Genomic DNA, 56,485 nt, shown 5'->3' on the forward strand with positions numbered 1-56,485 from the left:
CCCTCAAACGGGCCGAACACCGCGACTGGCCACCACCCGCTCCGGCCATCGTCACGATCGCCGGACCGGGCAGGACCTTAAATCACCGGCATTGGGCCTAGGCCAGCCCCCGGCGGGCGACCGCCGGGGGGCGGGTGCCCCGGATCGAGGCGACCATGTCCAGCACCTGGCGGGTCTCCGCGACCTGGTGCACGCGGTAGATCCGCGCGCCCAGCCAGGCCGAGACCGCCGTGGTCGCCAGGGTGCCCAGCAGCCGCTCGTTCACCGGCCGGTCCAGGGTCTCGCCGACGAAGTCCTTGTTGGAGAGCGAGACCAGCACCGGGAAGCCGGTCGCGGTCATCTCGGGCAGCCGCCGGGTGGCCTCCAGCGAGTGCCGGGTGTTCTTGCCGAAGTCGTGGCCCGGGTCGATGATCACCGCGTCCCGCCGCACGCCCAGCTCCACCGCGCGCTCGGCCAGCCCCACGGTCACCCGCAGGATGTCCGCCATCACGTCCTCGTACCCGGTCCGGTGCGGACGGGTGCGCGGCTCGGCGCCGCCCGCGTGGGTGCAGACCAGCCCGACGTCGTGGCGGGCGGCCACCTCGGCGAGCTTCGGGTCCACTCCGCCCCAGGCGTCGTTCAGCAGGTCCGCGCCCACCTCGCAGACCGCCTCGCCGACCTCGTGCCGCCAGGTGTCCACGCTGATCACCGCGTCGGGGTGGCGCTTGCGCAGCTCGGCCACGAAGGGCACGGTGCGCCGCAGCTCCTCCTCGACCGTGACCTCGTCGCCCGGCCCGGCCTTGACCCCGCCGATGTCCAGGATCGCCGCGCCCTCGGCCATCGCGCGGTCTGCGGCGGCGAACGCGGCCTCGTCGGCGAAGGTCGCACCCTTGTCGAAGAACGAGTCCGGCGTCCGGTTGACGATCGCCATGATCACCAGTTCGTCGTCACCGAATTCCCGCGGTCCCAGGCGCAGTGCCACCGATGTCTCCTCCTGAGCTCCTGCGGGTGCGATGATGGCCCCCGGCCTCACTAAGGGACCATGCTGTCATGATCAGTCTGGTTCCCTGGCACCTCGACGAAGGCCGACCGGGAGTTCGGGAGGACAGCTCGTGTTCTGGGTGATCGTGGTCGCCATGGCCGTGGTGGTCGGCGGCGCCGCCCTGGTGGCGCTCGGCGGGGGCGGCTCGATGCCGGAGGCGGTACCTGACCGCATCTCCGCACGGCTCCCGCAGGACCGGCCGCTGGGCAAGGCGGACGTGGACGAGCTGCGCCTGCCGATGGCGCTGCGCGGCTACCGGATGGACGAGGTGGACGACGTCCTGGACCGACTCGGCGCCGAACTCGCCTACCGCGACGCGCGGATCGCCGAGCTGGAGGCCGCCGCCCATCTGCGGGGCGCGGTCGAGGCGACCCACGGCCCCGACCCGGCGGCCGAACCGCTGCCCGGCCTGGAGCAGTTCGCCACGGTCGTCGAGCCGGCCGTCGCCCTCACCAAGCCGTCGGCCGCGGAGCCGGCCCACGCCCCCGAGGGCGCGAAGCCGGTGCAGGACCAGTGACCGAGCCGGTCGACGGCGCGGTGCTCGGCGCGGACGGGCTGCGCCGCTGCGCCTGGGGGGACTCCACCGACGACTACCGGGTCTACCACGACACCGAGTGGGGCCGTCCGGTGCACGGCGACGACGCCCTGTTCGAGCGGGTCTGCCTGGAGGCCTTCCAATCCGGCCTGTCCTGGCTGACCATCCTGCGCCGCCGCGAGGGCTTCCGGGCCGCCTTCGCCGGCTTCGAGATCGCCAGGGTCGCCGAGTTCGGTGAGGCCGACCGGGAGCGGCTGCTCGCCGACACGGGCATCATCCGCAACGGGGCCAAGATCGACGCGGCGATCGCCAACGCGCGGGTCGCCCGCGACCTGGAGGGCGGTCTCGACTCGTTGATCTGGGGGTTCGCCCCGGACCCGGCCCGGCCGGCCCCCCGCCGGATGGGCGAGGTGCCGGCCGTCACGCCCGAGTCGACGGCGCTGGCGAAGGCGCTGAAGAAGGCGGGCTTCCGCTTCGTCGGCCCGACCACCGCCTACGCCCTGATGCAGGCCTGCGGCCTGGTGGACGACCACCTGGCGGACTGCCACGTCCGCACCGGGGCGAAGGGCTGAGCCGAGGCCCTAGCGGCCCACGTACTTCGGCTTCTCCTTGGAGATGAAGGCGCGCACCGCGATCCGGTGGTCCTCGCTCTCGCCGGCCAGCGTCTGCAGCTCGTCCTCCTTGTCGAGGAGTTCGGACAGCGAGTGCGAAGCGCCGTACGCCAGCGACTCCTTGATGGCGCCGTACGCGACCGTCGGGCCCTCGGCCAGCTCGCGGGCGAAGACCCGTGCGGTGGCGGCGAGTTCCTCGGCCGGCACCACCTTGGTGGCCAGGCCCAGCTCCATCGCCTCGGCGGCCTTCACCGTCCGGGGCAGCATCAGCAGCTCGGTGGCCTTGGCGTGCCCGACCAGGCGGGGCAGCGTCCAGGACGCGCCCGAGTCGGCGGTCAGGCCGATCCCGGCGAAGGCGGTGTTGAAGCCGGCCCGGTCGGACATGATCCGGAAGTCGCAGGCGAAGGCGAGCGAGGCGCCCGCGCCGGCGGCCACCCCGCCGACCGCGGCCACGGTCGGCTTGCGCATCCCGGCCAGCGCCCGGGTCAGCGGGTTGTAGTGCTCGGCGACGGTGCGCAGCGCGCCCTCACCGGTCTCCTCGGCCCGCTTCAGCAGCGTCAGGTGCTCGTTGAGGTCCTGCCCGACGCAGAACGCGCGCTCGCCCGCTCCGGTCAGCAGTACGGCCCGCACCGCCGGGTCCTCGGCCGCGGCGACCACGGTGTCGCGCAGCGCGACCTTGGTGGCGACGTCGAGGGCGTTCATCGCCTCGGGGCGGTTGATGGTGATGACGGCCAGGCCGCCGTCCAGCTCGTACAGCACGGAATCGGACATGGGGGAGGGCTCCCTGGATGATCGTCGCGGTGTCGGTGTCGTGTGCCAGGATGCCGGAGCACGCGGCCGCCTGGGGAGTGTGAGGTATCGCACCTTCCGGTGGCGCCCGCACTGCCGCCACGCCGGGGCTTATGACGTGAATTGCGGCGGTTGGGGGCGGTCCGGCCGAGGTTGCACCGAGAGTGATGTTGGTCATCAGCCCGTGGCATGCGGGATAATGGCTTCCGATCAATGCGTTCGATACCGGCGGTGGACGGACTGCCGGTGCGTAGCTGAGCGGTTGCAGGAAGGGGAACGAGCATGGCGGCCATGAAGCCGCGGACGGGTGACGGCCCGCTCGAAGTCACCAAAGAGGGGCGGGGCATCATCATGCGCGTTCCGCTCGAAGGCGGCGGACGCCTTGTGGTGGAGCTCACGCCTGACGAGGCCGACGCCCTCGGCGAGGCCCTGAAGAAGGCCTGCGGCTGACCGCAGCGGGTGCTCGCCATCTCCTGGAGATGCACTGCCGGGCCCGGGTACGACGTCATGTCGGCCCGGGTCCGCGCGTTTTCCGGCCGGGCCCGGCGTCGGCCCGCGGCCGGGAGCCCGTAGCCGGGAGTCCGTTAGCGGGGAGTCCGAGGACGGCAGTCCGAAGACGCCCCCGGCACGGCCCCGGCGCACGGCCCTAGCGTTTGACGGCGCAGAGCAGCCCGTCCGAGACCGGCAGCAGCGCGGGCAGCAGGGCCTCGCTCTCCCGGACGTCCCGGACCAGGTCCCGTACGGCGCCGGTCTGCGGGTCCTGTTGCTCCGGCTCTGCCAGCCGGCCCTCCTGGAACACCCCTTCGAAGCAGACCATCCCGCCCGGCCGCAGCAGCCGCAGCGACTCCAGCAGGTACTCGCGGGACTCGGCCGGATCGCCGTCGCAGAACACCAGGTCGTACTGGCCGTCGGCGAGCCTGGGCAGGACATCCAGGGCCCGGCCCGGTATGAACCGGGAGCGGTTGGCCGCGAAGCCGGCCGCCTGGTAGGCCTCACGGGCCAGCTGCTGGCGCACCGGTTCCGAGTCGACGGTGGTGAGCACGCCGTCCGGTCGCATCCCGCGCAGCAGGTAGACCCCGGAGACCCCGGTGCCGGTGCCGATCTCGGCCACCGCCTTGGCGTCCAGCGCGGCGGCCAGCAGCCGCAGGCACGCCCCGCCGCTCGGCCCGATCGCGCGGATGCCGGTTCGCGCGGACTGCGCCCGGGCGTAGGTCAGCACCGGGTCCTCGCCCACGTAGGTGTCGGCGAGGGCCGCGTGCGCGGGCCCGAACTCGCTGATGGCTGCCTCTTTCGGAGCCCCGGGTGGCGGCCCGGTGCCGGGGGATGTCGATATTTCCTGCCACAGATTACTGGCCGACCGGGAACCGCGTACGGCGGCGGGCCGTTGTCATGTCGGACCGGGTACGAGAGACCTCCCGGGCACTTTTATCCGGGCTTGACGGGTGAGGTGGATATGGTGGTGGCCCTGCTGGGCAGAAGAGCCGACCGAGGAGGTGTGGCCGAGGGCGACGTCCCCGTGCGGCGGCACTCCCGCGGCACCGCGTCAGCCCGTACGCCGAAGCCCGTGATGAACCAGCCTGCGCACTCCGATCTGGACCAGCCCGCCGCCGTGACGCCGGCCGCCGGTACCACCGAGGCTCCCGCCCTCGCGACCTTCACCGAGGGCCCCGACGCGCAGACCTGGACTCCGCCCAGCTGGGAGGAGATCGTCGAGGCGCACAGCGCCCGCGTCTACCGGCTCGCCTACCGCTTGACGGGCAATCAGCACGACGCCGAGGACCTGACCCAGGAGGTCTTCGTCCGGGTGTTCCGTTCGCTGTCGACCTACACCCCCGGCACGTTCGAGGGCTGGCTGCACCGGATCACCACCAACCTGTTCCTGGACATGGTCCGCCGCCGCCAGCGCATCCGCTTCGACGCGCTCGGCGAGGACGCGGCCGAGCGGCTCCCCTCCCGGGAGCCCAGCCCGGCCCAGCACTTCAGCGACACGCACTTCGACGCCGACGTGCAGCAGGCCCTGGACACCCTCGCCCCGGAGTTCCGCGCGGCCGTGGTGCTCTGCGACATCGAGGGCCTGTCGTACGAGGAGATCGCCGCCACGCTGGGCGTCAAGCTCGGCACCGTCCGCAGCCGCATCCACCGCGGCCGCTCGCACCTGCGCGCCGCGCTCAAGCACCGCGCCCCCGGCCAGGCCCCCGGCCGTGAGCGCCGCGGTGGCTCGGAGGAGCCGGTGCCGGTCGGCGTCGGCGTCGGCGCGGTCGAGGCCGCGGTCGCGCCCGGTGGGCGCGGACGGAGGCGATCGTGAGCGGAACCGGCCGGTCAGGCTCGGACCGCTCGGACCCGTCCGGCCGGTCCCTGTCCCGGCGCGGCTGGGCCCTGCCGGGCCGTCGCGGTACCGACGAACCCGGTGAGCCCGTGCTGCCCGCGCTGGCGCTGCCCGCCGACACGGCACTGCACGCGCTGCCCGTACGGCCCGCCGAACCCGCCGCCGAGGAGCACCACCTCGGGGACCGCCTCTCCGCCTTCCTGGACGGCGAACTCGGCCACGACTCGCGCGAGCGCGTCCAGGCGCACCTGGCGACCTGCCCGCAGTGCCTCGCCGAGGCCGACGAGGGCCGCTCCGTCAAGCACCTGCTGACCCGCACCGGCACGCCCGGCCCGTCCTCCGCGCTGATGGCCCGGCTGATGGCCGTCGGCAACCTCCCCGAAGACGGCCCGGCGGACGGCGACTGGCCGCCCGGGCGCGGGCGCCACGACGACGACGACCTGCCCGGCGGCGGGGTCGCCGCCACCGGCACGCTCGGCGGCAGCCGACTCACCGGCGGTTCCTTCGGCCGCGGCGCCGGGGCCTCCTTCGGCGCGGGCGCGCTCGGCGCCGACACCCCGGTGCCCGGCGTCGACCCGCGGGCCTTCGGGCGCGGCACGGTGCTGGGGCCGCTGATGGGCCGGCGCTCCGCCCGCCCCGAGCCCGCCGCCGGACCGGACCGCGCGGTCCGTCCGCAGTCGACCGCGGCCGCCGTCCGGTCCGCCGCGCGCGGGCGCCGGCTGGTCTTCGCGGCCGCGGGCGCCTTCTCCGTCGCGGCGGTCACGCTCGGTGGCGTCGGCGGGCTCTCCCCGCAGGGCGAGGACCGCCACGGCACGACCGTCAGCCCGGCCGGCGGCAACGCCGGCACCGGTCGCGGCGGCGGCCTCGTCCCGATGAACGCACAGGTTCAGGTGGACTTCCCGGGCCGCCCGGTCGCCGCGACCCGTGAGGCGTCCCCGCCGTCCGCCCCGGAGCGCTACCCCGGCGGCGTCGCCGCGCTGCGCCAGCAGACCCGCTAGGGCGCTCCTGGACGGCCCCTGGCGTCCGGGTCCCGACGCGTTCGGCCACCGGCAGGTCTTTACCACGGCTTCATCGCAGCGTGGGCCAGGGACTCGCCGGTGGCCATTACCCTGTAGGAACCGTCGTCCGGCGAGCTAGGGAGCAAAGGTGTTCAGCGATGTAGGCGGGCTGGAGATCCTGACCCTGATCGTGATGGCGATCATCATCTTCGGCCCGGACAAGCTGCCGAAGCTGATCCAGGACACCGTGGGCTTCATCCGGAAGATCCGTTCCTTCGCCGACAACGCGAAGGAGGACATCCGCAGCGAGCTCGGCCCCGAGTTCCAGGACTTCGAGTTCGAGGACCTCAACCCCAAGAACTTCGTCCGCAAGCAGCTCATGGGTGGCCAGGAGGACCCGCTGGGCCTCAAGGACATGAAGGACTCGCTGGACATCCGCTCCGTCCTGGACGACAAGCCCGCGGCGCCGGTGAACGGCCGCAGCGGCAGCGTCAGCTTCGAGAAGTCCGCCCCGGCGCCCGCCTCCGCCGGTGCCCCGCTGACGCCCGGCGAGCGGCCCCCGTTCGACCCCGACGCGACCTGACCCGCGCTCCGGTCCGACGCCCCGGCAGCACGCCACCGCCCCGCCCGGCCGCCCGGCTGAGCGGGGCGGCGGCGTGTGCGCCGCTATTGTGCTGATTGTTCCCGCTGAGCCGTCCGTCACATTCCGCGTGGTCGCGGACCAGGAACGGCCCCCGGGAACGCCGCGGTACGCCACCATGGGAGCGCGCCACGGCAGGCACACGTGCGTTTGAGGAGGCCCGGGGATGGACGCGACGAGTCAGGCGGGAGGGGCGACGGTCACGGCCGGCGGCCCGGTGGTCGGCGGACAGGCCGGCCCGGTGGACCCGCTGGTGCCCTACCTGTCCGCCGACTTCCCCTGGTACGGCCTGGACGACGGCTGGACCGGCCGGCGCTACCTGGTGCAGGCGGGCGCCGGCGCCCGCGCCACGGGCAGCGTCGACTACGGCTCGCTCGGCCACGGCGACGAGCCGGCCAAGCAGTACGAGCCGCGCGACATGCGGAAGTTCGCGGCCGTGGTCACCGTCGCCCGCCGCGACAGCCGCCGCAGCGCCGACAACACCGGCACCCTGGAGGCGACCTCCGCCTCCTCCGCCGCCTGGCTGGCCGGCTCCGGCCTGCTCGCCGCGACCTGGCCCGGCCAGCTGGACCGCGCGCTGCGCCAGAACTGGCTGGACCAGCAGAGCAGCCTCGCCTGGGACCTCGCCGACGACCTGGCCGGCCCCGGCTGGTCCACCCTCAGCCTGCCGGTCAACGGCCTGCCGCAGCCCTTCCGCTACCGCGAGTCCGAGTACGGCTGGGTGCTGGCCGGGGAGGCCCCCGGCATCCTGCTCGGCGCCTACGGCCGCGGCGTCAGCGCCTACGGCGTCGGCTTCTGCACGGTTGCGGACCTGGCCGCCTACGCCCGCCCGTAGGGCCTGCGGCCATGAACGACGAAGGGGCCGGGCGGTGCCGTTGGCACCACCCGGCCCCTTCGTCGGCTCGGCCGGCTACCGGCTCAGAACTTGTTCTTGGGCGTCAGCCCGAGCGACATCCCGGACAGGCCGCGCTGACGGCCGCCGAGCTTGCCGGCCACCGCGCGCAGGGCGGCGCCGGCCGGGGAGTCGGGCGCGGCGAGCACGACCGGGCGGCCGTCGTCGCCGCCCTCGCGCAGGCGCACGTCGATCGGGATCGAGCCGAGCACCGGGACGGTCGCGCCGACCGTGCGGGTGAGCGCGTCCGCGACGGTCTGGCCGCCGCCGGTGCCGAAGACGTCGATCATCTCGTCGCAGTGCGGGCACGGCATGCCCGACATGTTCTCGATCACGCCGACGATCTTCTGGTGGGTCTGCACCGCGATGGTGCCCGCCCGCTCGGCCACCTCGGCGGCGGCCATCTGCGGGGTGGTGACGATCAGGATCTCCGCGTTGGGGACCAGCTGGGCCACCGAGATCGCGATGTCGCCGGTGCCGGGCGGCAGGTCCAGCAGCAGCACGTCCAGGTCGCCCCAGTACACGTCGGCGAGGAACTGCTGGAGCGCGCGGTGCAGCATCGGGCCGCGCCAGACCACCGGGGCGTTGCCCGGGGTGAACATGCCGATCGAGATGACCTTCACGCCGTTCGCCTGCGGCGGCATGATCATGTCCTGGACCTGGGTCGGCCGGCCCTCGACGCCCAGCATGCGCGGCACGCTGTGGCCGTAGATGTCGGCGTCCACGACGGCGACCTTCAGGCCGTCCGCGGCCATCGCGGCCGCCAGGTTGACCGTCACCGAGGACTTGCCGACGCCGCCCTTGCCGGAGGCGACGGCGTAGACGCGGGTCAGCGTGCCCGGCTTGGCGAACGGGATCTCCCGCTCGGGGGCGCCGCCGCGCAGCAGCTGGGAGAGCTCCTTGCGCTGCTCGTCGCTCATCACGTCGAGCTCGACCTCGACGCCGGTCACGCCGGCGACCTTGCCGACCGCCTCGCGGACCCGGGTGACGATGGTGTCGCGCATCGGGCAGCCGGAGACCGTCAGGTAGACCGCGACGCGCACCGCGCCGCCCTCGGCGATCTCGACCGATTTCACCATGCCGATTTCGGTGATCGGACGGTTGATCTCCGGGTCGTTGACGGTCGCCAGCGCCTGGCGTACGGACTCCTCCGTGACGCCGGCCGCGACCTCTGTCTCGTTGGCCATGCCTTGATGGTACGGCGCCCGGCGAACCCGTTAACCCGTCGGTAGCGTGCCGAGGGTCACAGCGGCTCGGGGGCGTCCCGGCGCTCCTCGATCTCCCTGAGCAGGGACTGCAGTTCCGAGCGGATGAAGTCTCTGGTGGCGACCTCGCCGAGGCCGTGCCGCAGGGACGCGACCTCGCGGGTCAGGAACTCGGTGTCCGCGATGTTGCGGTCGCTACGGGCGCGGTCCTGCTCCATGTTGACCCGGTCCCGGTTGTCCTGGCGGTTCTGCGCCAGCAGGATCAGCGGGGCCGCGTACGAGGCCTGGAGCGACAGTGCCAGGGTCAGGAAGATGAACGGGTACTCGTCGAAGCGCACGGTGGCCGGCAGCAGGGTGTTCCACGCTATCCAGACGACGACCACCACCGTCATCCAGACGATGAACCGCCCGGTGCCGAGGAAGCGGGCGATCCGCTCGGACAGGACGCCGAAGGCCTCCGGGTCGTAGGTGGGCAGCGAGAGCAGGCCGGGCCGCGCGGTGCGCGGCTGGTCGAGCCGGGCGCGGCCGGTGCCGGTGATCGGGGTGGTCTCCACCCGCCGTTCCCGGCTGCCCTCGCGGGTGCGCAGTTCGCGCAGCTGGCGCAACTGCCGAAGTTCGCCCTGCAGGCGTCGACGCGCGGAGTCGTCCGGCCGGCCGTTGCGGTCACCGTCCACCGGTCACCCCTTCCCTCTCGTCGTGCCGGGCGTCGTCGGCGTGCAGCGCGGCGTCGCGCCAGTCGTCCGGAAGCAGGTGGTCGAGCACGTCGTCGACGGTCACCGCGCCGAGCAGGTGGTCCATCTCGTCCACGACCGGCGCGGCGACCAGGTTGTAGGTCGCCAGGTAGCTGGTGATCAGCGACAGCGGGGTGTCCGGCGGCAGCGGGTCCAGGTCGTCGTCCACCAGCGAGCCGACCAGGACGTACGGGGGCTCGCGCAGCAGCCGCTGGAAGTGCACGGTGCCGAGGTAGCGGCCGGTCGGGGTCTCGTTCGGCGGGCGGCAGACGAAGACCTGCGCGGCGAGGGCGGGCTTGTGGTCGCTGACCCGGACCCGGGCCAGCGCCTCGGCGACCGTCGCGTCCGGCTCCAGGACGATCGGCTCGGTGGTCATCAGACCGCCGGCGGTGTCCTCCTCGTACGTGAGCAGGCGGCGCACCGGCGCGGCCTCGTCCGGCTCCATCAGCTGGAGCAGCCGTTCGGCCTCGTCGCCGGGCAGCTCGGAGAGCAGGTCGGCGGCGTCGTCCGGGTCCATCGCCTCCAGGACGTCGGCGGCGCGCTCCTCCTGGAGCTTGCCGATGATCTCGACCTGGTCGTCCTCGGGCAGCTCCTCCAGGACGTCGGCCAGTCGCTCGTCGTCCAGCGCGGCGGCCACCTCGGCGCGGCGCTTGGCGGACAGGTGGTGCATCACGCTGGCGAGGTCGGCGGGGCGCAGCTGCTCGAAGGTGGCGAGCAGGTTGGCGGCGCCCTGGTCCTGCTCGGGCAGTGCGAAGCCGGTGACGTCCTGCCAGTCCAGGGTGAGCCGCTCGCCCTTGGCCTTGCGCAGCCGGCCGGCCCGGCCGACCTGGACGAAGACCTTGCTGATCTCCCACTCGCGCAGCCGGGTCTGCACCATGCCGACGTCCAGCACGATGACGTCCTCGCCGGTCTTGGACCAGGTGACGGTGCGGTCCAGCAGCTCGGCGAGCACCAGGGTCTCGGACGGGCGCTGCTCGAAGCGGCGCAGGTTGATCACGCCGGTGGTGAGCACCTGGCCGGACTCCAGGCTGGTCACCCGGGTCATCGGCAGGAAGATCCGGCGCCGGCCGACCACCTCGACCACCAGGCCGAGCACGCGCGGTGGGCGCCCGCCGAGCCGCAGTGTGACGACGACGTCCCGGACCCGGCCGACCTGGTCGCCGTTCGGGTCGAAGACCGCGAGGGCGGACAGATGGGAGATGAAGACCCGGGTGCCTGGCCCTGCCATGGACTCCCTCGACTCGCTCGACGCCGTGCGCGGTACGTGGACGCACCCGCGGCCAATCTACCCGCGAGTGCGGGGCCCGGCCCGATGAGGGCACGGTAGCGGTCCGAGGAGACCTCGGCGTGAACCTTTAACGGCGCTTGAACAGCAGTTTGGGCAAGCCGGCCGGGATCGGGCGGCGGGTGGTGGCCGGGGTGGGCATCGGCTGGGCGGCCTGCGAGCCGTCCGGCATCGCGCCCGGGCGCTCGGTGAGCGGGCCGGCGGGCTCCAGCCGCAGCACCCGGCACTCGCGGGCCCAGCGCTCGGCGATGGTGTCGGTGTCGGGCGCGTTCAGCCGCTTGCCCTTGAGCTCCTCGACGGCGCCCAGCCAGGCCTCGCTGCCCGGTGCGAGTTCGACCACCCGGGCGCTCCAGCCGGTCAGCCGGCCGCCCTTGTCCTTGCTGCGGACGGTGATCGCGGCCCCGGCGCCGGCGGCCAGGCCGTGCAGCGGCTGCTCGCCGTCCTCGCCGACCACCACGACCGCGCCGTCGTGCCAGGCGTGCCACAGCGGCCGGGCCTGCTCCTGCCCGTCCGCGCACACCCAGAGCAGACCGGACTTCTTCGCGGCCTCCTCCAGCAGGGCCTGGTCGAGGAAGTCGTCGGCGGTCGCGGCGGCGGGCGTACGGTCCATGGCCGACAGCGTACGGGTTTCTCGTCCGTTCCCGTCCGCGGATGTCTCAGCCTCCGGGCGACAGTTCCATTGCCGTGCCACGGGCCTTACCGTATGAGCGCCCCACCCATCGCCACCAGCAGAGGAGCGCCGTGCCCGTCGCCCGGCCCGCGGCCGCCCCCGCGTCCGCCACCGCCCCCGCGTCCGCCACCGCGTCCGCCACCGCGTCCGCCACCGCGTCCGCCACCGCGTCCGCCACCGCGTCCGCCACCGCGTCCGCCACCGCCCCCGCGTCCGCCACCGCGGCCGACCCGCGGCCGACGCATCCGCTCCCCACCCTCGACCTGCTGCTGCTCGCCGTCTCGATCGGCGGCATCTCGCTGTCCGGCCCGCTGATCAGCGCCACCGCCGCGCCCGCGCTGGCGATCGCTCTCTGGCGCAACGTCATGTCGGTCGGCGTCCTCGGCCCGTACGCGCTGCTGCGCCACCGCGCCGAGCTGCGCGGGATCGGCCGCCGGGCGCTGCTGCTGGCGATCGCGGCCGGGGCGCTGCTCGCCGTCCACTTCGCGCTGTGGATGCCCAGCCTGCGGATGACCTCGGTGGCCTCCGCCACCGCCCTGGTCACCACCACCCCGCTGTGGACCATCCTGCTGATGCGCCTGATGGGCGTCCGGGCGTCCCGGACGGTCTGGCTCGGCACGATCGTGGCCTTCGCCGGGGTGCTGGTGCTGACCGGGGTCGACCTCTCGCTCTCCCCGCGCGCGCTGCTCGGCGACGCGCTCGCCCTCGCCGCCGGCCTGGCCGCGGCCGGGTACGTGCTGCTGGGCGCCGAGGTCCGCAAGACCGTCAGCACCACCGCGTACACCCTGGTCTGCTACACCACCACGGCGGTGGTGCTGCTCGGGATCTGCCTGGTCGCGGGGACGCCGATGACCGGGTGGCCGGCCGGGGTCTGGTGGCAGATCGTGCTGCTGATGGTCGCCGCCCAGCTGCTCGGCCACTCGCTGAGCAACCGCGTGGTGCGCAACCTCGGCCCGTCGATCACCTCCACCGCGATCCTGCTGGAGACCCCGGGGGCGGCGCTGATCGCCGCCCTCTGGCTGGGGCAGTGGCCCCCGGCGGCCGCCTACCCGGCGGTGGTGCTGATCCTGCTCGGGCTGGTCCTGGTCGCCCGCGGCGGGCGCAGGTAGCGGTCAGAGCCAGCCGTTGCGGCGGAAGCCCCGGTACATCCCGACGCAGATCAGCACGATCGCGCCGAGCACCGTCGGGTAGCCGTACTTGTGGTGCAGCTCGGGCATGTACTCGAAGTTCATGCCGTAGACGCCGGTGATCATGGTGGGCACCGCGAAGATCGCCGCCCAGGCGGTGATCTTGCGCATGTCCTCGTTCTGCGCCACCGAGACCTGCGCCAGGTTGGCCTGCAGCAGCGAGTTCAGCAGCTCGTCGAAGCCGTGCACCTGCTCGGCGACCCGGGCCAGGTGGTCGGCGACGTCCCGGAAGTACTTCTGGATGTCCGGGTCCACCAGCCGCTGCAGCGGCTCGGACAGCTGCTGCATCGGGCGCAGCAGCGGCACCACGGCGCGCTTGAACTCCAGGACCTCACGCTTGAGTTGGTAGACCCGTCCGACGTCGGAGCTGCGGCCGCCCTTGGCCGAGAAGACGCCGTACTCGATCTCGTCCACGTCGTTCTGCAGCCGCTCGGCGACCAGCAGGTAGTTGTCCACGACGTGGTCGGCGATCGCGTGCAGCACCGCCGACGGGCCCTTGGCGAGCAGCCCGGCCTCGTCCGCGTCGGCCTCCAGGCGGTGGCGCAGCTCCTGTAGCGAGCCGTGGCCGCCGTGCCGGACGGTGATCACGAAGTCCCGTCCGGCGAAGACCATCAGCTCGCCGGTCTCCACCACCTCGCTGGTGGGCGTGAGCTGGTCGTGCTCGACGTAGCGGATGGTCTTGAAGACGGCGAACAGCACGTCGTCGTAGCGCTCGACCTTGGGCCGCTGGTGCGCGTGCACCGCGTCCTCGACCGCGAGCGGGTGCAGGCCGAAGCGCTGGGCGATCCCCTCGAACTCCGCCTCGGTCGGCTCGTGCAGCCCGATCCAGCTGAACGAGCCCGTGCCGTCCGGGAGTTGCTGCTCGGCCTTGACCCGGCGGGCGGCCTCGCGCGGGCTGCAGGTCTCGCCCTTGCGCCGGCCCTGCTGGTAGACCGCGCAGTCCACGACCGCCGAGGCGGCGTCCTCGGGCAGGACGTCGTACACCCCGGCCGCGCCACGGCGGCGGTTGGTGCGGACGGCAGCACGCAGGCTGTTGATCATCGACATGGCAGGCTCCCAGGGGCAGGGAGCCGTCGCAAGGCGGCGCGGAAGGAAAAACGTTCGGCCGCGGTACGACGGCGAAGAACACCGGTGAAAGGGGGATGAGGGTGCTCTCCCGGCCGGTCCGTCCGCCGTGGGGCCTGCGCCCGGGGCTACCGCGGCTGAATCAGCCGGTTGGGCCTGCGGGGCGCGGGGTACGGGGAAGTCGGGGCCGGGCAGAGCTGCCGGTACTGCATGGTCGGCCGGTATCCACCGCAACCACCTCCTCGCGCCGCCGCCCCGGGACGGAAGAATCCCGGTGGCCAGTCGCTCACCCTAACATCTGACCGGCCATCGGCGACGAGGGGTTCCCAAGGCTTTACGGGTCCTTGACGAGCCGCCCTCCGAGCCGCCCGCACGCGGACCGCGCGCCCCAGCGGGTTACGCTCACCGGCATGGCCCACGACTTCCCGCTCTTCGGCGATCCCCACGGCGGCAGCTCCCCGGAGCTCTCCCGGGAGGCGGTGCTGGCCGCCGTCGAGGCCCGGCTGATCGCCACCTTCGGCGAGCCGAGCGGCCGCGCCGCGGTCACCTTCCTCGGCACCGACCGGATCGAGGTGCTGCGCTTCGGCCCCGACGCCGAGGGCCTGGTGCGGTACGCCACGCTCGGGATGGCCGCCGCGCCGATGGCCGACCCCACCTCGCCGGTCGCCGACCAGGTGCGCGGCCCGCGCGTCGAACTGGTGCTGACCGTCCGTGGCGGGCACGACAGCGTGCTGCGCAGCCTCGCCACCTTCGCCGCGACGCCGCAGGTCGAGGGCCTGGTGGTGGCCCCGGGTGGCTCGCTGGACCTCGGCAACCCGCTCTGGGACGGCGCGCCCTTCACCTCGGTGCTGGCCGCCGAGCCGGGCGGCCTGGTCGAGGACCTGGAACTGGCCGAACCGGCCGAGCCGGTCCGCTTCCTGCCGCTGCTGCCGATGACGCCCAACGAGGCGGGCTGGAAGCGGGTGCACGGCGCGGCCGCGCTCCAGGAGCGCTGGCTGAACCAGGGCACCGACCTGCGCGACCCGGACCGCCGAGGCGTCCGGCTGGACTGACGGCCCGGCCGACGGCTGCTGACGGCCGTTCAGGAGGCCCTTGAGCAGGGCGCGCGGGTCGCGCCCGTACGCCCTCGCCGCGCCCGGCGTGCCGGAGCGCGGCGCCGCGTACCCTCAGCGCTCGATCGGCTTCGCGCCGGTGGCCTGCGCCAGCAGCGCCTCGTACACCGCCGGGTCGGTGGTGTGCTCGCCGAGCCGGACGGTCTTGCGGGTGCCGTGGTAGTCGCTGGAGCCGGTGACCAGCAGGCCGAGCTCGCCGGCCAGGCCGCGCAGCCGGGCCCTGGTCTCCTCGTCGTGGTCCGTGTGGTCGACCTCCAGGGCGGCCAGCCCGGCCGCCGCGAGGCCGGCGATCACCCCGTCCGAGACGGTCCGGCCGCGCTTGACCGCGCCCGGGTGGGCGAAGACCGGCACCCCGCCGGCCGCCCGGACCAGCCGGACCGCCTCGACCGGGTCGGTCTCGTGCTTGCGGACGTCCGCCCGGCCGCCGTTGGCCAGCCACTCGGGGGTGAAGGCGTCCGAGACGGTGGCCACCACGCCCGCCTCGACCAGCGCGCTGGCGATGTGCGGCCGCCCGACCGAGCCGGCTCCCGCGATCCGCTGCACCTGCTCCCAGCTGATGTCCGCGCCGAGCTCCCGGCACCGCTCGACGATCGCCCGCCCGCGCCGGAACCGGTCGGTGCGCACCAGCTCCCGCTCGCGCGCGAACTCCGGCTCCTCGGGGTCGAACAGGTACGCCAGCAGGTGCATGCTGATGCCGTCCACGACGCAGGACAGCTCCGCGCCCGGGACGACGGTCAGCCGGGCGCCGTCGGGCAGCGCGTGCACCGCCTCGGCGGCCTCGGCGTGGCCCGCCACGGTGTCGTGGTCGGTGAGCGCCACGACGTCGAGGCCCGCGGCGACGGCCGCCGCGACCAGTTCGGCCGGGCTGTCGGTGCCGTCGGAGGCGTTGCTGTGGGCGTGCAGGTCGATGCGCACGGGTCGGGCTCCTGGAGGCTCGTGGGTGCCGCCCAGGATAGGCCCGCCGGTCGGGCGAGGGGCAGGCCGTCCGGACGACGGGCAGGCCGTTCGGGCGAGCCCGGGCGTGGGTCAGCCGAGCAGGTGGGGGGAGAGGGCGCCGCAGGGCAGCAGGTCGAGCTCGGCGCCGGCCTCGCGCAGGTCGGTGAGCACCAGCTCGTCGTACATCACCAGCGCGGACTGCTCGGGCCAGGCGATCGCCCAGAGCCAGAGCCCGCGGGCCTCGCCGACGAACACCGCGCGGTCGGCCGGGGCGTCCGGGACGTGGAACATCGGAGTGGGGCGCCCGGCGGCCATCAGCTTGGCGTCGGCGGGCTTGTAGAGGCCGACGGAATCGCCCGGGTCCGGCCCCGGGAGCCCGGCGTACCGGGCGCCGACCCCGACGCCCGGCTCCTCGGCGACCAGCACCAGCTCGCCGAAGCCGCCGAGCGGCGCCGGGCCGGAGCAGGCGACGGCGGTGGCACGGGCACCCGAGACGTCGTCGCCGACGTGGGCGATGCCGGTGTAGAGCCAGCCGACCGGGAGCGGCCAGGGCAGCCAGACGGGGACCTGCGAACGGGCGACGGCGACGCCGAGGGCCTCGACACTCGGGGGCAGCACCGGCTGCATCGGGTGCACCGCTCCGTGCCGGTCGCACTGCCAGGTGTCTGAGAACAGGCCGGGGGCGCGGACCCGACCGGCGCACCTCGGGCAGCTAGGCTCGCCCCTCATAGCCGTCAACGCTCCTCCCTCCGGACCGCCGCGTCAAGGACGATCACCCGTACGGAGGGCTCGGCGGCACCTGTCGGTAGCAGACGCCCGGCCGCCGTTGGGTGGGCGCGGCGCGGACGGTTCCCGTTGGGGCATGTCCCGTCACGGGCGGCGGCAAACGTCCGGCGTCCGGACCCGGACGCACTGACGCCCCGTCATCGGCGATCGCGGTGACGGGGCGTCAGTCGGGTATCGGAACGTCCGGATCGGACGCTCCCGGCTCGTCTGCGGCGGGTGAGGGCTCCCGGTGGGAGTCGCCGCGCGGGGTCAGACGGTCGGGCACGGCCGGATGAGCAGGCGTTCGCCGGTAAGGGCGGCGGCCTCCACATGCTCGCGCACGGTGGCGGCGTCGGCGATCAGACGGTCGGTGGCGGAGCCGTTGGCGTCGTCCAGTCGGACGATCTCGAAGCGCATGGTCTTCGTCATGGGCGTCTCCTTTCTTTGCCCCGTCGGGCGGGGCGCTCGCGGCTGAGTGGGTATCAGCCCTTTCGGGATTCGGCGGGTCCGGCGAAGCGGCCGGACCGGGCGCGTCGTACGTGCGGCGGTCTGCTGCGGCAAGGGCTCCCCCTGCTTGCCTGGTGCGTCCAGTGCCTCGTGAACCACGGTGTCGTGGCCGTGCTACCGGGCCGTTGCCCGTCCGTAAAGTCCAGGTTTCAGGTGATGTGCTTCGGCGTCGAGGCCGACGATGATTCCCGGACAGAATCAAAGATTACCGTAACTAACGAATTTTGTCCTGCATCGAAGCCGGTCGAAGCTCCGGAAGTGGTAGAGACCACTTCCGGAAGGGTGCGGCTTGACGAGGGCGGTCAGGCCCGGAACGGGCGCCGGTCAGGTCGGGAACGGGCGCCGGTCAGGCCCAGAACGCGGTCAGTGCCTCGGCGGTCGCGGCCGGCTGCTCGGCGTTGGGGGAGTGGCCCGCGTCCGCGACCACCACCCGTCGGGCACCCAGGCGCTCGGCCATCCGGCTCTGCTCCGGAACCGGCCAGGCGTAGTCCTGCACCCCGGACAGCACCAGCACCGGTAGCCCGGCGGTGGCGGCGGCCAGCTCGTCCACCCGGTCCGGCGCGGCGACCAGATGGCCGCCGGTGACGGACAGCGCCCGCGGCACATTGGCCACCCAGCGGCGGTGCAGGAACTCCGCGACAGCCGGATCCCGGCTCGGCAGCGGCTGACCGCTGTCCGCCTCCATCTGCCGCATGACCTGCCAGATCTCCTCCAGGCCCATCACCTGCAGCGCGTCCAGCAGCAGCTTGGTGCGGGCCGCCTCGGCCGGGTCGATCGCGCCCGGCCCGGTGGACATCAGGGTCAGCGACCGCCATGGCAGCGCGCCGTGCGCGGCGGCGGCGAGCACCGCCTCGCGCACCACCTGGCCGCCGAAGGAATGCCCCAGCAGGTGCAGCGGCCCGCCGTCCGCCGCCAGCACCTCGGTGAGCGCCCGTACGTCCGCGCCCAACTCGCCGACGGCGTACGCCTCCGGGTCGTCCGGGCCGCCGGTCTCGTACTGCCCGCGCTGGTCCACGGCGGTCACCCGGTACCCGGCCGCCGCCAGCGGCTCGAGCAGCCCGATGAAGTCCTCCTTGCTGCCCGTGAACCCCGGCACCAGCAGTGCCGAACCCCGCACCGCCCCGTCCGGCTCCGCCCGCAACGCCGCGAACTCCCCACGCCCGGTCACCACCCGCTCGGCCCGCGCACATCCGGGCAACCTCAGAAACGGCGGCGTGCTCATGGCGTGGTCTCCCTGCTCTCCTGGCGGCGACTCCCCGGACGACCCCGAGCTTAGGCCGTACACGCAGCCGCCCGTCGCCCACCGCTGCGCCGACACGGCGCGGGGGACCGGGGGCGGATGTCGGGCGGTGGGGGTGCCCCTGGGGGGATCCGGGTGCGGCCAGGCGGGGCAGGCGCCGGGAACGCCCGAGGGGGCGGGCCGGGCCGGGTGGCCTGGCTCGCCCCCTCGGGGGATGCGCTGCGGGTCAGCTCTCCGGGGTCGCCTCGACGGTCGCGGCGGCCTTGCGGGCGCGGGTGCGCTTGCGCGGGGCCGGGACCTCGGCGGCGGCCTCGGCGGCCGGGGCCTCCGGGGCGGTCTCGGCGGTGGCCGCGGCCTTGCGGGCGCGGGTCCGCGTACGGGGGGCCGGCTTCTCCTCGGCCGGGGCCTCGGTGGCGACCGCCTCGACGGCGACCTCGACGGCCTCCGCCTTCGGCTTGCGCGTCCGGGTCCGGGTGGCGGGCTTCTCCGCCACCGGCGCCTCGGCGGCGGCCGCCTCGACGGCCTCGGCCTTCGGCTTGCGGGTGCGCGTGCGGGTGGCGGGCTTCTCCGCCACCGGCGCCTCGGCCGGGGCCTCGGTGACGGCCGCCTCGACGACGGCCTCGACGGCCTCCGCCTTCGGCTTGCGCGTCCGGGTGCGGGTCCGGGCGGCGGGCTTCTCCTCCGCCGGAGCCTCGACGGCCGGAGCGGCCTCGACCACCGGAGCCGCGGCCACCGGGGCCTCGACCGCGGGGGCCTCGACGACCGGAGCCGCCTCGACCGCGACCACGGCCTCGCCGGCGCCGGCACCGCGCGAGCGGCGGCGGCGACGGCGCGGCGCGGCCTCGCCCTCGGCGCCCTCGACGGCCGGGGCCGGAGCCGCCGTGGCGGCCTCGGTCACGGCGGCGGTGGCGTTGCCCTCGGAGCCGACCGTCGAGCCCCCGCGGGTGCGGCGGCGCTCACGGGTGCGGCGCGGCTTCTGCTCCTCGGTCTCGGCCGGGGCGGCGGCCGGACGGCCCGAGCCGCCCTGCCCGTCGCGACCGCGGCCGGAACGGCCGGAACGGCTGCCGCGTCCACCGGTCTCGCCGAGGTCCTCGACCTCCTCCGCGTTGAGCCCCGCCCGGGTCCGCTCCGAGCGCGGCAGGACACCCTTGGTGCCCGGCGCGATCTTCAGCAGCTCGAACAGGTGCGGCGAGGTGGAGTAGGTCTCCTCCGGGTCGTTGAACGACAGGTCCAGCGCCTTGTTGATCAGCTGCCAGCGCGGGATGTCGTCCCAGTCGACCAGGGTGACGGCGGTGCCGGAGGCGCCGGCCCGGCCGGTGCGGCCGATCCGGTGCAGGTAGGTCTTCTCGTCCTCGGGGCACTGGTAGTTGATGACGTGCGTGACGCCCTCGACGTCGATGCCGCGGGCGGCGACGTCGGTGCAGACCAGCACGTCCACCTTGCCGTTGCGGAAGGCCCGCAGGGCCTGCTCGCGGGCGCCCTGGCCGAGGTCGCCGTGGACCGCGCCGGCCGCGAAGCCGCGCTGGGTCAGCTGGTCGGAGACGTCGGCGGCGGTGCGCTTGGTGCGGCAGAAGATCATCGCCAGCCCGCGGCCGTCGGCCTGCAGGATGCGCGAGACCATCTCGACCTTGTCCAGCGAGTGCGCACGGAAGATGTGCTGCTCGGTGTTGGCGACGGTGGTGCCGGTGTCGTCCGGGGCGGTGGCCCGGATGTGGGTCGGCTGGCTCATGTACCGGCGGGCGAGGCTGATGACCTGGCCCGGCATGGTGGCCGAGAACAGCAGGGTCTGCCGCTTGGCCGGCAGCATGTTGATGATCTTCTCGACGTCCGGCAGGAAGCCGAGGTCGAGCATCTCGTCGGCCTCGTCCAGGACCAGCGAGCGGACCTTGGACAGGTTCATCTTCTTCTGCCCGGCCAGGTCGAGCAGTCGGCCCGGGGTGCCGACCACGATGTCGACGCCCTTGGTGAGCGCCTCGACCTGCGGCTCGTAGGCCCGGCCGCCGTAGACGGCGAGCACGCGCACGTTGCGCACCTTGCCGGCGGTCTGCAGGTCGTTGGTGACCTGGGTGCAGAGCTCGCGGGTCGGGACGACGATCAGCGCCTGCGGGAAGTCGGTGAGCTGCTCCTCGGTGGCCCGGCCGGCGTCCACGTCGGCGCGCACGACGACCCGCTCGATGAGCGGGAGGCCGAAGCCGAGGGTCTTGCCGGTGCCGGTCTTGGCCTGGCCGATGACATCGTGGCCGGTCATCGCGACCGGGAGGGTCATCTCCTGGATCGGGAACGGGTGGACGATGCCGACGGCCTCGAGTGCCTCAGCGGTCTCCGGGAGGATTCCCAGGTCGCGGAAGGTCGTCTTGATGGGTTCAGCGGTGGTGGACAGGGTGCTGCCTCTTCCGTGTGGAGGGGCCGAGAGCGAGCGGCGGGCGGGCAGCCGCGCGGCTGTGTACGGGCCTGAGCGGCCCCGAGTACAGCTGAGCGGACGCACAACCGCGCCGGTCCCTGCGGCCGGCCGGTGCGCGCTGCCCTGATACGGGGCGCGTCGCCGGCGGCGTCGGGGAGGATTCCCGTGAGGGACCTGCGCGGGACCTTCGCCAGGGGGCGTGGTCTCGGCGGCCCTCGCTCGGCCACTGATGCGGTGCCAAGGCTTGAAGTCCAAGCCATGGTCGGAGCCGATCGGCTCTCCGACCGGGCATCCGCGTACGTGAGTCCCCGTACTTCCGGTGCGGACACGTCCGGCTGGACGGTGCCGCTTCGAAGCGGGCTTGCGCGGGTACCGAGACGGCGGTGACACCGTGCGAACACGACGGGGCTCCGTACCACCATACAGTCAGGCGACGACTCGAACACGTGACGCGGGTGACATTGCCCCCGGCGACCGGCGCGTGAGCAGGCGATCCGGCCGGTCACCCGGGTGTGGAGGGCGGTGGGCAGCCGCGCGCGCGGGACTCGCGCACGGGACTAAGGTGGCAGGTCATGGAGACCCATGGTGAGACGCAGGACACCACGGCCGGCTCGATCGGCGACTGGGCCGCGTGCTCGGCCGACCCCGGCTACCGGGCGGCGGTGCTGGATCTGCTCGGCGCGCTCGCGTACGGCGAGCTGAGCGCCTTCGAGCGGCTCGCCGAGGACGCCAAGCTGGCGCCGGACCTCGCCGACAAGGCGGCCCTGGCCCGGATGGCTTCCGCCGAGTTCCAGCACTACCAGCGCCTGCACGACCGGCTCGCCGAGATCGGCGCCGACCCGCAGGAGGCGATGCGGCCGTTCGTCGAGCCGCTGGAGCTGTTCCACCGGATGACGGCGCCTTCGGACTGGCTGGAGGGCCTGGTCAAGGCCTACGTCGGCGACGCCATCGCGACCGACTTCTACCGCGAGGTGGCCGTCCGGCTGGACGACGACACCCGTGACCTGGTGCTCGGCGTCATGTCCGACACCGGCCACGCCCAGTTCGCCGTCGACAAGGTGCGCGAGGCGATCGAGGCCGACCCGCGGGCCGGCGGCCGGCTCGCGCTGTGGGGCCGGCGGCTGATGGGCGAGGCGCTCAGCCAGGCCCAGCGGGTGGTCGCCGAGCGTGACGCGCTGTCGAACCTGCTGGTCGGCGGCGTCCGGGTGCAGGGCTTCGACCTGGTCGAGGTCGGCAAGATGTTCAACCGGATCACCGAGGCGCACACCAAGCGGATGGCCGCCCTGGGCCTGGCCAGCTGACCGACCGCCGTCACGCCCTACGCCGGCCGGTGCCGCCGCGGCGCGCGGTGGGTGCCGGCCCGGTGCGGGTGGTGCCGGTGCGCCGGGGCCCGCCCGGCCGCCAGGTCCGGCCGGGCCAGCAGCGAGGTGAGCACGCCGGAGGCCAGGGCCGAGGCCGCCACCGACACCGCCGGGTAGCGCCCGTCCAGGCAGAAGTGCGCCACCACGCCGCCGACCAGCGCCGCCGCCAGTGCGGTGCCGAGCGTCAGCGCGCGGGAGGCCCGGAAGTACGAGGGCAGGGCCAGCAGCGCGGCGCCGCCCGTGACCAGGCCGACGAGGGCGAAGGCGATCGACTCGACCAGCAAGACTGCCTCCCGGGGGACGGGCGTGCGGCACCGGCGCCGCTCCTGTCGCCGTACCCCGCCCCACCCGGCCGTACACGCAGCGGTGCCCCGTTCCCTGGTGGGAACGGGGCACCGGAACAACTGCTCGGGCGGGCGCCTCAGAGGGTGCCGAAGCCGACCTTGCGGACGGCCTGCTCGCCGATCTCCACGTACGCCAGGCGCTCGGCCGGGACGATGACGCGGCGGCCGTGCTCGTCGGTCAGCGCCAGGAGCTTCTCCGGGCCCTCCAGCGCCTTCGCGACCGCGCTCTGGACCTCATCGGCAGTCTGCGAGCTCTCGATCACGATCTCACGAGGCGCGTTCTGCACGCCGATCTTGACCTCCACGGCTTCCGTCCCTCCGGGGTTGCAGCCTCCACGCGCGGGCACCTGACCGCCTGGAACAGGCGTTCGCGGCGGCCGCGCCGTACGGCTTCACCATAGAGCACGCGATCACCGCCCAGGCGAAGGTCGGCGGATCACCCCTGGTGGGCACCTTCGCCGGGCTGCTCGCCCGGGTGCATCGGGAAGCCCTTCAGGCCGCGCCAGGACAGGCTGGCGACCAGCCGCACCGCCTCGTCGCGCGGGATCTCCAGGCCCTGCGAGAGCCAGTACCGGGCGGTGATCTGGGCCAGGCCGCAGACCCCGGCGGCGAGCAGCTTGGACTCCGCCTCGGGCAGGTCGGTGTCCTCCTGGATCACCTTGCTGACCAGCGTCGCGCTCGCCTCGGAGGCCCGCTCGACCCGCTCGCGCACGGCCGGTTCGTTGGTCAGGTCCGACTCGAAGACCAGCCGGAAGGCACCCGACTCGCTGGAGACGTAGTTGAAGTACGCCTCCATGGTGTTGGCGACGCGCTGCTTGTTGTCGTTGGTCGTCGACAGTGCCTCGCGGGTGGACTCGACCAGGGCGTCGCAGTGCTTGTCCAGCAGTGCCAGGTAGAGCTCGAGCTTCCCGGGGAAGTGCTGGTAGAGCACCGGCTTGCTCACCCCGGCGCGGTCGGCGATGTCGTCCATGGCGGCCGAGTGGTAGCCGTGCGCGACGAACACCTCCTGGGCGGCACCGAGCAGTTGTTCACGGCGGGCGCTTCGCGGCAGGCGGGCACCGCGCGGGCGCTCCTGCGCCTCCTGGATGGCCGTCACGGCGCTCCTCACTTCGGTCTGTTCGGGGCTGGCAAGATGGCCGATTCTACTTTTCGGTAACCGCGCCCGCGTTCGGCGAAGGCGAGAAAAGCTGGTCGGTCTGGTTGTCAGGAGCCCACAATACGGCGCTGACCTCGGCCTCGGCAGTGGTGTGACGAGGGAATGGAACGGCCGGACCACCCCGGGATCCTCGGCCCGGTCTCACTACCATCGTCCAGCATGAGCAGCGCTGAGCAGCAGGTACGTACGGTCGAGGTCCCCGGTGCGGTGCTCGCGGTGCACCGCGCCGCCGCCGACGGCGCCGCCGACGGGCGCGCGCCCGGCCTCTTCGTGCACGGGCTCGGCGGCTCGGCCGCCAACTGGACGGCCCTGATGGACCGGCTCGCCGGCCTGGTCGACGGCGAGGCCGTGGACCTGCCCGGCTTCGGCCGCTCCCACCCGCCCACCGACGGCAACCTCACCGTCTCCGGCCACGTCCGCGCGGTGATCGGCTACCTGGAGGCCGCCGACCGCGGCCCGGTCCACCTGTTCGGCAACTCCCTCGGCGGCGCGGTCGCCGTCCGCCTCGCCGCGCTCCGCCCCGACCTGGTGCGCAGCCTCACCCTGGTCTCGCCCGCCCTGCCCGAGCTGCCCCCGCAGCGCTCCGCCTGGCCGACCGGCCTGCTCGCGGTCCCCGGGGTGCCCGCGCTGCTGAGCCGGCTGGCCGCGAACGGGCGCGACGCCGAGGCCGCCACCGAGGACCTGCTGCGACTGGTCTACGGCGACCCCGGCAGCCTGACCCCGGCCGCCCGGGCCGAGGCGGTCGCCGAGTACCGCCGACGGCTGGAGGTGCCGCACGCGATGCGGGCGCTGATCGGCTCGGCCCGCGGCATCGTCTCGGCGTACACCGAGCGCGGCGACCAGGCGCTGTGGCGGCAGGTCGAGCAGGTCGCGGCGCCGGTGCTGCTGGTGTACGGGCTGCGCGACAAGCTGGTCGCCTACCGTTCGGCCCGCCGCGCCTGCGCGGCCTTCGCGGACGCCCGGCTGCTGGTACTGCCGGAGTCGGGTCACGTGGCGATGATGGAGCACCCCGACGAGGTCGCCCGCGCCGTACGGGAGCTGATCGCGCACGCCGCGCGCTGAGCGGGCCGAGCCCGCCGGGCGCGGATATCACGGGCGGGCGCGCATACCGCCCGGTAACGGCCCGGTTCGGGCCGAGGTCACGGCGTTTCACTCGTTCAGGTGGCAGCCAGGCATGTGACCGATGGATTGCCCGGGGCCGGTCCTACCTTTCTGCTGTCGGACCGAACAGGTGTGGGGGAGTCGCGGCCGCCGGAGAAACCGGAGGGCGGCCTAGGCCGGGGGGGCCCGGCGGGTCGGGCCCGACCGTCGGAGCGGGCGGGGCCCGGGGGAACGGAACGCGGCACGGCCGCGACCGGGCCCTCGGACCGCCGCACGGGGCGCCGCGGCGCCGGTCCGGCCGGCCGACTCCCGTCCCCGGCCGTCCCCGCTGCCGCGCGGGGGCGCCCCCGGCCACCGTTCGGGCCGCTCGGCCGTCCGTCGATCCGTCCGTGATCCGCCCTCGAATCCGCACTGTCCTGGAGGTCTCCCGTGCGCGTTGCCCTGCTCACCGAGGGTGCCCGTCAGAATCCCCAGCGTGGCGCCGGAGGCTGGTGCGACCGGCTGGCCGAGGGCCTGCCGGAGCACGAGTTCGAGCTGTACCTGCTGACCGGGCCGGAGGAGCCGGGCGCCCTCGGGCGGCTGTCGCCCGCCTGGCGCGGCGTCCGCGACCTGGCGCTGTGGGGGCGCGGGCCGGGCGGGCGGGCGCCGGGCGCGCTGCGCAGACGCCGGTACGCCGGGGCGTACGAGGAGCTGCTGCGGGCGCTGGTCCTGCCGGGGGAGCGGCCCGGCTTCGGGTCCGGGCTGTACCGGCTGGCGGCACTGGCCCGGGAGGATGGCGCGCTGCCCGCCTTCCTGGCCTCCGGGCACGCCCGCCGGATCCTGGAGCGGACCTGGCGGCTGCCCGGCGCGGACACCTCGGCCGGGCAGCCGCTGGTGCGCGACGTGCTGGTCGCGGCCGACCTGCTGGAGCAGTGCCTGCGGCCGCTGTCCGCGCCCTGGTACGGCACCGGCCCCGGCGGCCTCGGCGCGGCCGACCTGTGCCACGTGGTCGGCGGTGGGCTCGCCGCGCTGCCCGCCCTGGTGGCCCGGCACCTGCACGGGGTGCCGTTCGTGGTCACCGAGCACGGCCTGCACCTGCGCGAGCAGTACCTCGGCTACGAGGCGCCGTACCTCCGGCCGGTGCGGGCACTGCTGCTGTCCTTCTCCCGCGCGCTCGCCGAGGAGACCTACCGGCAGGCGGCCGTGCTGACCCCCGGCAGCGCCCACGACCAGCACTGGCAGCACCACTGCGGGGCCGACCCGGCGCGCACCCGGGTGGTGTACGAGGGGACGCCGGCCGTGGACCGCCCGGCCGCCGGGCCGGAGCCGACCGCGCCGACCCTGGTGTGGGCGGGCACGCTGGATCCCGGCCGGGACCCGGAACTGGCGCTGCACGCCTTCGCCCGGGTCCGCGCCGAGCTGTCCGGCGCCCGGCTGGTGCTGTACGGCGAGGAGGCGGCGCCCGGCTACCGGGCGCACTGCGCGGCGCTGGCCGAGCGGCTGGGGGTGGCCCCGGCGGTGGACTTCGCGGGGCGGCCCGGGACGCTCGCCGACGCCTGGGCGGCCGGCACGGTGCTCGTCTTCTCGGCGCTGTCCCAGCGCGGCCCCCGGCTGCTCGTGGACGCCATGCTCAGCGGCCGGGCGGTGGTGTCCACCGATGTCGGGGTGGCCCGTGAGGTGGTCGGGCCGACCGGGCTGCTGGTGCCCGCCCGCGACCCGCGCGCCCTGGCCGGCGCCTGCCTGGCGCTGCTGCGCGACGAGGAGCGGCGGGCCCGGCTGGGGCTGGCCGGGCGGCTGCGGGCGCAGGAACGCTTCGCCGTCGAGCCGGTGACCGGCGCGTTCCGGGAGATCTACCTGGAGCTGGTCTCGCAGTACCCGGCCTTCCCCGGCGGCGGGGGCGGCGGCGAGGGCGGCCCGGCGCCGCGCCCGTTCGCCCGCCCCGCCGAGTACTGGCTCGCGGACGGCCGGGGAGGCGCTCCCGGGGACGAGGACTCCGGCGCCCGGGAGCCCGGCGCCCGGCAGGCCACCGCCCGGGAAGCCGCCCCGGAGTCGGCCGTGCTCGCGGAGGCCGTCTGATGTCCGGCCGCGCGGCGCTCGGCGGCAGCGCGGACCCGGTGCGCGAGGTGATGGCGGAGCACCGGGAGCTGTGCGAGCGCGCCGTCGACCCGCTGGAGATCGCCGCCGGGCTGGAGGAGGCCGGGCTCGGTCCGGACGCCGCCGCCCGCTGTCGGCACGCCGACCTGTTCTCGCTCGCCGAGGAGCTGTACGCCCGGGTGCCCCGCCGCCCGCCGGATCCCGGCCCGGCCCGGCCGCGACGGCGGCGCGGCGCCGACGCCCGGGCGGCGCTGACCGCCGCCGCGCTGGCCGCGCTGCCCTGCGCGGGGGTGGCCGCGTTCGGCGCCCGCTGGCCGGTGCTGCTGCCCGCCGCCGTACCGCTGGTACTGCTGCCCGTGCTGACCGCGCCGCCGCGGGACGAGCCCGGCCCGCCGCTCGCCCTGCCGCTGTGCCCGGCCGACGCCCTCGGGCCGGCTCCGCTGCCGCGGCGGCCCACCGGCTCCGGCCGGCGCCCGGCCGCGCTCGGGTACGGGCTGGGGCTGGCCGCGCTGCTGCTGCTCCCGCTGGCCGCACCGGGCGGGGACCGGCCGACGGCCGCCGCGCTGGTGCTGGCGGCGGCGGTGTCGGCCGGGTCGGCGGAGTGGGCGGCCCGCTGGTACCGGCAGGTCGGCCGCGGCCACCTCGGCGTGGCGGGCACCCTGGCCGAGTTCCGGTCCCGGATGCGGCCGGTGCTGCCGGTCGCGGTCGCCCTGCACCTGGTGGTGCTCTCGGCGCTGACCTTCGTCGCACTGGCCGTGCCGGCCGTCCTCGCGTCGCACCCGGGACCGGGCCGTGGCGGGCTGCTGCACCTGGCGGCCGGGCGGGCCGGCCCGGTGCCGTGGGCGGCGCAGGGCGTGCTGGGCCTGCTGCTGGTGCTGTCCGCGCTGCTGGCGCGTTGCGGCCGGCCGACGGCCGCCGCGGTGGGGACCTCGGCCGGGGCCGCCGCGACGCTCGGGCTGCTCGCGCTGGGCCGCTCCCTGCCGTGGGCCCTCCTGCTCGGCGGCGGTGCCGTCGCGGCGGCGCTGCTGGCGTACGCCGGGGTGGTGCTCGGCCGGGCCGGCTCGCACCGCTGATCCGCCCGGGGATCGCCGATCCCCGATCTCGTTCGCCGATCGCCGATCCGTGTTTCGTCCGTTCGTTGATTTCAGTCCGCCAGGTCGTCCTCGACCTCGCTTCGTGGAAGGACACCCCCGATGAGGGTGCTGCTGCTGGGCGCCGACGGCTTCATCGGCCGCCGGGTCACCGACCGTCTGCTGATGGACCAGGAGTTGCAGGTGACGGTGCTCGGCCGGCGCGACTCGGCCGACATCCGCTTCGACCTGACCACCGGGAGCCCGGGTGCGCTGGCCCGCTTCCTGGACGCGGTCGCGCCGCAAGTGGTGATCAACTGCGCGGGCGCCACCTACGGCAGTTCGCGCACCCTGATCCGGTCGAACACGCTGGCCGTCGCGACGGTCTGCGAGGCGATCCGGCGCAGCCGGGAGCCGGCCCGGCTGGTGCACGTCGGCTCGGCCGCCGAGTACGGGCCGGTGCCCGGCGGAGTGCCGGTCGCCGAGCAGGCCGAGCCGCGGCCGGTCGGCCCGTACGGGGTGTCCAAGCTGGCCGGGACGGAGCTGGTGCTGGCCTCCGGGCTGGACGCGGCGGTGCTGCGGGTGTTCGACGTGGTGGGGCCGGGGGCGCCGACCGCCTCGCTGTTCGGGCGGCTGGCCGAGGGCCTGCGGCGGGCGCTGGAGCGGGACGAGAACCAGGTGCGGATGCCGGACCTGTCCGGATACCGGGATTTCGTGGACGTCCGGGACGTCGCGCGGGCCATCCGGTCGGCCGCGGTGTCGGCCGCCACCGGGGTGATCAACATCGGCAGCGGGCACGCGGTCCGGGCCCGGGACGCGGCCCAGCTGCTGGTCCGGGCCTCGGGCTTCGAGGGGGCGATCGTCGAGGAGAACCGGCAGGTCCTGCTGCCCGCGCAGGCCGTCGGGTCGGGCGGCGACCACCTGCCCGGCCAGCACCACCCGGCCGGGCACCATCTCCCGGGGCACCGGGTGGAGGGCCAGCGGCCGGAGGGCCGGGCGGTGTCGGGCGAGCCGGTGCCGTGGCGGCAGGCGGACGTGCGCACCGCCAGGGACCGTCTCGGATGGCGGACTCAGGTGCCGCTGGAGGAGTCGCTGGGGGACGTCTGGCTGGAGACGGCCTGTCGGGTCTGAGCGTGCTCCGCAGGTGTCCCGGGCCCGTGAAACGCGGGCTCGGGGCGCCTGCGGGGGCCCGGGCGGCCGGTCCCACGATCCGGCGCCGCCCGTCTCGCCCATCGGACGGGCTGTCTCGGAATACCGGTCGGGCATGACACTGTTGGCCTAGGAGCCACCCGAGTGGCGGAGCAACAACCCCACACCGCGGCTGGCCCTGGCCACCCGAACAGACATCCATCGGAGTCCCCGTGTCGTTGCCACCCCTGGTCGAGCCGGCCGACGAGCTCACCGTCGATGAGGTCCGCCGGTACTCCCGCCACCTGATCATCCCCGACGTGGGCATGGCCGGGCAGAAGCGGCTGAAGAACGCCAAGGTGCTGTGCGTCGGCGCCGGCGGCCTCGGCTCGCCCGCGCTGCTGTACCTGGCCGCGGCCGGTGTCGGCACGCTGGGGATCGTCGAGTTCGACGTGGTGGACGAGTCGAACCTGCAGCGGCAGGTCATCCACGGCCAGTCGGACGTCGGGCGCTCCAAGGCGGAGTCGGCGCGCGACTCGGTCAAGGAGATCAACCCCTACGTCGACGTGGTGCTGCACGAGGAGCGCCTCGACAACTCCAACGTCATGGAGATCTTCTCCGGCTACGACCTGATCGTGGACGGCACCGACAACTTCGCCACCCGCTACCTGGTGAACGACGCCGCGGTGCTGCTCGGCAAGCCGTACGTGTGGGGCTCGATCTACCGCTTCGACGGCCAGGCCAGCGTCTTCTGGGCCGAGCACGGCCCCTGCTACCGCTGCCTGTACCCGGAGGCCCCGCCGCCGGGCATGGTCCCCTCCTGCGCCGAGGGCGGCGTGCTGGGCGTGCTGTGCGCGTCCATCGGCTCGATCCAGGTCAACGAGGCGATCAAGCTGCTGGCCGGCATCGGCGAGCCGCTGCTCGGCCGGCTGATGATCTACGACGCCCTCGAGATGAACTACCGCCAGGTGAAGGTCCGCAAGGACCCGAACTGCGCGGTCTGCGGTGAGAACCCGACGGTCACCGAGCTGATCGACTACGAGGCCTTCTGCGGCGTCGTGTCGGAGGAGGCGCAGGCCGCCGCCGCCGGTTCGACCGTCACCTCGCACCAGCTGAAGCAGTGGCAGGACGACAAGGAGGACATCTACCTCATCGACGTCCGTGAGCCCGGTGAGTACGAGATCGTCAACATCCCCGGTGCGGTGCTGATCCCGAAGAACGAGTTCCTGATGGGCGACGCGCTGGAGAAGCTGCCGCAGGACCGGAAGATCGTGCTGCACTGCAAGTCGGGCGTGCGCTCGGCCGAGGTGCTGGCCGTGGTGAAGGCCGCGGGCTTCGCCAACGCCGTCCACCTGGGCGGCGGCGTGCTCGGCTGGGTGAACCAGATCGAGCCGCACAAGCCGGTCTACTAGAGCGTGTCGACCGGCGCGTGTCGACCGGCGCGCGCTGACGACGGAGGGCCTCGCCGATCGGCGAGGCCCTCCGTCGTATGCCGGGGACGGCTCAGAGCGCGCTCCTGCGCTGCAGCACGTTGTAGGCGATCCAGCCCGGCAGGACCGGCAGCCAGAACGTGAGCGCCCGGTAGAGGAAGACCGCCGGGGTGGCGACCGAGGGGGATACGTCCGCGACGGTCAGGGCGCCGATCAGGGCGACCTCGACCGGGCCGATGCCGCCCGGGGTGGGGATCGCCGAGCCGGCCGCGTTGGCGGTCAGGAAGACCACCGCGACCGCCGAGAAGCTGATGTCGCCGCCGAAGGCCTGCACCGAGAAGTCCAGGCAGGCGGTGAAGGAGAGGGTCAGCAGCAGGATGCCGCCGAAGCCGGTGACCAGCTTGCTCGGCGTCTGCATCAGGTCGAGCATCCGCGGCACCACACCGAAGAACAGCGAGCGCAGCCGGCCCAGCACGAACCGGCGCAGCGGCGCGACGGCGGCCACCACCAGGGCGAGCACGGCGGCGGTCAGCACGCCGATGATCACCGCGCGGGAGGCGGAGAGGTCGCCGTTGGTCTGGCTGCCGGTGATCAGGCCGAAGCTGAACAGCAGCAGCAGGTGCCCGGCCAGGCCCGCCAGCTGGGAGGCGCCGACCGAGGCCACCGCCTGGCCGGGGCGGATGCCGGCCTTCTGCAGGTAACGGGTGTTGAGCGCGATGCCGCCGATCGCGGCGGGGGCGACCAGCTTGACGAAGGAGCCGGCCAGCTGGGCGGCGACGGTGCGCCGGAACGGCAGCCGCTCGGGGACGAAGCCGGTCAGGCTCATCGCGGCGGCGACGTAGCTGAAGGCGGCCGCGACCAGGGCGGCCGCGGCCCAGGCCCAGTTCATCTGGGAGAGCTTGAGCTGGGCCGGCTTGATGGTGGTCAGGGCCAGGTAGGCGGCGAAGGTGAGCGCGATCACCATGATCAGGCTCTTCGGCTTCAGCCGTTCCAGCTTGGCCGGCTCCATCGGCGCCTCGGGGGCGATCTGCAGGATCTGGCCGCGGATGCGGCTCAGCAGGTCCTCGCCGGCGACCGCGATGTCCTCCTCGGCCTGCTCCTGGGTGCGCTCGCCGGCCGCGACCTGCTCCAGCGCCTTGGCCCGGGCGGTGGCTTTGCGCTCCTTGCTGAGCTTCGCGAGGTCGACCCTGGTGGAGCGGCTCATCCCGACGGGTTGGAGCAGCGGAAGCGCCTGGGCGACCCGCTCGGCGCCGAGCACCGCGTTGGCGGTGGCGACGGCCCGCTCCGGGCCGATCCGCAGCGCGAAGGTGGTGAGCAGCTGGGCGACGTCGATGCGCAGGGTCAGGTCGGTGGCGGCGATGTCGCCGCCGGAGAGGTTGACCAGGCAGGCGGTCCGCTCGTCCACCACCAGCAGGGACTCGCCGGTCAGCCGGCGGTGGGCGATCCGGCGCTCGTGCAGGGCGGCCACCGACTGCCAGATCGAGGCCATCACCGGGTCGGTGACCTCGTCGTCGGCCAGCTCGTCGAGGATGCGGCCCTCGATGTTCTCGTACACCAGGATCGCGGCGTCCGGGCCGAGCTCGGAGGTGGCGACCAGCTGCGGCGCGCGGGCGCCCGAGGCGGCCGCCGCGTACGCGATCAGGGCCTCCTGCTCCAGCGCCTGGCGCAGCGACTGCGGGCTGCGGCGCACCGCGACCGAGCGCAGCCGCAGCCGCCGCCAGGCCCGGTAGAAGAAGCCGGAGGCCTGCTGCTCGCGGTCGATGATGTGGACGTCCAGGGGCGGGCCGCCCTGCTGGGTGACGTAGTAGCGGCGGGTGCCGCCGGGGGCGTCGGGGGCGCGGAGGGCGCCGTCCGGGGTGAAGCCGACCTTGCGCAGGCCGATCATCATGTGCTGACCGGTGGGCCGGATGTTCGGGGAGCCGATCGCGTACAGCGTGCCGTAGGCGACGGACCAGCCGATCAGCACGGTGAGCATCAGCGACAGCGGGGTGGTGTAGCCGCCGAGGAGCTCGGTGACGCCGCTGAAGACGACCACCACCCAGAGGGCGACCCGCCAGCGTGGTCTGCTCGACATGCCGACGGCGGTCATGTAGGCGATCACCGGGGCGAGGTAGCCGTGCACCGGGTCGGTGAGGGTGCCGTTGCTGTCCATCGGCAGCCGGGTCAGCGCGTCGCGGATGTGCTCGGAGGCGCCCTCGGCCACCCACCAGTCGATGCCGAGCGAGACGCCGTACGCGAGCACCGAGGCCAGCACGCCGTCGGCGACCCGCAGGCCGTCGCGTTTGATCAGCCGCTCGACGGCGAAGGCCAGCGGCACGGCGAGCACCGCGACGCTGGAGATCAGGCCGGTGATGGTGGAGAGCACCGCGGAGAAGTGCGGCGCGTTGGTGGCGATGTCCTGCTCGATGCCGGTGGTGGTCGAGGTGGCGATGCCGGCCAGCACGAAGACGGCGACTATCCCGAAGACGCCGACCAGGAAGCGGATCAGGTCGGACGGGCGGTGCGCGCGGGCGGCGAGCAGCGGCTCGTCGACGTCCAGGTGGGGGGCGTCCTCCGGCGGGTCCTGGTCGTCGGGCTGCGCCGGCTGCTCGGGCTGCCAGGGCTGCTCGGGCTGTTCGTGCTCTTCGGGTTGGCGCTGCTCGGGCGGTTCGCGCTGCTCGGGGGCCTTCGCGGGCGCGGGGGTCTTGATCGTCGGGTCCTTGATCAGGGAGACTTCCGGCGTCGGCCCCGGTTCGGGCCGGCCTTCGGTCCCGCCGCCGGGCGCCGGGGGCACGGCGGCAGCGGACTCGTCGGAGTCCTTGTCCACGCCCACGTCAGCCGTCCCGGTCATCTGGTCTTGTCCTCGTATCACCACTCACCGCCCCGAAGATGGTGGCATGCCCCGACCCCCCGTGCTGGACAGGGGGCGGATCGGGCGCGGCGTCCCGTTCGCCCGGGACCGGGGGTGCGCCCCTGTAAGGAAGAATGCCGCAGGTGACGGACGTAACAGACGACGGCCTTCCGGACGCCCTACCGCCCTTCGCCGAACTGGTGCTCGACCTGACCGAGCGGATTCCACCCGGCAGGGTGATGACCTACGGCGACGTCGCCGAGTACCTCGGCCAGGGCGGGCCGAGGCAGGTCGGCCGGGTGATGGCCCTGTACGGCGGCTCGGTGCCCTGGTGGCGGGTGATCCGCGCGGACGGCCGCTTCCTGCCCGGGCACGAGCAGCGCGCCCTCACCCACTACGGCGAGGAGGGCACCCCGCTGCGCGAGCTCGCCGACCCGCCCCGGGTCGACCTCCGGCGGGCCCGCTGGGACGGCCGGGAGATTTCCCCGAACTCCCCGCACGGACGGGATTGACGGGGGAGGATCGTAGGCTCGATGCGGGCGGGCCCCGGCGGGCCCGCCCTGCCATGCCCTGCTCGACCCCAGGACCACTCCGTGACTTCCCCCTACCGGCTCGTGCGCAGCCCGCTCGTCCAGCCCGACCCGCCCGTGCTGGACGCCTACCAGCGCGCCGTGGTCGAGCACGCCGACGGGCCGCTGCTGGTGCTGGCCGGGCCCGGCACCGGCAAGACCACCACCCTGGTCGAGGCGGTCGCCCGGCGGATCGCGGACGGCACCGACCCCGAGCGGATCCTCGTCCTCACCTTCAGCCGCAAGGCCGCGATGGAGCTGCGCGACCGGATGTCCGGCCGGCTCGGCAGCTCCGCCGCCGCCCCGCAGGCCACCACCTTCCACTCCTTCTGCTACGCCCTGCTGCGCGCCCACCAGGACCCGCAGGACTACGCCGAGCCGCTGCGGCTGCTCTCCGGCCCCGAGCAGGACGTCATGGTCCGCGAACTGCTGGCCGGCGGCGCCGAGGACGCCCGCCGCACGGAGTCGACCGGCGGCTCGGCCGCGGGCTCCCGGATCGCCTGGCCGCTGGACCTGCGGGCCTGCCTGACCACCCGCGGCTTCGCCGACGAGGTCCGCGCCGTCCTCGCCCGCAGCCGCGAGCTCGGCCTCGGCGAGGCCGAGCTGGAGCGCTTCGCCCAGGGCGTCCAGCGCCCCGACTGGGCCGCCGCCGCGCACTTCCTCGCCGACTACCTCGACGTGCTCGACCTGCGCGGCGTCCTGGACTACGCCGAACTCGTCCACCGCGCCGTCCTGCTCGCCGAGCGCCCCGAGGTCGAGGAGGAGCTGCGCCGGCGCTACGACGTCGTCTTCGTCGACGAGTACCAGGACACCGACCCCTCCCAGGTCCGGCTGCTGCGCCGGCTCGCCGGCGGCGGCCGCGACCTGGTCGCGGTCGGCGACCCCGACCAGTCGATCTACGCCTTCCGCGGCGCCGACATCAACGGCATCCTCGACTTCCCGCAGACCTTCCGCCGCGCCGACGGCGAACCCGCCGAGGTCAGGGTGCTGAGGGTCTCCCGCCGCTCCGGGGCCCTCCTGCTCGCCGCCTCCCGGGAGATCGCCCGGCGGATGCCGATGGGCCGGCTGCCCGCCGACAAGCTCGCCCAGCACCGCGCCCTGCTGCCCTCCCGCGAGGGCGGCCGGGCCGAGGTCTACACCTACCCGACCCCCGGCGCCGAGCTCGACTCGATCGCCGACCTGCTGCGTCGCGCCCACCTGGAAGACGGCGTGCCCTGGGGCGAGATGGCCGTGCTGGTCCGGGCCGGTGCCCGCTCCATACCGGGCGTGCGGCGGGCGCTCGGCGCGGCCGGCGTCCCGCTGGAGATCGACGGCGACGACCTGCCGCTGCGCGAGGAGCCCGCCGTCGCCCAGCTGCTGCTCGCCCTGCGGGTCTGCGCCCAGCAGGCGGCGTGGCAGGCGGCCCGCGACCGGCACGCCGACACCCATGCCGACACCGACAGCGACGCCGATGCCGACGCCGAGTCCGGGGGCGAGGCCGCCGACACTCCCGACCCGCTCACCACCGACCTGGCGCACGCCCTGCTCACCGGCCCGCTCGGCGGCCTCGACGGCTCCGACCTGCGCCGCCTGGGCCGCGCCCTGCGCGAGGAGGAACGCGCCGCGCTGCGCGCCGACGGCCGCCCCACCGCCGCCCTGCGCCCGGCCGGCGAACTGATCCGCGAGGCCCTCGCCGAACCCGAGCGGCTGGTCGCCCTCGACCCCGCGTACGCCCGCCGCGCCCGCGACCTCGGCACCCTGCTGCGCAAGGTCCGCGAGCTGCTGGCCGGCGGCTGCACCGCCGAGGAGGCGCTCTGGGAGCTGTGGGACGGCAGCCGCCGCTGGCGCGAGCGCCTGGAACGGGCCGCCCTGCGCGGCGGCGCCGGCGGCCGCAACGCCGACCGCGACCTGGACGCGCTGTGCGCCCTGTTCGAGACCGCCGCCCGCGCCGAGGAACAGGTCACCGGCCACCGAAGCGCCCTCGACCTGCTCGCCGAACTCGACGCCCAGGACATCGCCGCCGACACCCTCACCGTCCGGGCCGTGCGCCCCGAAGCCGTCCGGCTGATGACCGCCCACCGCTCCAAGGGCCTGGAGTGGCGCCTGGTCGTCGTCGCCGGCGTCCAGGACGGCCTCTGGCCCGACCTGCGCCGCCGCGGCTCCCTGCTGGAGGCCGACCGGATCGGCCGCGACGGCCTCGCCGAACCGCTCTCCCCGGCCGCCCTGCTCGGCGAGGAGCGCCGCCTCTTCTACGTCGCGGCGACCCGCGCCAAGGAGCGGCTGATCGTCACCGCCGTCAAGGCTCCCGCCGACGACGGGGACGAACCCTCCCGCTTCCTGCGCGAGCTCTACCGCGAGGACGTCGACCCGCGGACCGGCAAGGTGGTGCGCCGCACCCCGCCGGTCACCGTCGAGGACGTCACCCACCGCCCGCGCCGCCCGCTGTCCGTCGCCGCCCTGGTCGCCGAGCTGCGCGCGGTCACCGTCGACCCCGCCCGCACGCCCGAGCTGCGCCGCGCCGCCGCCGAACGGCTCGCCACCCTCGCCGCCGCCACCGACGAGGACGGGCTGCCGCTGGTGCCCGCCGCCCACCCCGAGCGCTGGTGGGGCCTGGACGACCCGACCGCCGCCCCCGAGCCGCTGCGCAGCGCCGACCTGCCGGTGCGGCTGTCCGGCAGCGGCCTGGAGCAGCTGGAGAGCTGCTCGCTGCAGTGGTTCCTGGACAAGGAGGTCAAGGCGCGTGCCGCCGGCTCGGCCGCCCAGGGCTTCGGCAACGTGGTGCACGCGCTCGCCGACGAGGTCGGCTCCGGCCGCACCCCCGCCGACCTCGCCGTCCTCATGGAGCGCCTGGACACCGTCTGGGACGCGCTGGCCTTCGACGCGCCCTGGAAGTCCCACCAGGAGAAGAGCGAGGCCCGGGCCGCCCTGGAGCGCTTCCTCAACTGGCACGTCCTGGAACGCGGCCGGGACGTGGTCGCCACCGAGCACGGCTTCGACGTCACCCTCGACGTCGGCGGCGTCTCGGTGCGCATCCGCGGCTCGATGGACCGGGTCGAGAAGGACGCGGCCGGGCGCGCCTACGTGGTCGACTTCAAGACCGGCAAGCAGATCCCCACCGACAAGTCCCTGCCCGAGCACAAGCAGCTCGCCGTCTACCAGCTCGCCGTCCGGGCCGGCGCCCTCAACGAGCTGCCCGGCTTCGCCGAACACCCCCCGGCCACCGGCGGCGCCGAACTGGTCCACCTGCGCGAGCCCGCCGCCAAGGCCTCCCGGGACGCCCCCAAGGTGCAGCGGCAGGAGCCTCCGGAGGGCGAGCCGTGGATCGAGGGCCTGCTCGCCGAGGCCGCCGGGAAGGTCCTCGCCGAGCGCTTCGTCCCGCAGACGGGCGGCGGCTGCGACCGCTGCGCCTTCCGCCGCAGCTGCTCGGCCCAGCGGGACGGGGCGCAGCTGGTCGAGTAGCGGGCCCGCGCGGCCTGCGGACCCTGCGGACCCGGTGAGGCGAGGCTTGTCCGTCGCTCCGGTTACGGTTGCGGGGTGACCGCCGTGCTCAGCCATCCCGACCAGCTCAAGGAGCTGCTGGGGATCCCGTTCAACCGGGAGCAGATGGCGGCCATCGGCGCGCCCCTGGAGCCGGCCGTGATCGTGGCCGGCGCCGGCTCCGGCAAGACCACGGTGATGGCCGCCCGGGTCGTCTGGCTGGTCGGCTCCGGCGCCGTACGGCCCGAGGAGGTGCTCGGCCTCACCTTCACCAACAAGGCCGCCGGCGAGCTCTCCGAACGGGTCCGCGCCGCCCTGCTGAGGGCCGGCGTCGCGGACCGGGACGGCGGCGAACCGCTCGGCGACCCGGAGATCTCCACCTACCACGCCTTCGCCGGCCGCCTCCTCAAGGAGCACGGCCTGCGGATCGGCATCGAGCCGGACGTCCGGCTGCTCGCCGACGCCACCCGCTTCCAGCTCGCCGCCAAGGTGCTGCGCACCGCCCGCGGCCCGTTCCCCGCGCTCACCGGCACCTTCGCCAACCTGGTCGCCGACCTCACCGCGCTGGACGGCGAACTCGCCGAGCACCTCGTCGAGCCACAGGCCCTGCGCGACTTCGACGAGGAGCTGCTGGACACCCTCGCCACTGTCAAGCTGACCAACGACGACCTGCGGGCCGTCCCGGCCACCGCCCGGGCCCGGCTGGAGCTGCTGCGCCTGGTCGAGGACTACCGGCGCCGCAAGCGCTCCGCCGGGCTGATGGACTTCGGCGACCAGATAGCCGCCGCCGCCCGTCTCGCCCAGCAGCGCCCCGAGGTCGGCGAGCTGCTGCGCGGCCAGTTCCGGGTCGTGCTGCTGGACGAGTACCAGGACACCTCGGTCGCCCAGCGCCTGATGCTCGCCGGGCTCTTCGGGGCCGGCCCCGAGGGTGCGGGCAGCGGCCACCCGGTGACCGCCGTCGGCGACCCCTGCCAGGCGATCTACGGCTGGCGCGGCGCCTCCGTCGCCAACCTCGACGAGTTCCCCCGGCACTTCCCCAAGGCCGACGGCCGCCCCGCCGAGCGCTACGCGCTCAGCGAGAACCGCCGCAGCGGCGGGCGCCTGCTCGCCTTCGCCAACACCCTCGCCGCGCCGCTGCGGGGGATGCACGAGGGCGTCGAGGCGCTGCGCCCGGCGCCCGGCGCCGAGCGGGACGGCTTCGTGCGGACGGCGCTGCTGCCCACCCACGCCGAGGAGGTCGACTGGCTCGCCGACTCGATCGCCCACCTGGTGCGCACCGGCACCGCGCCCGGCCGGATCGCCGTGCTGTGCCGGGGCGGCGCCGCCTTCCCGGACATCCACGCGGCGCTGGTCGCCCGCGACGTGCCGGTCGAGGTGGTCGGCCTCGGCGGGCTGCTGCAACTGCCCGAGGTGGCCGACCTGGTGGCGGTCTGCGAGGTGCTGCAGGACCCGACCGCGAACGCCGCGCTGGTGCGCCTCCTGGTCGGCCCGCGCTGGCGGGTCGGCCCGCGCGACCTCGCGCTGCTCGGCCGCCGGGCCGCCGAGCTGGTCCGCACCGACCGGCCCGAGGACGTCGAGGCGCTGGCCGCCGCCGTCGCCGAGGCCGATCCGACCGAGGTGGTGTCGCTGGCCGACGCGGTGGAGAGCTTCCTGGACTCCGCGTTCGGCGAGGAGGGGAAGCCCGACGACCTGCCGTTCTCCGCCGAGGCGCGGGTGCGCTTCGCCCGTCTCGCCCAGGAGCTGCGCGAGCTGCGCCGCTCGCTGGCCGACCCGCTGATGGACGTGCTGCACCGGGTGCTGGCGGTCACCGGCCTGGAGGTCGAGCTCGCCGCCTCCCCGCAGGCCCTGGCCGCCCGGCGGCGGGAGACCCTGCACGCCTTCCTGGACGTCGCCGCCTCCTTCGCCGACCTCGACGGCGACCCGGGCCTCGCCGCCTTCCTCGGCTTCCTGCGCGCCGCTCAGGAGTACGAGCGCGGCCTGGACAGCAGCCTGCCCGGCGGCGAGGACACCGTGAAGGTGCTCACCGCGCACAAGTCCAAGGGCCTGGAGTGGGACGTGGTCGCCGTCCCCGGCCTGGTACGGGGCGCGTTCCCCTCCTCGACCCCGCGCGAACGCTGGACCAGCGCCAAGCGTGTGCTTCCGCACGCCCTGCGCGGCGACGCGGCCACCCTGCCCGACGTGCGCGGCGGGTGGAACAGCAAGACGATGACCGCCTTCAGGAAGGAGCTGGCCGAGCACTCCGCCACCGAGGAACTGCGCCTCGGCTACGTCGCGTTCACCCGCCCCCGCTCGCTGCTGCTGGCCTCCGGGCACTGGTGGGGGCCGAGCCAGAAGACCGTCCGCGGTCCGTCCGCCTTCCTGGAGGAGCTGCGCGAGCACTGCGAGCAGGCCGGCGCGGGCGAGGTCGAGCACTGGGCCGAGCAGCCGGAGAAGGGCGCCGAGAACCCGGCGCTGACCACCTCCGTCGACCGGCCCTGGCCCCTGCCGCTGGACCCGGCCGCGCAGCACGCCCGCCGCCGGGTCGCCGGGGTGGTGCGAGCCCGCCTGGCCGGTGCGCCCGCCCCCGAACCGGAGCCGATGGCCGCCGAGGACCAGCGCCAGCTGGCCTCCTGGGACCGCGATCTGACCGCGCTGCTGGGCGAGTTGGAGCGCTCCCGGCGCACCGCGCGCGAGGTGCCGCTGCCCGCCGCGCTGTCCGCCACCCAGCTGCTGCGCCTGGCCGCCGACCCGGACGGCTTCGCGCGCGACCTGGCCCGCCCGATGCCGCGCCCCCCGCAGCCCGCCGCCCGGCGCGGCACCCGCTTCCACGCTTGGGTGCAGGGCCGGATCGAGCCGCTGCTGCTGATCGAGCCCGGCGCGCTGCCCGGCGCGGACGACGACGGCATCGAGGACGAGCAGGACCTGGAGCGGCTCAAGGAGGCGTTCCTGCGCACCCCGTACGCGCAGCGCAAGCCCTACCGGGTCGAGGCGCCGTTCCAACTGGTGCTGGCGGGGCGGGTGGTGCGCGGCCGGATCGACGCGGTCTACCGTGACGGTGACGTGGTGTCAGAATCAGGTGGTGTGTCACGCTACGAAGTGGTGGACTGGAAGACCCATCGCGAGGAGACCGCGGACCCGCTGCAGCTCGCGGTCTACCGGCTGGCCTGGGCCGAGCAGATGGGCGTCGATCCCGAGCAGGTCACGGCTTCGTTCCTGTACGTCCGCAGCGGGCGGATCGTCCGTCCGGCAGGACTTCCCGACCGAAAAGAGTTGGAACGGCTTCTGATCGGGAACAGTGACTAATGAGTCACGCAGAGCATCCAAGTCATCACGCCAGTGCCCGAAACCTGTGCGTCGTGCACGTTTCGTGCCTATTGTGGGGTCGGTAACCGGTCAACCCCCGTGCTCCGGCCGCCAGCGAGGCCCGTATTCCCTAACCCTCAGTCATTACCGCAGGTGCCCCCGGCATCGGCGCCTTCTGCTGGAGAACCGAAGTTGAGCGCGACCGGATGGATCAGAGAGCGGTTCACCGGGCCGACCCCGGGTCCCGCTCCGAACACGACCGGCACCTGGCCGAGGACGGCGCTGGCGCTGCCGTTCATCGGCATGGCGCTGATCGTCGTCCTCGACTACCTCAGCGGCACCGGGGTGACGGTCGAACCCGCCCTCACCGCCGTGCCCGCGCTGGCCGCCGTGGTCAGCCGCCGCACCTGGTACCCGTTCGTCATCGGCCTGTGCGCCGAGGCGGCGGCCTTCCTGATGGCCTTCCGCAGCGACACGCTCGGCTCGTCCGTGCACGCCGCCAGCGTCATCGCCATCCTGCTCGTCGCCACGATCGGCTGGGTCAGCGCCACCCTGAGGCTGCGCCAGGAGCGGGCGCTGGCCGACGCCCAGCTGGTCGCCTCGATCGCCCGCCGGGTCCTGCTGCGGCCCGTCCCCGAGCGGGTCGGCACCGTCCGGGCCGCCGTCCACTACGAGGCCGCCGCCGCGCACGCCCGCATCGGCGGCGACCTCTACGAGGTGGTCAACACCCGGCACGGCGTACGGGCCGTGGTCGGCGACGTGCGCGGCAAGGGCCTCGGCGCGGTCGAGACGGCCGCCGCCGTGCTCGGCGCCTTCCGCGAGGCCGCCCACCAGGAGCCCGCGCTGGACCGGGTGGCCGGCTGGCTGGCCGTCAGCCTCGACCGCGCCCTGCACGAGAACGACCACCCGGGGGTGGAGGAGGAGTTCGTCACCCTGGTGCTGATCGGCGTCGGGCCCGACGGCGCCGCCGAGATCGTCAACTGCGGGCACCCCGCGCCGCTGCTGCTGCGCGGCGGCGAGGTCCGCCCGCTCGAACTCGCCGAGACCGTGCCGCCGCTGGGCGTCCTCGACCCGGCCGACGTCCGCCCGCCGGTCCACCGGGTGTCGCTGCAGGGCGACGACCGGGTGCTGCTGTTCACCGACGGGGTGATCGAGGCCCGCGATCGCGCGGGCGCCTTCTACCCGCTCGCCGAACGGTTCCCGCGCTGCGCCGACGGTCGTCCCGCCGACGTCCTGCAGCGCCTGCACGAGGACGTGGTGCGGCACGTCGGACGCCAGCTCGGTGACGACGCGGCCATGCTGCTCCTGCAGTACGACCCGGCCCCGACGGCCGGCATCCACGTCCCGCAGCAGGCCGGGGTCCTGACGCGGCAGTTGCCCCAGAGAACGCTGGAGCGAGAACCCCAGGGCTTGTCTGACAAGCCCTAGAGCGACACCTCGACCAGCAGTGGCCGGTGGTCCGACACCGCCGCGCGCGGCGCCGCGGCCGGGCCCACCGCCGTGCGCGGCACGCCGATCGCCAGCACGTGGTCGAACTGCACCGCCGGCCGGTGCGAGGGGTACGTCGGCGTGCGCGCCAGGTCGTACCAGCCCTGCAGGCGGGGCCGCGGCTCGCGCACCCGCCGCCGGCGCGGCTCGGCCAGGAGCGGCCGGGCCCGCCGGCTCGCCCGCAGCTCCCGCACCCGCGCCCTGGGCGCGGTGCGCTCCAGCGCCGTCGCCCCGCCGAGCACCGTGCGCGGCACCGCGCCCACCAGGTTGAAGTCGCCCAGCACCAGGTAGGGCTGCGGCAGGTCGGCGATCCACCGCCGGATGCCCGCCAGCTGCGCCATGTTCCAGCCCGGCACGAAGGACAGGTGCGCCGCGACCACGGTGAACGGCCCGCGGTCGCCCTCCAGCACCGCCGCCAGCGCGGCCCGCGGCTCGTCCGGCACCGGGGTCAGTCCGCGCCGCCCGGCCACCCGCAGCGGCAGCCCGAACGGCGCCGGGGCGAAGCGCCGGGCCCGCCAGTGCCGTACCGGGAGCCGGGTCAGCAGGGCCGTCCCGTACGAGGGCGGGGCGTCGTCGCCGACCTCGCCCGGCCCGTACACCCGCAGGCCGTCGGGCCCGGACGGATCCGGCAGCCAGCCCGCCACCGGTGCCGGGCGGCCGTGCAGTGCGGCGGCGAAGCGCCAGTCCTTCGCGCCCATCGCCGCGGCCGCCACCGCCGCCTGGTCGGTGCCGCCGGAGCGCGCCTGGCGCCGGTCCACCTCCTGGAGCGCCAGGACGTCGGCGTCCAGCGCGGCCACCGCCGCGGCCAACGGCTCGCCGGCGTCGGCCGGATAGGGCCGCGGCGCGCCGTCCGGGGCGAGCGGCTGACCGTGCAACAGGTTGAAGGTGGCGATGCGCAACTGGCTCACACCGCACGACGGTACCCGGTCGCCGGGGGAGGGGGTGCGGGTTGAGACGGCAGGGCATACCGGGTATACATACTGAGTATGTCCATCCGTCACGGTCTGCTCGCCCTGCTCGACCAGGGCCCTCGCTACGGCTACCAACTGCGCACCGAGTTCGAGGCGCGCACCGGCGCCACCTGGCCACTCAACGTCGGGCAGGTCTACACCACGCTGTCCCGGCTGGAACGCGACGGCCTGGTCGAGCCCGCCGGGGAGGACGGGGAGGGCCACCAGTTCTACGCCGTCACCGAGGCCGGCCGCACCGAGCTGCGCGCCTGGTTCGACACCCCGGTACCCCGGACCAACCCGCCGCGCGACGAACTGGCGATCAAGCTCGCCATGGCCGTCACCGTCCCGGGGGTGGACGTCTCCGCCGTCGTCCAGGGGCAGCGCCGGCACAGCATCAAGGCGCTGCAGGACTACACCCGGCTCAAGGGCCGGGCCCTCGCCGGCGCCCCTCGGCCCGGTGAGGGGGGCCGGCCGGGCGCGGTGCCCTCGGCGAGCAACGACCTCGCCTGGCTGCTCGTCCTGGACCAGCTGATCTTCCAGACCGAAGCCGAGATCCGCTGGCTCGACCACTGCGAGACCCGGCTCGCCCAGCAGGCCGAACTCCTGCAGACCCGTACCGCCGAGGCCGCCCGCGACGGCGGTGCCGCACCCGCCAAACGCGGCCGCCGCCTGCGCACCTGAGCGCCCCGGCACCGAACCACCGGCCCGGGCCCCGACCCCGAGCCCACACCCAGTACTAGGGGGGAATCGTGTCCCACACCCAAGAGTCCCGGCAGGCGCCGGTGCTGCACCTGGAGGACGTCACCCGCGTCCACGGCCACGGCGCGGCCGAGGTCCAGGCCCTGCGCGGCGTCGACCTCAAGGTCCACCCCGGCGAGTTCGTCGCCGTCATGGGCCCCTCCGGCTCCGGCAAGTCGACCCTGCTGACGCTGGCCGGCGGCCTCGACAGCCCGAGCACCGGCCGGGTCCTGGTCGAGGGCGTCGCCCTCGGCGACCTCAACCGCAAGCGGCTCGCCCAGGTCCGCCGCCGCTCCGTCGGCTACGTGTTCCAGGACTACAACCTGATACCGGCCCTCACCGCCGCCGAGAACATCTCGCTGCCGCGCGAACTCGACGGCCTGTCGGCCCGTGCGGCCCGCCGCGAGGCCCTCGCCGCCCTGGAGGAACTCGGCATCCCCGAACTCGCCGACCGCTTCCCCGACGACATGTCCGGCGGCCAGCAGCAGCGGGTGGCCATCGCCCGCGCCCTGATCGGCGACCGCCGTCTGGTCCTCGCCGACGAACCCACCGGCGCGCTCGACTCCACCACCGGCGAGGCCGTCCTCGCCGTCCTGCGCGCCCGCTGCGACGCCGGCGCCGCCGCCATGATGGTCACCCACGAGGCCCGGCACGCCGCCTGGGCCGACCGCGTCGTCTTCCTGCGCGACGGCCGGATGGTCGACGAGTCCGTCAGCCAGGACGCCGCCAGCCTCCTGGTCAGCGCCGCCACCAACAGCATGAAGGTGGACGAGTGAAGCTCAGCGCCTGGCGGGTCGCCCTGCGCATCGCCCGCCGTGACGCCCTGCGCGCCAAGGGCCGCAGCGCCCTGGTCATCGCCATGGTCGCCCTGCCCGTCCTCGGTGTCACCGGCGCCGACGTGGTCTTCCGCAGCGCCGATCTCACGCCCGTCGAACACGCGGTACGGGTCATGGGCCAGGCCGCCGGCGCACTGGAGATGGTCGAACGCGGCTCCTCCGTCCAGCAGGCGCCCGACCCGGACACGGGGTTCACCATCCAGAACCCCAAGGACACCGCCAAGGACGGCGCCGCTCCCCAGGTCACCCCCGCGCAGCAGCGCGCCCTGGACACCGCACCCGCCGACCTGGCCCGGCAACTGCTCCCGGCCGGCGCCACCCTCGTGCCCGAACGGCAGGGCCCGTACACCGCGGCGAGCAGCACCGAGGGCCTGCTCAGCACCCGCGTCAGCGAGGCCGACCTGACCGACCCGGTCTGGAACGGCCGGATGAACCGGGTCAAGGGCCGCGCCCCCACGGGCGACCGCGAGGCCGCCGTCACCCCGGACTTCCTCAGGCGCTCCGGACTCAAGCTCGGCGACCGGACCGCCGTCCGCGGGCTGGAGGGCACCCCCTTCACGATCACCGGCGTCTACGAGTACCCCGGCGAACTGAACGGCACCGAACTCATCGCCCGCCCCGGCGCCGTCATCGACCAGCTCGCCAAGACCCCCGGCGCCACCCGCGGCCCGGCCGGCGGCACCGGTGAGCCCACCCGCTGGCTGGTCAAGCTCCCCGGCGGCGCCGGCCTCGACTGGCACAAGGTCACCGAACTCAACAAGTACGGCTTCAACCTCACCTCCCGCGCCGTCCTGATCGACCCGCCGGCCCGCGCCGACGTCCCGTACTACGTCGAACAGGACCGGCACCAGGTCGGCGACACCGCGTACTTCAACCAGACCGGCGTCGTCATCCTCGCCACCGTCGTCGGCATGGCCCTGCTGGAGATCGTCCTCCTCGCGGGCCCCGCCTTCGCCGTCGGGGCCCGGCGCTCCCGGCGGCAGCTGGGCCTGCTCGCCGCCGCCGGTGGTGAGCGCGCCAACGTCCGCGCCGTCGTCCTCGGCGGGGGCATCGTCCTCGGCGTCACCGGCGCTGTGGTCGGCCTCGGTCTCGGCGTCGGCCTGGCCGCGCTGCTGCGCACCCAGGCCGAGGAGTCCTCCGGTCGGCGCTTCGGCCACTTCGCCGTCCAGCCGCTCGACCTGTTCGGCGTGCTCCTGGTCGGCCTGGTCACCGGTCTGCTCGCGGCCGTCGTGCCCGCCGTCCAGGCCTCCCGCCAGGACGTCGTATCCGCGCTCACCGGCCGGGACTCGCTCAAGCCGCCGAGCCGCAAGCTCGCCGTGCTCGGCCTGGTGATGCTCGGCGGCGGTGCCGCCCTCGCGCTGTTCGGTGCCACCAGCGGCAACCGCAGCCTCGCCGTCCTCGGCGGCTCGGCCATCGCCGAACTCGGCATGGTCGCGCTCACGCCCTACCTGGTCGGCCTCTTCGGCCGGCTCGGCCGCTGGCTCTCGCTCGGCCCCCGGCTCGCCCTGCGCGACTCGGTGCGCCACCGCGGCCGCACCGCGCCCGCCGTCGCCGCCGTCATGGCCGCCGTAGCCGGCTCCGTCGCCGTCAGCGTCTACACCGCCAGCTTCGAGGAGCAGTACCGGCGCGAGTACGTCGCCCACGGTCCCGCCGGTGCCGTCCTGCTCGGCACCGGCTGGCTGTCCGCTGCCGACACCAAGCTGCTGCCGCAGATGCGCGAGGCCGTCGAACGCGGCATCCCCGACCTCGGCCCGCGCGCCGACGTCCAGAGCGTGCACTACAAGGAGAGCTGCTCCGACGACGGGGGGTGCGGCTACATCAGCGTCGAGGTGCCCAAGGAGATGCGCTGCCCCGTCACCGACACGGACCGCGCGTTCGGTCCCGGCGAGGTCGAGCGGATCCTGCAGACCGACAAGCGCTGCCAGACCAACAACCGCCGCGGCAGCCCCTACAGCCCGCTGTCGGCCGGCGACGCCACCCTGCTGCACAACCTCTACGGCGTCACCGACCCGGCCGCCGGCCAGGCCCTCGCGGCCGGCAAGGCCGTGGTCTTCGACGCCCGGTACCTCAAGGACGGCAAGGTCGCGCTGCAGTACACCGAACCGGTCTCCTTCAGCTCGTACACCGCGGGCGGCAGCGCCGACAAGAAGCCCGTCCGGCACGAGATCGCCGTCGACGCGGTCCTCGCGGACGCCGCGCTGCCCGCCCCCGGGCAGGCCGTGATCAGCCCGGACACCGCGGCCGCGCTCGGGTTCACCACCTCGGTGGCCGGCTCGGTCTGGCTGCCCGGCACCGTGCCCTCCGACGGCGCCCAGCAGAAGGCCGACGGCGCGCTCGCCAAGATCAGCGACCGCGACGTCCTCACCGTCGAGCGCGGCTATCAGTCCCAGGCCGATCTCGTCACTCTCGGCCTGAGCGTCTTCGCCGGCCTGGTCGCCCTGGGCGCCGCCGGCATCGCCACGGGACTGGCCGCCGCCGACTCCCAGCGCGACCTGACCACCCTCGCGGCGGTCGGCGCCGAGCCGCGCATCCGCCGCTCGCTGTCCGGCTTCCAGTGCGGCGTGATCGCCGCCATGGGCGCCCTGCTCGGCGTGGTCTGCGGCATCGTGCCGGGCGTGGCACTGCGCAAGGTCGAGGGAGCGGCGCGCAGCTACCCCGGCATGAGCCCGGAGGAGATCGCCAACGGCGCGACCGTGGTCTTCCCCTGGCTGACCATCGGAGCCACCGTCGTGGTGCTCCCGCTGCTCGCGGCCGGCCTGGCGGCGGTGCTCACCCGCTCGCGGATCACGATGCTGCGCCGCTCGGGCTGAGGCCCGCACCCCCTCCGTCACCCCCGTCCGCGCCCGTGCGCGGCGGGGGTGACGGAGGTTACAGCCCCGGGAACGCCCCTGAGCCGGAGGGCCGGGGCGGGCACCCGCACGGGCGAACTACAGTCGTCGGTATGACGAGTACCCCGGACAGCGTCGTCCGCTCCTACATCGACCGGCACCAGGCCGCCTTCCTCGAAGACCTCTCCGCGTGGCTGGCCATCCCGTCGGTCTCCGCCGACCCGGCCCGGGCCGGCGACGTGCGGCGCTCCGCCGAGTGGCTGGTCGGCAAGCTGCGCGACACCGGCTTCCCGGTCGCCGAGGTGTGGGAGACCGACGGCCTGCCGGCGGTGTTCGCCGAGTGGCCCTCCGGGGACGCGTCCGCGCCGACCGTCCTGGTCTACGGGCACCACGACGTGCAGCCCGCCGCCCAGGAGGACGGCTGGGACACCGAGCCGTTCACCCCGACCGTGGTCGGCGACCGGCTGTACGCGCGCGGCGCCGCCGACGACAAGGGCCAGGTGTTCTTCCACACCCTGGGCGTGCGGGCCCACCTGGCCGCGACCGGCCGCACCGCGCCGGCCGTCAACCTCAAGCTGCTGATCGAGGGTGAAGAGGAGTCCGGTTCGCCGAACTTCGCCGACCTGGTCCGCCGCGAGGCCGACCGGCTGGCCGCCGACGTGGTCGTCATCTCCGACACCGGCATGTGGTCCGCGTCCACGCCGACCGTCTGCACCGGCATGCGCGGCCTCGCCGACGCCCAGATCGACCTGTACGGGCCGGACACCGACATCCACTCCGGTTCCTTCGGCGGCGCCGTCCCCAACCCCGCCCAGGTCGCGGCCGAGCTGGCCGCCGCCCTGCACGACGCAGACCGCAAGGTGGCGGTCCCGGGCTTCTACGACGGCGTGATCGAGCTGACCGACCGCGAGCGCGAGCTGTTCGCCGAGCTGCCGTTCGACGAGGAGCAGTGGCTGGAGGTCGCCAAGTCGTCCGGCACCCGCGGCGAGGCCGGCTACTCCACCCTGGAGCGGATCTGGGCCCGCCCGACCGCCGAGGTCAACGGGATCTGGGGCGGCTACACCGGCCCCGGCGGCAAGACCATCGTCCCCGCGTCGGCGCACCTCAAGCTGTCCTTCCGGCTGGTCGCCGGGCAGGAGGTGGAGAAGGTCCGCGAGGCGGTGCGGTCCTGGGTGGCCGAGCGGGTGCCCGCGGGCGTCCGGTACGAGTTGGTCTTCCCGGGCGCGACCCGGCCCTGCCTGACCCCGCTGGACCACCCGGCGCTGCAGTCCACCGTCCGCGCGATGGGGCGGGCCTTCGGGCAGAAGATCCTCTTCACCCGCGAGGGCGGCTCCGGCCCCGCCGCCGACCTGCAGGACGTGCTGGGCGCGCCGGTGCTGTTCCTCGGCATCTCGGTGCCCTCGGACGGCTGGCACTCGGTCAACGAGAAGGTCGAACTCGACCTGCTGGCCAAGGGCGTGGAGACGGCCGCGTACCTGTGGGGCGACCTGGCCGAGAACTTCCGGCCCGGCGCGTGAGCGAGGGGCCGCGCACCGAGGCTGTCAGATCACTCATTCGGATGATTCACCACGTGGGGATGGAACGACGTGAGCACCGTGCCTGAGACCGAGCGCCCGCTGCACCTGGTACTGGCCCGGGCCGGGGTGGACCGGGCGGCCGAGCACCGGTTCGACGAGCCCTGGCTGGCGGCGGCCTGGAGCCACCCGAACACCCGGGTGCTGCCGATCGCCGGCGGCGAGGCGTTCGTCGTCGACACCGCGCAGGGCACCGAACTGGTGCTGCTGCCCTCCTTCGAGGCGCCGCAGGGCGGCGACCGGTACTTCCTCGGCACCGACCGGGACGGCGTCTCGTACTTCGCGCTGGCCGGCGAGAGCCTGCCCGGGCGCCTGGACGGCGACGCCCGTCCGGCCGGGCTGCGCGAGGTCGGCGGGCTGCTGTCCGACCGCGACGCCGGGCTGCTGGTGCACGCCGTCGCGCTGGAGCACTGGCACCGGCTGCACAGCTTCTGCTCGCGCTGCGGGCACCCGACCGAGAAGGCCGGCGCCGGGCACGTGCGGCGCTGCACCTCCTGCGCGGCCGAGCACTACCCGCGCACCGACCCGGCGGTGATCATGGTGATCACCGACGAGGAGGACCGCTGCCTGCTCGGCCGTCAGGCGCTGTGGCCGGAGGGCCGCTGGTCGACCCTGGCCGGCTTCGTCGAGCCGGGGGAGTCCATCGAGCAGGCGGTGGCCCGCGAGGTGCACGAGGAGGCGGGTGTGCAGGTCGGCGAGGTGCACTACGTCGCCAGCCAGCCGTGGCCGTTCCCGTCCAGCCTGATGCTCGGCTTCACGGGCAAGGCGCTGCCGGGCGGCACCGAGATCACCGTGGACGGCGAGGAGCTGGCCGAGGCGCGCTGGTTCTCCCGCGAGGAGCTGCGGGCCGGGATGGAGGCGGGCGAGATCCTGCCACCGTCCGGCATCTCGATCGCGCGGCACCTGGTCGAGCTCTGGTACGGCGAGCCGCTGCCGTCGGCGGCGCGCTGGTAATTCCGTACGAAAAGGGGGCGTGCGGCCAATGCCGCGCGCCCCCTTTTTTCTTTCCGATCCCTTTCCGGATTCCTCACAACCGGATGTTCGTATCCGGACGGGCCAGGTCTGCTACCGGAAGGCGCCTGCGGATCCCCGTCGTCAACCCGCACGGACGACATTGCCGGAAACGGCTGAAACCGTGTCACCGAGCTCGCTACATTCACTCGGTGACAATCCCCCGGGGCACCGCCCAATCCCCCAAATACCAGCGCCTCGCCGCCGACCTGCGCCGTCGGATCGCCGAGGGCGAGTTCACCGCCGACGCCGCCCTGCCGGTCGAGAGCGAACTGGAGCGCCAGTACGGCGTCGCCCGCAACACCGTCCGCCTCGCCGTCGACGTCCTGGTCAACGAGGGCCGGCTGGTCCGGCTCCAGGGCAAGGGCACCTACCTGCGCGAACACCCGGTCCTGGACCACCACGCCTACGGACCCACGCCGGCCCCCGCGCCGCGCGACTGCCTGGCCGGGCCCTCCGACGTCTACCTCGGCGAGGCCGCCGAAGCCGGGCGCGAACTCAGCACCGACTTCGAGATGATGATCGTCCGGGCCCGGGTCGACATCGCCGAACGGCTCGGACTGCGCCCCGGCGAGGCCATCGTGGTCCGCCGCCAGCTGCGGCTGCTCGACCGCGAGCCGTACTCCATCGAGGAGAGCCACTACCGGGCCGGCCTGGCCGCCGGCACCCCGCTGATGGAACCCGACCCCGTCGAGGGCGGCGACGAGGCCGTGCTCGCCACCCTCGGACGCACCGAGATCGGTGCCGTCGACCACCTCGTCGCCCGGATGCCCGGCCCCGAGGAGGCCCAGTGGTTCCAGGGCGGCCCCGGCGTGCCGCTCGTGGTGCAGACCCGCGTCACCTACGACCGGCGCGGGCCCGTCCGGGTCATCGAGACCCGCTACTCGGCCGACCGCAGCCGGCTCGTCTACGGCGTCGGCGACCTCGGCGCGCGCACCACCCTGCCCGCGCCCGCCGCGCCCGTCGACCCCGCCCGGGCCGACGCGACGTGACGCGCGCCGGCCCGGGCGACCCGGCCGGATCAGGCCGCCAGGGCCTTCTTGACCTGCAACAGGCTCGGGTTGGTCATCACGACCCGCTCGCCGCCGCCCACCGGCGTCACCAGCACCGTCGGCACCGTCTGGTTGCCGTTGTTCACGGACTCGACGAAGGACGCCGAGGCCGGGTCCTCCTCGATGTTGATCTCGGTGTAGCCGATGCCTTCACGGTCCAACTGGCTCTTGAGTCGGTTGCAGTACCCACACCAGGTCGTGCTGTACATCGTCACGGTGCCGGACATCGAGGGGGCTCCTTCGAAAGAGAGGTGCGTACGGTCTCCGGAGGGAACGTTCACCGGACGACGGGCATTCCGGACCGCCATCGACCGCACTGCGGAGTGATCATCCTGCGATCACACCGGGCCTGTGGACAACCCCGCCCCCGTTGTCCCACCGGGCTGAGAAGATGGAACGCATGCAGGAAGACCTCTTGAGCGGCAGCCCGTACGACGCCCCCCACGGCTCCCCCTGGGCCGACCCCGGCGCCGCGACGGGCCCCGACGCCGTGCTCGCCGGGCTCGACCCCGAGCAGCGCGCCGTCGCCACCGCCCTGCAGGGCCCGGTCTGCGTCCTCGCCGGCGCCGGCACGGGCAAGACCCGCGCCATCACGCACCGCATCGCGTACGGCGTGCGCAGCGGCGTCTACCACCCCCAGCAGGTCCTCGCCGTCACCTTCACCGCCCGCGCCGCCGGCGAGATGCGCGGCCGCCTGCGCCAGCTCGGCGCCGAGGGCGTCCAGGCCCGCACCTTCCACGCCGCCGCCCTGCGCCAGCTCCAGTACTTCTGGCCCCGCGCCGTCGGCGGCCCGGTCCCCCAGCTCCTCGAGCGCAAGGTCCAGCTCGTCGCCGAGGCCGCCGGCCGCTGCGGCCTGCGCGTCCAGCGCACCGAACTGCGCGACCTCACTGCCGAGATCGAATGGGCCAAGGTCACCCAGATCAGCCCCGAGGACTACCCCGTCGCCGTCGCCAAGTCCGGCCGCGAAGCCCCCCGCGACCCGGCCGAGACCGCCCAGGTCTACCGCGTCTACGAGGAGACCAAGAGCCGCCGCGGCAACATCGACTTCGAGGACGTCCTGCTCCTCACCGCCGCCATCCTGGAGGACCGCCCGGACATCGCCGACCAGGTCCGCTCCCAGTACCGGCACTTCACCGTCGACGAGTACCAGGACGTCTCCCCGCTCCAGCAGCGCCTGCTCGACCAGTGGACCGGCCCCGACGGCGGCGCCAGCCTCTGCGTCGTCGGTGACGCCAGCCAGACCATCTACTCCTTCACCGGCGCCACCCCCGACTACCTGCTGAACTTCCGCGGCCGTCACCCCGAGGCCACGGTCGTCAAACTCGTCCGCGACTACCGCTCCACCCCGCAGGTGGTCCACCTCGCCAACGGACTGCTCGCCCAGGCCCGCGGCGAAGCCGCCCGCCACCGCCTCGAACTCGTCTCCCAGCGCGAAGCCGGCCCCGAACCCGTCTACACCGAGTACGAGGACGAACCCACCGAGGCCGAGACCACCGCCCGCCGGATCAAGGACCTCCTGGCCACCGGCGTGCGCGCCAGCGAGATCGCCGTCCTCTTCCGCACCAACGGCCAGTCCGAGGTCTACGAGCAGGCCCTCGCCGACCTCGGCGTCCCCTACCAGCTCAAGGGCGCCGAACGGTTCTTCGAGCGCCCCGAGGTCCGCGACGCCGGAGTCCTGCTGCGCGGCGCCGCCCGCGCCGCCTCCGACCCGCTCACCGACGGCGCCCCCGACCTCGCCGGACAGGTCCGCGCCGTCCTCGCGACCCGCGGCTTCACCCCCGAGCCCCCGGCCGGCTCCGGCGCCGTCCGCGACCGCTGGGAGTCCCTCGCCGCCCTCGTCCGCCTCGCCGAGGAGTTCGAGCGCACCCGCACCGCCGCCGGCCAGGGCACCGACCTCGCCGCCTACGTCACCGAACTCGACGCCCGCGCCGCCGCCCAGCACGCCCCCGCCGTCGAGGGCGTCACCCTCGCCTCCCTGCACGCCGCCAAGGGCCTCGAGTGGGACGCCGTCTTCCTCGTCGGCCTCACCGAGGGCACCCTGCCGATCATCTATGCCAAGACCGACGAGCAGGTCGAGGAGGAACGCCGTCTGCTCTACGTCGGCGTCACCCGCGCCCGCAAGCACCTCAGCCTCTCCTGGGCCCTCTCCCGCTCCCCGGGCGGCCGGGCCAGCCGCAAGCCCAGCCGCTTCCTCGACGGGTTGCGGCCGGGCTCCTCCGCACCCGGCGCGCGGACCGGCGCGCGTGGCGGTCGCGGGGGCGTCGAGCCCGGCGAGCGCTCCGCCGCCCGGCGGGTCCGCGGACCGGTCACGTGCCGGGTCTGCGACCGGGTGCTCACCGAGGCCGTCGAACGCAAGCTGCGCCGCTGCGAGAGCTGCCCGTCCACGATGGACGAGGGGCTCTACGAGCGGCTGCGCGAGTGGCGGGCCCGGCAGGCCAAGGAGCAGGGCGCCCCGGCCTACGTGGTGTTCACCGACGCGACGCTGATGGCGATCGCCGAGGACGTGCCCGCCAGCCGCGGGGAACTGGCCTCGATCTCGGGGGTCGGCGCGATGAAGCTGGACAAGTACGGGGCCGCCGTGCTCTCGTTGTGTGCGGGGGAGGAGCCCGAGGAGGATCCGGACGGCGTCGAGGACGACGGTTCGGTCGATCCGGCGTGAGCCGGCACGGGCGCGGTCCAGGGGACTGCTCGGGGGACTTCGAAACCGGCTGCGGAGCGCGCCGTGGAACTCACCGCGAAAAATAGTTTGCGCGGCGTACCGGGAGCGCAATAGCCTGCCGGGGCGGTCAAGGGGACGCGATCGCACGGGGTGACACCTGTGCCGGTTCCCCTGCACCCACAGCTTCACTGCTTCACTGCTTTACCGAGACAGACATCCGAACATTCGGAGCCGGGGAAACCTGGCTCCGCGAGACGCCGAGAGGAGGCGAGCACAGTGGGAAACATCATGATCACCAAAATGACTGGCCAGACCGTTGTCGCTGCCTCCCTGCGTGCCGCCCGTCTGCGGGCGCTCGCCGAGCTCGGTGGAACCGGTCTGGGTCTCGACACCACCGGTGTCTCCGTCATCTCCGCTGTCAGTGGTCTCGGACACACTGATCTGTGCCTCACGGGCAGCAGGAGCATCGAAGGCGCCGTCGTCGAGACCGGTCTGTCCCGTGACTGGGCGCCGGTCGGCACGTCGCGCTCCCCGCGCGATGAGCGACCGACCCAGGCACCGAAGGCAGCCGTAGCCGCCGCCCTGCATGGCGGCTATGCGCAGGTCATCGGTGCCGGAAACCCCCAGAAGCAGAACGAGCAGCAGATCAACCAGGCCATGGCCGCCTTCAACGGCGCCAAGGCCATCCGGATGCGGGCCTTCCGCGGGCCTGAACCCTGGAGAGAACGAACCTGAGTCAGCCTCAGGTCGGCACCTCCAGGGCCGCGGAACCCGTCACCACCGGGATCCGCGGCCCTTCTGTTTTGTCCGGTACGCAAGACCACCCAGGCCCTCCGGGGCCTCCGGCCCAGCACCACCAGTCGACTGGGCCGGAACCACTGAGAAGACGAGGAAGACGCCACAGTGTCCACGGTCATCACACCGCCCACCCCGTCCGTACCGCCGACAAGCCAGATCACCAAGGCCGACCAGGCCGACCCCCCGGAGGTTCTTTCCATGCAGATCACCTCGATCGAGCAGGCCGAAGCGCTCGGTCTCCCCATCCCGTGCCGCGCCTTCGACCCCGAGGTCTTCTTCGCCGAGACGCCCGCCGACGTCGAGTACGCGAAGTCCCTCTGTGGTACCTGCCCGGTGAAGGACTCCTGCCTGACCGGCGCCCTCGAGCGGCGTGAGCCGTGGGGCGTCTGGGGCGGCGAGCTGTTCGTCCAGGGTGTCGTCGTGGCCCGCAAGCGGCCGCGTGGCCGCCCGCGCAAGACCGAGGTCATGGCGTGAACCCCGCCGACCAGGCCAGGGTCGTCCGCCGGGGAGAGCAGCCCCCGCTGGACAGCGCCCTCCGCCGATCCGTGCGGATCGCCGCCGCCAAGGCCGACGCCGCAGCCCGTACCCCGTTCCCGAGCACGCACCCCGAGCAGGACCACGACATGAACCCCGCCGCCGTCGATCCCACCGCCCGCGCCGAGCAGGCCACCGAACGTCAGACCCAGAACAGGATCCTCGAAATGCAACTCCTCCACGAATCCCTGGCCCGAGCCCATATGCAAGACAGGCTCCACGAGGCCGAGAACCAACGGCTCGTCAGCCGGGTCGTCCGGGCCCACAAGCTCAGGCAGCGGGCCGAGCGGGCCTCGCTGCGGGCCCGCAAGGCCCTCGCCGTGGCGCTGATGTAGTGCCAGCGGGCCCTCGGGCCCTTTCGCTTGACCCCCGTCGTGCCGCAGGCCGCTCCCCGAAGTGGGGAGCGGCCTGCGGCCGTTGGGGCCGGCGGCGGGGCCGGCGCGTTCCGTCAGCTCTTCGGGACGCGGGGGGAGCCGGTGCTCTTGCGGGCCTTCGGCTTCTCCGGAACCAGCGGCTTTTCCGGCTTTTCCGTCTTCTCCGGTCGCTGCGGCCGTCGCGGCCGGACCGCCCGGTCGGCGAACTCGGGCAGCCACTCCAGCATCTCCGCGCGGAACGGCGCCTTGGCGCCCAGCTGGCAAAGCACACCGATGGTGCTCAGCGTCACCCGGTGGATCAGCAGGTAGGCGGGCGGCAGGTTGAGCTGCTTGCCCAGGTTGTAGGCGGGCGAGCGCGGATCGGCGATCCGGGCCGCCTGGGCACGCATCCACGCCCGGGTGAAGTGGAAGTTCTCCACCGCGGCCGGCTCGATGATCGGCAGCAGGTAGTCCAGCACCGCGTCCGCGTCCAGCCGGATCGAGGGCTTCACGAAGCCCTCCTCGCGCAGCATCTTCAGGACGCCCGCCGCGTCCCCGTCCAGCGCCATCCGCAGCGAGGCCCCGATCGGCGCGGGCAGGCCGCCCGGCAGCCGGTCCACCGTGCCGAAGTCCAGCACGCCCAGCCGCCAGCCGGACACCGGGCCGTCGTCCTTCAGCAGCCGGAAGTTGCCCGGGTGCGGGTCCGCGTGCAGCAGGCCGGTCCGGGACGGGCCGGCGAACAGGAACCGGGCCAGCAGCTGCCCGGCGCGGTCGCGCTCCTCCTGGGTGCCGCGCGCGATCACCTCGGCCAGCGGGGTGCCGTCCATCCACTCGGTGACCAGCACCTGGTCGGCCTGCGCCACCACGCCCGGCACCACGATGTCCGGGTCGCCGGCGAACTCCTCGGCGTGCCGGCGCTGGGCCTGCGACTCCAGCTCGTAGTCC

50 protein-coding genes (1 of these 50 cut by a window edge) are annotated in these 56,485 nt (G+C 74.4%); 29 read left to right on the top strand and 21 right to left on the bottom strand.

Translation table 11 applies throughout. The annotated features are described in order from the left end of the window. Positions 1–97 precede the first annotated feature (97 nt). Entirely contained in the window at positions 98–910 is an 813-nt protein-coding gene (folP, locus tag ACZ52J_RS10325; protein ID WP_360500087.1) for a dihydropteroate synthase, read from the bottom strand. Positions 911–1,091: 181 nt separating this feature from the next. Here folP and ACZ52J_RS10330 point away from each other — a divergent pair, with 181 nt between their 5' ends. Together ACZ52J_RS10330 and ACZ52J_RS10335 are read left to right on the top strand one after the other, a co-directional pair. Continuing rightward, positions 1,092–1,538 carry a DivIVA domain-containing protein gene (locus tag ACZ52J_RS10330; RefSeq protein ID WP_465617436.1) on the top strand — a complete coding sequence of 149 codons (447 nt, stop codon included), beginning with the start codon at positions 1,092–1,094 and terminating at the stop codon, positions 1,536–1,538. Beyond that, positions 1,535–2,128 (top strand): DNA-3-methyladenine glycosylase I, encoded by a 594-nt coding sequence (locus ACZ52J_RS10335; protein WP_360499968.1) that lies wholly within the window; start codon positions 1,535–1,537, stop codon positions 2,126–2,128. The genes ACZ52J_RS10330 and ACZ52J_RS10335 overlap by 4 nt, the downstream gene beginning before the upstream one ends. A 9-nt stretch (positions 2,129–2,137) precedes the next feature. Here ACZ52J_RS10335 and ACZ52J_RS10340 read toward each other — a convergent pair whose 3' ends face one another. Beyond that, positions 2,138–2,938, bottom strand: coding sequence for an enoyl-CoA hydratase-related protein (locus ACZ52J_RS10340; RefSeq protein ID WP_465617439.1), 801 nt, complete (start codon positions 2,936–2,938; stop codon positions 2,138–2,140). Between the two features lie 300 nt (positions 2,939–3,238). On the opposite strand from ACZ52J_RS10340, the gene ACZ52J_RS10345 reads away from it, so the two are divergent. Continuing rightward, the gene (locus tag ACZ52J_RS10345) at positions 3,239–3,406 is read left to right on the top strand and encodes a DUF3117 domain-containing protein (protein ID WP_014137929.1); all 168 of its coding nucleotides are present in this window, start codon (positions 3,239–3,241) and stop codon (positions 3,404–3,406) included. 196 nt (positions 3,407–3,602) lie between these two features. On the opposite strand, the gene ACZ52J_RS10350 is transcribed toward ACZ52J_RS10345, so the two are convergent. Next, positions 3,603–4,235: an O-methyltransferase gene (locus ACZ52J_RS10350; RefSeq protein WP_360500090.1), complete on the bottom strand. Its 633-nt coding sequence runs from the start codon at positions 4,233–4,235 to the stop codon at positions 3,603–3,605. Between the two features lie 174 nt (positions 4,236–4,409). On the opposite strand from ACZ52J_RS10350, the gene sigE reads away from it, so the two are divergent. From sigE to ACZ52J_RS10370, 4 genes are all read left to right on the top strand, one after another. Next, positions 4,410–5,261, top strand: coding sequence for an RNA polymerase sigma factor SigE (gene sigE / locus ACZ52J_RS10355; protein ID WP_465617768.1), 852 nt, complete (start codon positions 4,410–4,412; stop codon positions 5,259–5,261). Continuing rightward, entirely contained in the window at positions 5,258–6,280 is a 1,023-nt protein-coding gene (locus tag ACZ52J_RS10360) for a zf-HC2 domain-containing protein (protein ID WP_465617441.1), read from the top strand. The genes sigE and ACZ52J_RS10360 overlap by 4 nt, the downstream gene beginning before the upstream one ends. A gap of 148 nt (positions 6,281–6,428) precedes the next feature. Beyond that, entirely contained in the window at positions 6,429–6,863 is a 435-nt protein-coding gene (locus ACZ52J_RS10365; RefSeq protein WP_360499974.1) for a sec-independent translocase, read from the top strand. Positions 6,864–7,086: 223 nt separating this feature from the next. Then, complete coding sequence (locus tag ACZ52J_RS10370; RefSeq protein ID WP_465617443.1) at positions 7,087–7,755, top strand: hypothetical protein; 669 nt, start codon at positions 7,087–7,089, stop codon at positions 7,753–7,755. A gap of 83 nt (positions 7,756–7,838) precedes the next feature. Here the strand turns inward: ACZ52J_RS10370 and ACZ52J_RS10375 are convergent, their stop codons facing one another. From ACZ52J_RS10375 to ACZ52J_RS10390, 4 genes are all read right to left on the bottom strand, one after another. Further along, the gene (locus ACZ52J_RS10375; protein ID WP_360499978.1) at positions 7,839–8,999 is read right to left on the bottom strand and encodes an Mrp/NBP35 family ATP-binding protein; all 1,161 of its coding nucleotides are present in this window, start codon (positions 8,997–8,999) and stop codon (positions 7,839–7,841) included. A 56-nt stretch (positions 9,000–9,055) separates the two neighbouring features. Then, complete coding sequence (locus tag ACZ52J_RS10380; RefSeq protein ID WP_396287773.1) at positions 9,056–9,643, bottom strand: DUF1003 domain-containing protein; 588 nt, start codon at positions 9,641–9,643, stop codon at positions 9,056–9,058. Between the two features lie 37 nt (positions 9,644–9,680). After that, positions 9,681–10,976: a magnesium transporter MgtE N-terminal domain-containing protein gene (locus ACZ52J_RS10385; protein WP_465617446.1), complete on the bottom strand. Its 1,296-nt coding sequence runs from the start codon at positions 10,974–10,976 to the stop codon at positions 9,681–9,683. 127 nt (positions 10,977–11,103) lie between these two features. Further along, positions 11,104–11,643: a hypothetical protein gene (locus ACZ52J_RS10390; protein WP_465617448.1), complete on the bottom strand. Its 540-nt coding sequence runs from the start codon at positions 11,641–11,643 to the stop codon at positions 11,104–11,106. Positions 11,644–11,774: 131 nt separating this feature from the next. On the opposite strand from ACZ52J_RS10390, the gene ACZ52J_RS10395 reads away from it, so the two are divergent. After that, complete coding sequence (locus tag ACZ52J_RS10395) at positions 11,775–12,812, top strand: DMT family transporter (protein ID WP_465617450.1); 1,038 nt, start codon at positions 11,775–11,777, stop codon at positions 12,810–12,812. Between the two features lie 3 nt (positions 12,813–12,815). Here the strand turns inward: ACZ52J_RS10395 and corA are convergent, their stop codons facing one another. After that, positions 12,816–13,937 (bottom strand): magnesium/cobalt transporter CorA, encoded by a 1,122-nt coding sequence (gene corA, locus ACZ52J_RS10400; RefSeq protein ID WP_465617452.1) that lies wholly within the window; start codon positions 13,935–13,937, stop codon positions 12,816–12,818. Positions 13,938–14,365: 428 nt separating this feature from the next. On the opposite strand from corA, the gene ACZ52J_RS10405 reads away from it, so the two are divergent. Continuing rightward, positions 14,366–15,007 (top strand): suppressor of fused domain protein, encoded by a 642-nt coding sequence (locus ACZ52J_RS10405; protein ID WP_360499988.1) that lies wholly within the window; start codon positions 14,366–14,368, stop codon positions 15,005–15,007. A gap of 114 nt (positions 15,008–15,121) precedes the next feature. Here ACZ52J_RS10405 and ACZ52J_RS10410 read toward each other — a convergent pair whose 3' ends face one another. The 5 genes from ACZ52J_RS10410 to ACZ52J_RS10430 form a co-directional block, all read right to left on the bottom strand. Continuing rightward, the gene (locus tag ACZ52J_RS10410; protein ID WP_360499990.1) at positions 15,122–15,982 is read right to left on the bottom strand and encodes a PHP domain-containing protein; all 861 of its coding nucleotides are present in this window, start codon (positions 15,980–15,982) and stop codon (positions 15,122–15,124) included. 111 nt (positions 15,983–16,093) lie between these two features. Then, a complete protein-coding gene (locus tag ACZ52J_RS10415; protein WP_360499991.1) occupies positions 16,094–16,732 on the bottom strand; it encodes a DUF6758 family protein in 639 nt (212 codons plus the stop codon). Between the two features lie 306 nt (positions 16,733–17,038). Further along, positions 17,039–17,197 carry a hypothetical protein gene (locus tag ACZ52J_RS10420; RefSeq protein ID WP_360500108.1) on the bottom strand — a complete coding sequence of 53 codons (159 nt, stop codon included), beginning with the start codon at positions 17,195–17,197 and terminating at the stop codon, positions 17,039–17,041. 424 nt (positions 17,198–17,621) lie between these two features. Continuing rightward, a complete protein-coding gene (locus ACZ52J_RS10425) occupies positions 17,622–18,497 on the bottom strand; it encodes an alpha/beta fold hydrolase (protein WP_465617455.1) in 876 nt (291 codons plus the stop codon). Between the two features lie 244 nt (positions 18,498–18,741). Next, positions 18,742–20,781 (bottom strand): DEAD/DEAH box helicase, encoded by a 2,040-nt coding sequence (locus tag ACZ52J_RS10430; RefSeq protein WP_465617457.1) that lies wholly within the window; start codon positions 20,779–20,781, stop codon positions 18,742–18,744. 707 nt (positions 20,782–21,488) lie between these two features. Here ACZ52J_RS10430 and ACZ52J_RS10435 point away from each other — a divergent pair. Continuing rightward, a complete protein-coding gene (locus ACZ52J_RS10435) occupies positions 21,489–22,217 on the top strand; it encodes a ferritin-like fold-containing protein (protein WP_360499997.1) in 729 nt (242 codons plus the stop codon). Between the two features lie 17 nt (positions 22,218–22,234). Here ACZ52J_RS10435 and ACZ52J_RS10440 read toward each other — a convergent pair whose 3' ends face one another. The 3 genes from ACZ52J_RS10440 to ACZ52J_RS10450 all read right to left on the bottom strand — a co-directional run bounded on the left by ACZ52J_RS10440 (position 22,235) and on the right by ACZ52J_RS10450 (position 23,717). Then, complete coding sequence (locus tag ACZ52J_RS10440) at positions 22,235–22,561, bottom strand: hypothetical protein (protein WP_465617459.1); 327 nt, start codon at positions 22,559–22,561, stop codon at positions 22,235–22,237. 137 nt (positions 22,562–22,698) lie between these two features. After that, positions 22,699–22,926 (bottom strand): DUF3107 domain-containing protein, encoded by a 228-nt coding sequence (locus tag ACZ52J_RS10445; RefSeq protein ID WP_360500003.1) that lies wholly within the window; start codon positions 22,924–22,926, stop codon positions 22,699–22,701. Positions 22,927–23,057: 131 nt separating this feature from the next. After that, the gene (locus tag ACZ52J_RS10450; RefSeq protein ID WP_360500006.1) at positions 23,058–23,717 is read right to left on the bottom strand and encodes a TetR/AcrR family transcriptional regulator; all 660 of its coding nucleotides are present in this window, start codon (positions 23,715–23,717) and stop codon (positions 23,058–23,060) included. A gap of 219 nt (positions 23,718–23,936) precedes the next feature. Between ACZ52J_RS10450 and ACZ52J_RS10455 the strand changes: the two genes are divergently transcribed. The 5 genes from ACZ52J_RS10455 to moeZ all read left to right on the top strand — a co-directional run bounded on the left by ACZ52J_RS10455 (position 23,937) and on the right by moeZ (position 30,561). Beyond that, positions 23,937–24,839: an alpha/beta fold hydrolase gene (locus tag ACZ52J_RS10455; protein WP_465617462.1), complete on the top strand. Its 903-nt coding sequence runs from the start codon at positions 23,937–23,939 to the stop codon at positions 24,837–24,839. A 468-nt stretch (positions 24,840–25,307) separates the two neighbouring features. Beyond that, positions 25,308–26,933, top strand: coding sequence for a DUF3492 domain-containing protein (locus ACZ52J_RS10460; RefSeq protein WP_465617464.1), 1,626 nt, complete (start codon positions 25,308–25,310; stop codon positions 26,931–26,933). Continuing rightward, positions 26,933–28,024 (top strand): hypothetical protein, encoded by a 1,092-nt coding sequence (locus tag ACZ52J_RS10465; protein WP_465617466.1) that lies wholly within the window; start codon positions 26,933–26,935, stop codon positions 28,022–28,024. Before ACZ52J_RS10460 ends, ACZ52J_RS10465 begins: the two co-directional genes overlap by 1 nt. Before the next feature lie 120 nt (positions 28,025–28,144). After that, positions 28,145–29,152, top strand: a complete 1,008-nt coding sequence (locus ACZ52J_RS10470; RefSeq protein ID WP_465617468.1) for an NAD-dependent epimerase/dehydratase family protein — start codon at positions 28,145–28,147, stop codon at positions 29,150–29,152. 230 nt (positions 29,153–29,382) lie between these two features. After that, positions 29,383–30,561 (top strand): adenylyltransferase/sulfurtransferase MoeZ, encoded by a 1,179-nt coding sequence (gene moeZ / locus ACZ52J_RS10475; RefSeq protein WP_360500020.1) that lies wholly within the window; start codon positions 29,383–29,385, stop codon positions 30,559–30,561. A 91-nt stretch (positions 30,562–30,652) separates the two neighbouring features. Here moeZ and ACZ52J_RS10480 read toward each other — a convergent pair whose 3' ends face one another. Beyond that, the gene (locus ACZ52J_RS10480; protein WP_465617470.1) at positions 30,653–33,409 is read right to left on the bottom strand and encodes a flippase-like domain-containing protein; all 2,757 of its coding nucleotides are present in this window, start codon (positions 33,407–33,409) and stop codon (positions 30,653–30,655) included. A 134-nt stretch (positions 33,410–33,543) separates the two neighbouring features. Here ACZ52J_RS10480 and ACZ52J_RS10485 point away from each other — a divergent pair, with 134 nt between their 5' ends. From ACZ52J_RS10485 to ACZ52J_RS10495, 3 genes are all read left to right on the top strand, one after another. Next, positions 33,544–33,921 carry an MGMT family protein gene (locus ACZ52J_RS10485; RefSeq protein ID WP_396287766.1) on the top strand — a complete coding sequence of 126 codons (378 nt, stop codon included), beginning with the start codon at positions 33,544–33,546 and terminating at the stop codon, positions 33,919–33,921. A gap of 21 nt (positions 33,922–33,942) precedes the next feature. Beyond that, positions 33,943–37,416 (top strand): ATP-dependent helicase, encoded by a 3,474-nt coding sequence (locus ACZ52J_RS10490; RefSeq protein ID WP_465617472.1) that lies wholly within the window; start codon positions 33,943–33,945, stop codon positions 37,414–37,416. 75 nt (positions 37,417–37,491) lie between these two features. Continuing rightward, positions 37,492–40,716, top strand: coding sequence for a UvrD-helicase domain-containing protein (locus ACZ52J_RS10495; protein ID WP_465617474.1), 3,225 nt, complete (start codon positions 37,492–37,494; stop codon positions 40,714–40,716). Positions 40,717–40,853: 137 nt separating this feature from the next. On the opposite strand, the gene ACZ52J_RS10500 is transcribed toward ACZ52J_RS10495, so the two are convergent. Then, entirely contained in the window at positions 40,854–41,021 is a 168-nt protein-coding gene (locus ACZ52J_RS10500; protein WP_465617476.1) for a hypothetical protein, read from the bottom strand. On the opposite strand from ACZ52J_RS10500, the gene ACZ52J_RS10505 reads away from it, so the two are divergent. After that, entirely contained in the window at positions 41,020–42,144 is a 1,125-nt protein-coding gene (locus ACZ52J_RS10505) for a PP2C family protein-serine/threonine phosphatase (RefSeq protein ID WP_465617478.1), read from the top strand. The genes ACZ52J_RS10500 and ACZ52J_RS10505 overlap by 2 nt on opposite strands. On the opposite strand, the gene ACZ52J_RS10510 is transcribed toward ACZ52J_RS10505, so the two are convergent. Next, positions 42,141–43,112, bottom strand: a complete 972-nt coding sequence (locus ACZ52J_RS10510; RefSeq protein WP_465617480.1) for an endonuclease/exonuclease/phosphatase family protein — start codon at positions 43,110–43,112, stop codon at positions 42,141–42,143. The genes ACZ52J_RS10505 and ACZ52J_RS10510 overlap by 4 nt on opposite strands. Before the next feature lie 78 nt (positions 43,113–43,190). On the opposite strand from ACZ52J_RS10510, the gene ACZ52J_RS10515 reads away from it, so the two are divergent. From ACZ52J_RS10515 to ACZ52J_RS10540, 6 genes are all read left to right on the top strand, one after another. Continuing rightward, positions 43,191–43,838, top strand: coding sequence for a PadR family transcriptional regulator (locus ACZ52J_RS10515; protein WP_360500041.1), 648 nt, complete (start codon positions 43,191–43,193; stop codon positions 43,836–43,838). Between the two features lie 68 nt (positions 43,839–43,906). Continuing rightward, positions 43,907–44,671, top strand: coding sequence for an ABC transporter ATP-binding protein (locus tag ACZ52J_RS10520; RefSeq protein ID WP_360500044.1), 765 nt, complete (start codon positions 43,907–43,909; stop codon positions 44,669–44,671). After that, on the top strand, positions 44,668–47,541 hold the full coding sequence (locus tag ACZ52J_RS10525) for an FtsX-like permease family protein (RefSeq protein WP_465617483.1): 2,874 nt from the start codon (positions 44,668–44,670) through the stop codon (positions 47,539–47,541). Before ACZ52J_RS10520 ends, ACZ52J_RS10525 begins: the two co-directional genes overlap by 4 nt. A gap of 131 nt (positions 47,542–47,672) precedes the next feature. Then, positions 47,673–49,076: a dipeptidase gene (locus ACZ52J_RS10530; protein WP_465617485.1), complete on the top strand. Its 1,404-nt coding sequence runs from the start codon at positions 47,673–47,675 to the stop codon at positions 49,074–49,076. A gap of 69 nt (positions 49,077–49,145) precedes the next feature. Continuing rightward, positions 49,146–50,087: an NAD(+) diphosphatase gene (gene nudC, locus ACZ52J_RS10535; RefSeq protein ID WP_465617487.1), complete on the top strand. Its 942-nt coding sequence runs from the start codon at positions 49,146–49,148 to the stop codon at positions 50,085–50,087. Between the two features lie 209 nt (positions 50,088–50,296). Beyond that, entirely contained in the window at positions 50,297–51,136 is an 840-nt protein-coding gene (locus ACZ52J_RS10540; protein WP_465617489.1) for a GntR family transcriptional regulator, read from the top strand. A gap of 29 nt (positions 51,137–51,165) precedes the next feature. Here the strand turns inward: ACZ52J_RS10540 and ACZ52J_RS10545 are convergent, their stop codons facing one another. Further along, positions 51,166–51,423 (bottom strand): mycoredoxin, encoded by a 258-nt coding sequence (locus ACZ52J_RS10545; RefSeq protein ID WP_030236313.1) that lies wholly within the window; start codon positions 51,421–51,423, stop codon positions 51,166–51,168. Between the two features lie 164 nt (positions 51,424–51,587). Between ACZ52J_RS10545 and ACZ52J_RS10550 the strand changes: the two genes are divergently transcribed. From ACZ52J_RS10550 to ACZ52J_RS10565, 4 genes are all read left to right on the top strand, one after another. Beyond that, a complete protein-coding gene (locus tag ACZ52J_RS10550) occupies positions 51,588–53,855 on the top strand; it encodes an ATP-dependent DNA helicase UvrD2 (protein WP_465617492.1) in 2,268 nt (755 codons plus the stop codon). 288 nt (positions 53,856–54,143) lie between these two features. Next, entirely contained in the window at positions 54,144–54,590 is a 447-nt protein-coding gene (locus tag ACZ52J_RS10555) for a hypothetical protein (protein WP_360500058.1), read from the top strand. A 168-nt stretch (positions 54,591–54,758) separates the two neighbouring features. Continuing rightward, on the top strand, positions 54,759–55,127 hold the full coding sequence (locus tag ACZ52J_RS10560; RefSeq protein ID WP_396287762.1) for a WhiB family transcriptional regulator: 369 nt from the start codon (positions 54,759–54,761) through the stop codon (positions 55,125–55,127). Beyond that, entirely contained in the window at positions 55,124–55,522 is a 399-nt protein-coding gene (locus ACZ52J_RS10565; RefSeq protein ID WP_465617495.1) for a hypothetical protein, read from the top strand. Before ACZ52J_RS10560 ends, ACZ52J_RS10565 begins: the two co-directional genes overlap by 4 nt. Positions 55,523–55,635: 113 nt before the next feature. Here the strand turns inward: ACZ52J_RS10565 and ACZ52J_RS10570 are convergent, their stop codons facing one another. Further along, positions 55,636–56,485, bottom strand: the 3' portion of a protein-coding gene (locus tag ACZ52J_RS10570; RefSeq protein WP_465617497.1) for an ABC1 kinase family protein. It continues 599 nt past the right edge of the window; 850 of the gene's 1,449 nt are visible here — the last part of the coding sequence; its start codon lies off the right edge, out of view — the gene reads right to left on this strand; its stop codon occupies positions 55,636–55,638.

The organism is Kitasatospora sp. NPDC034035 (assembly GCF_055575755.1).

Coding starts and splice junctions, on each gene's coding strand:
- folP (WP_360500087.1), bottom strand. CDS start 910: ATGGCGATCGTCAACCGGACGCCGGACTCGTTCTTCGACAAGGGTGCG.
- ACZ52J_RS10340 (WP_465617439.1), bottom strand. CDS start 2,938: ATGTCCGATTCCGTGCTGTACGAGCTGGACGGCGGCCTGGCCGTCATC.
- ACZ52J_RS10345 (WP_014137929.1), top strand. CDS start 3,239: ATGGCGGCCATGAAGCCGCGGACGGGTGACGGCCCGCTCGAAGTCACC.
- sigE (WP_465617768.1), top strand. CDS start 4,410: ATGGTGGTGGCCCTGCTGGGCAGAAGAGCCGACCGAGGAGGTGTGGCC.
- ACZ52J_RS10370 (WP_465617443.1), top strand. CDS start 7,087: ATGGACGCGACGAGTCAGGCGGGAGGGGCGACGGTCACGGCCGGCGGC.
- ACZ52J_RS10375 (WP_360499978.1), bottom strand. CDS start 8,999: ATGGCCAACGAGACAGAGGTCGCGGCCGGCGTCACGGAGGAGTCCGTA.
- ACZ52J_RS10385 (WP_465617446.1), bottom strand. CDS start 10,976: ATGGCAGGGCCAGGCACCCGGGTCTTCATCTCCCATCTGTCCGCCCTC.
- ACZ52J_RS10390 (WP_465617448.1), bottom strand. CDS start 11,643: ATGGACCGTACGCCCGCCGCCGCGACCGCCGACGACTTCCTCGACCAG.
- corA (WP_465617452.1), bottom strand. CDS start 13,937: ATGTCGATGATCAACAGCCTGCGTGCTGCCGTCCGCACCAACCGCCGC.
- ACZ52J_RS10405 (WP_360499988.1), top strand. CDS start 14,366: ATGGCCCACGACTTCCCGCTCTTCGGCGATCCCCACGGCGGCAGCTCC.
- ACZ52J_RS10415 (WP_360499991.1), bottom strand. CDS start 16,732: ATGAGGGGCGAGCCTAGCTGCCCGAGGTGCGCCGGTCGGGTCCGCGCC.
- ACZ52J_RS10420 (WP_360500108.1), bottom strand. CDS start 17,197: ATGACGAAGACCATGCGCTTCGAGATCGTCCGACTGGACGACGCCAAC.
- ACZ52J_RS10425 (WP_465617455.1), bottom strand. CDS start 18,497: ATGAGCACGCCGCCGTTTCTGAGGTTGCCCGGATGTGCGCGGGCCGAG.
- ACZ52J_RS10430 (WP_465617457.1), bottom strand. CDS start 20,781: ATGACCCTCCCGGTCGCGATGACCGGCCACGATGTCATCGGCCAGGCC.
- ACZ52J_RS10435 (WP_360499997.1), top strand. CDS start 21,489: ATGGAGACCCATGGTGAGACGCAGGACACCACGGCCGGCTCGATCGGC.
- ACZ52J_RS10455 (WP_465617462.1), top strand. CDS start 23,937: ATGAGCAGCGCTGAGCAGCAGGTACGTACGGTCGAGGTCCCCGGTGCG.
- ACZ52J_RS10465 (WP_465617466.1), top strand. CDS start 26,933: ATGTCCGGCCGCGCGGCGCTCGGCGGCAGCGCGGACCCGGTGCGCGAG.
- ACZ52J_RS10470 (WP_465617468.1), top strand. CDS start 28,145: ATGAGGGTGCTGCTGCTGGGCGCCGACGGCTTCATCGGCCGCCGGGTC.
- ACZ52J_RS10480 (WP_465617470.1), bottom strand. CDS start 33,409: ATGACCGGGACGGCTGACGTGGGCGTGGACAAGGACTCCGACGAGTCC.
- ACZ52J_RS10485 (WP_396287766.1), top strand. CDS start 33,544: ATGCCGCAGGTGACGGACGTAACAGACGACGGCCTTCCGGACGCCCTA.
- ACZ52J_RS10490 (WP_465617472.1), top strand. CDS start 33,943: ATGCGGGCGGGCCCCGGCGGGCCCGCCCTGCCATGCCCTGCTCGACCC.
- ACZ52J_RS10505 (WP_465617478.1), top strand. CDS start 41,020: ATGGCGCTGATCGTCGTCCTCGACTACCTCAGCGGCACCGGGGTGACG.
- ACZ52J_RS10500 (WP_465617476.1), bottom strand. CDS start 41,021: ATGCCGATGAACGGCAGCGCCAGCGCCGTCCTCGGCCAGGTGCCGGTC.
- ACZ52J_RS10515 (WP_360500041.1), top strand. CDS start 43,191: ATGTCCATCCGTCACGGTCTGCTCGCCCTGCTCGACCAGGGCCCTCGC.
- ACZ52J_RS10530 (WP_465617485.1), top strand. CDS start 47,673: ATGACGAGTACCCCGGACAGCGTCGTCCGCTCCTACATCGACCGGCAC.
- ACZ52J_RS10545 (WP_030236313.1), bottom strand. CDS start 51,423: ATGTCCGGCACCGTGACGATGTACAGCACGACCTGGTGTGGGTACTGC.
- ACZ52J_RS10550 (WP_465617492.1), top strand. CDS start 51,588: ATGGAACGCATGCAGGAAGACCTCTTGAGCGGCAGCCCGTACGACGCC.
- ACZ52J_RS10555 (WP_360500058.1), top strand. CDS start 54,144: ATGATCACCAAAATGACTGGCCAGACCGTTGTCGCTGCCTCCCTGCGT.